The following is a 55,022-nucleotide window of genomic DNA, read 5'->3' as shown; positions in this document are numbered from 1 at the left end:
TCGAATGCGCTCTGGACTACAACATAAGACCCGGTCCTGATCGCAGGCCGCACGTGGAAATGGATTTGTTCGACCACGAATGCCGTTCATTTCAGCAGCGTACCTGAGAAGATCCCGGAACAAACAAGGGCCAGTGGGCTTTGTCTGCCACAGTAAACGCGGACGGGTAAGGACACGGCTTTGAAGATTCGGGCAGGCTACAAAATCGTGTTCGAGTGCTTCCAGGACGTTCCGATGGTGCTTATGCTCACCGTCCACCCGTCCCGCGCGTCAGAGATCTTGACGGACCATGCCATCCGCGTGGCACCGATTGTACATACCAGGGATTACAGAGATGTTTTCGGTAATATTTGTACGCGGCTAGTCGCGCCGAGCGGGCTGATCGAGATTCGGAACGAGTTCATCATCGAGGACAGTGGTCTGCCCGATGCAGTCGCACCCAATGCTACTCAGGTCCCGCTGCACGAGTTGCCAGACGACTCCTTAATATATCTGTTGGGCAGCCGTTACTGCGATACGCAAAAGCTGACAGATTTTGCTTGGTCCACATTCGGGCAGATCAACGGAGGCTGGCAGCGGGTTCAAGCCATTTGCGATTATGTGCACGACCGCATTCAGTTCGGCTACCACTTTGCCCGAAGCGATCGCACCGTCTTCGAAGGTAACCAAGAACGAGTGGGCGTCTGTCGAGACTTCGCTCATCTCGCTGTCGCTTTGTGTCGATGCATGAACATTCCAGCACGTTACTGCACGGGCTACTTGGGCGATATCGGAGTTCCGCCGGATCCGGCGCCGATGGATTTCAGCGCATGGTTTGAAGCGTACATCGGCGGGGATTGGTACACCTTCGACGCTCGGCATAATCAGCCTCGCATCGGTCGTGTCGTAATTGCGCGTGGTAGGGACGCGGCTGACGTCGCTATCTCAACTTCGTTTGGACCAACGAAACTTGTGCGCTTCAACGTAGTGACTGAGGAAGTGCCAGCTCACGAAGCGTTTCCGCTTCAGCCGAACATTGATCCATCACACGACGGTTTGGTGGGCCAGCGGCAGTTTGCTTGAACGGCAATTGCGACTGCGACGGATTCCAAGCATGCTTATTGCCGACAATCGCGCGCACATTGCCAGCTGCGGGACCACCATTGTCTTTGAGCGGAAGTTTTGCTGAGCCTTCCGATTGAAAGCCGACACTTCCGAGTGCTCAAGGTCATCAGCCGCTGTTCGGCCATGGTCTTCAATGTGCGGGACGCCTGCATGTTGCTGATTGTGTAGGAGAGGCCTTCCGCATGGAGGACCTGCTTGCTGAGTTCTTTCGGATTGTTGGCTTGCAAACGAATTCCTGTCCAAAGATGCAGAAGACGTCGGCGGCAACGTTTCGTTCCCCTCAGCTCGGCGGCCTTTTTTCCTAGGCGCACTCGCAGCTGATTTTTGGAAGGCAAAATTACTTGAAGCCTGAGACGGTACGCGCCGCAGTGGCGACCGAGGACGCTTAATCAATCCTTCGCACAAATCGTGATAGCCTGGACCCTATCGGGATTTTGCGCGTCACCCTCCCGGGGCTGGAAAGCCGCCGCCTGCGCTCATTGAGCAGGCGGCGTTTTTGCTTCCAAGCCCCAGCTCTGTGCGTTGGGGCCCCTTATAGGAGGCAGGAAGTAGTCGAGCGGCCTAAGTACTTTTCCGACATGCAGGACGCCCCTGACTTCCTGAAGTCGCTCGAACAGACGCGGCGGCTCTCGACCCGTGAAGGATGGTGCAGGGCGCACATCGAGGCCATCCAGGTCGCGATTGATCAATACTCTGAGGCGGCTTTCGGCAACCGCGAGTTCGTCCTCAACAAGCCGCACAGCATTGGAACGAGCCGAAGCAGGAGCGAGATTCCCTAAATGGTCCCGAGGGCCGTTCTCTTTTATCACATCCTGATCGTGCACTGTTCGAGAAGCGTTCGCAGAAATGCAACCTTCAAAGGCGTTCGCGGTAATAGAAAACGTCGGGGTGTATTCACAGACGGAACGCGCCTCCGGCGTCCGAGTTAGGAGATTACGCCGATACGAACGAAGCAGAATCAAAACCCTTCGCTCTCGGAAGGGCGGGGGTATTCTCCGTTTGAAGAAAGCTTTGGCGATGGAGGCGCGTTCGGATGAAGCGTGACGGACACGCCGCCAATTTTGAGCCATTCTCACAAATAACAGAGCCCGCCTGCTGAGCACTCACGCGGCACACGATCAGGACAAAGTAACTCGGCCGGCCGCGGTAATGCTGTACGCGACTTCGCCCGATGCCAGCAGTTCGGCCTCGACGAGTCCCAGCTCGACCAACCGGGCGACGAGCTCATGGTCAAACAACGGCGGGCTGGTCCAGAATTGCGAAGCCAGACGGCTCAGGAAATCGCGCTCGGTTGCCGTCAGGTCCATGATCGCCCGCAACGTCCTTTAGCTGTCGCTGCAAACGCTCCAGATGCCGACTGCAATGGCGACGAGAGCGACGCATGACCAGAAAATGGGTACGCTCGAGGAGCGGCCGGCAACGAGGCCCCAGGCGCCGAAGCCGACAATTCCGATTGAGATCGCATCGGCAACCGCTTTCTCCATTGGTCGCCTCACAAGCACCTCCCGATAGGGACTCGGCAGGAGGCCAAATGTTCCCTGCGCGCGGATGCGCTCCGAGGGATGGGGTTTTAACCTGAATCCCTGGTGCCCGAGGGCCCCGATGGATCGGCCCTTTCAGATCTCCATGAACTTACGTCCCCCGGAAGCATAAAGGGGATCACTCTCAACCTGTTTGTTTCGGGTAAACCCTAGGCCTACAAGTCCAGCCATCACCAGCGCGCTGCCAGCAACAATCCACCAGCGCGGCAATTCCAATGCGAGCATCGCAGCCTCCATCGAAATGAGCCTGTAAGCTGCCGGAAGTACCTTAGATAATCGGAATATCGTCCTCAGAGCAGACGATGGCAAGTTCGCCCGCTCGGCGCGGACGGAACGGGAAAGGAAGCCGCTATTGTTTAGCGGGCGCTCCGGGCGGTTCTGCTGGCGCCGTGGGTTCGGCGGCTGGTGCGCTGCCCCTGAGATCCGAGGGCGCTGTACAATCGCCGGCCCAAATCTTGGTTCCCCTGACGGTGCCGACGGGCTTGCATCCCATTGGCGCCTGCGGCTTGACCTGAACAGGCGGCTTTTTGGCGGCTTTCGGCGGAGCGGTTTGAGCAAACGCGCCAGTCGCAATGAGCAGCGCGATAAGTCCGAATAGTCGCTTCATGGTCCATCCCCTCGACCTTGAATGCGTTTCCTGCCTTCGCCTTCAGCCCGATCCCGACTTCGGCGAATGGATTCGGAACGGCCGGACTGATCCTCCTGCTTGCCAGCGCATTTGTCGACCGTTTCACGCAATGCCTTTGATAGCCGAATAGCGGTCATGGGTCCCTCCCGGTGGCGGGACGTAGCTACCGCGGGTCCGGCGCGCTGCCGACCGGCCTAGCGGACTTCTTGGAGTCGTTCTGCCTTCAGCCCGCCACCGAACAGCGGGCGAGCGGCAGACGCCCAGCGAGCCGGTAACCTGCCGGCAATAGCTAACAGGTACAAAAGCCGCCATCGCGGCCTGGTGACAAGTACCGCGGTGCGCATGGGCATAGGGACCCGCCGTCTCACGAGGCGGCGGGTTTTCCCCTTTTTATTGCGATGCAACCAGCGTTGCCTTACTGAATGCGATCACGTTCGCAGCCAAGGACCACAAGGCTATCGCGATCTGCTTGGGCATGTGGTGGCCCCCAGGCGACAGCCCCTCTACCCTACTGCCGGACGAGCTTGGACCGCATACCGGCGAGCATCGTATAAGCAACGCGCCGCCAGATCAGGTTCATCAGGACTAGCATGTTGGCATCCCCGTGTTCGATGCTGCCAGTATCGCCCCGCATGTTTCAGGAGGATTCCGCCGGGGTGGGAAAAGACTTCGTGCAAGCTGAGAAAGAGGTTCACCGATCCGCGCTAGCGGGTGTAACCGCACGTACGAAGGCTGCAGCGGGAGGTTAAATCGCTGCGGCCCGCGCATGGTCAAAAAAGCCGGGTTAAATATCCAAGTGAAATATGCAGCCAGCCCCGGTTCGGAAAATCTATCGCTAACCTTTTCTTGGTTGCAAGCTGAATTTCGCGGGAACCGAAATGTGACTATCGGGCATTATGTTCCATTGGGAACGCGCCTCCCCAGCTTGCCGGAAGGCGCGCGATTGCAACCCCTGATTCCTGGTGGTCGTCGTCCGCGCATGAGATGATGATCAACATTTGCGTTTCGGAGGGAAGCCCGATGCGCCTTGTATTGCCTTATTTTGGAATTTGCCTCTGCGCGTCTCTCGCGGCGTGGTTGTCCTTCACGCTCCTCTACTGACGGAGCAGATCCTCGGCGGGCGTCTGCAGCCGAACGTATGTGCCGCTCTCATGCAGCTCGCCCTTCTCTACAGCGCACCTCATCCCGGCGCCGAACTCTGCGCCGGTTCCCTTAAGTGGGTAGAGGAAGGGATAGTTGATCTTCGATGCGAACACGGCCGTCCTGTACCGGCTCGATACCGACGCCAGCTGAAGGAGATGGCGGGCGGCGACTTCCGGATTGGCAAACGGGCGTTCGGTGACGAGTTTCAGTGCGATGTTTGATGACAGATCCTGCGGCGCCACATGCCGAGCAGAAAGGGCGCAATCCGACGCACCACCACGGCTGATCTTTGGGAAAGCGTGTCGAGCCGCACGTCGATCCTACACTCGCAGCGTCTGAGCCCGCGCTCCTACACCACCGAGGCCAGAGCGGCGAACCAGCCGCTCTCGTTGCGAAGCTCGTGCATCGCCAAAACCAGCTTCCCAAAGCGCAGCGCATTTCGAAGACACCGCAGCTTGGTTTCGGGGGCATAGAGAAATCTGTTGCTCATTCGCGTCTTAGCCGTCCAGCGGCCCAATGAAAGCAATCCGTTAGGCTTCTCTTGCGACAGGCGAACTATGCGATCGCCTGAATGGCGTTGGAGAAGATGCTGGCCGGCCGGCTCAAGCCGTAATGATCGCGCAGCGTTGTGCCCGTGTAGTCGTGACGGAACAGGCCGCGCTTGCGCAGAATGGGCACGACCTGCTCGGCGAAGATGTCGAACCCACCGGGCAGCCAGGGCGGCATGACGTTGAAACCATCGGCTGCCCCGTTCTCGAACCAGGTCTGGATGTTGTCGGCGATCTTTTCCGGCGGACCAGCAATCACCCAATGGCCGCGCGCCCCCGCCAGCCGTTGCACCAGTTGACGAAGGGTCGGTTTCTCGCGATCCACGATATCGACCACCAGCTTGAAGCGGCTGGCGACGCCGTGCGCGCTGCGACTATCGATCAAATGACGGGGAAAGGGATCATCGAGGTCAAACCCTGAAAGGTCGAGGCCGAGCATCTGACGCAGCTGGGTCAGCGAATACTCTGGCTGGATCAGGTCGTTGAATTCTTCCTGCAGTCGGTCGGCCTCGAGCTGCGTGCTGCCGATGAAAGGACTGATGCCGGGCAGGATCTTGATCTGATTCGGCCTGCGATCGAAGGCGCGAGCCTGGCGCTTGATGTCGGCATAGAATTCCTGGGCACTCGCCAATGTCTGATGTGCGGTGAAGATCGCCTCGGCGAAACGTGCTGCAAAGGCCCGTCCGTCGTCGGAGGAGCCGGCCTGGACATAGACCGGCCGTCCCTGGGGCGTCCTTGAGATGTTCAGCGGCCCGCGTACACGAAAATGCTTTCCGACGTGATTGATTGCGTGGATCTTGGCGGTGTCGGCGAAAATACCCGAGATGGGGTCGTTGACGAGCGCGTCGTCCTCCCAACTGTCCCAAAGCCGCGTGATGACGTCGAGATATTCCCGCGCCCGCTCATAGCGTTCGTGATGCGGAGGATGCTCGGGCAAGCCAAAGTTCTGCGCGGCCTGCGGCGTGCTCGTTGTCACGATGTTCCAGCCGGCCCGGCCGGCACTGATGTGATCCAGCGAGGCGAACAGCCGCGCCAAATTGTAGGGCTCAGTATAAGTCGTCGATGCCGTGGCGATCAGGCCGATCCGCTGGGTGGCCGAGGCGATCGCCGTGAGCAGGGTGATCGGCTCAAGCCGAAACCGTTGCGCATAGCGGACATTGTCCGCCAGCGCCGGGCCGTCGGCGAAGAAGACCGCGTCGAACTTGTGCGCTTCAGCGCGCTGCGCCAGCTCCTGATAATAGGTGACGTCGAGGATGCGATTGGCTGCCGAACTCCTGTGGCGCCAGGCAGCTTCGTGATGACCATCTGGATACATGAAGAAGTTGAGGGAAAGCTGCCGTCGTTCGCTCATTGTGAGATCCGCGTGCATTTAGAGTTGTAACAAGCGAGACTCTACGTCTGCAGTCCCGCTGATGTCGATGAAATGAATTTGCGTTGTTGAGGTGGATGCAAGCATGAAGCTTGCGACCAGAGCGCCAATCAAAAACCAGGGCAGTCGTCACGACGAGAAACGACGGCAGCTGTAACGATTTTATCGCGTCTTTGGACGAGAAGTGCGTTGCGTCGCGTCAAATTGCGCCGCTCTTGCAGCCGGGCGGGCAGTCATCATTGCAAATCTTTCAGTGTCAGCATTGCTAACGAAGCGTTCGTTGCCTCTCGCCGAAAACAAAGCTGGTTTTGTTTCATTGACTGACGATCGATCGCTCGTACCATTCAGGACCTCAACGCGAGGTCGTTTCATCATGCTCCAATTCGGTCGCAGTGACCGATGTCCCGGCTCGGGCCGTCTGCCGGAGCACGTTGCGGCCGAGTAGGGCCCCCTAGCCAGAAATGATTTCATCTATCTCCGCCGTCGTTTCCGCGACCGGCGCATGGCGGAGCTTTGTCCACGGGGATCGCAGTGACGAGAGCACGACCATGAGCAACACGACAACAATTAATAACGTCATTCCGCGCGCCGACATCGTTAAGCGTGCGGCCAGGCTTGGCGCCGAGATCAGGAACATCAAACTGTCGGGCGAGCTTTCGGACGAGACCATCCGTGCCATCAACCAAGTGCTGCTCGAACACAAGGTCATCTTCTTCCGGGACCAGGGACATCTCGACGATGCCGAACAGGAGCGCTTTGCCATCAGACTCGGCAAGCTGGTGCCCCATCCGACGGTCGGCGCGATCAAGGGCACGTCGTCGATCCTGGAGCTGGACTCGGGCCGAGGCGGTGGCCGCGCCGACCAATGGCATACGGATGTCACCTTCGTCGACGCCTATCCGAAAATCTCGGTGCTGCGCGGCGTGGTGATTCCACCCTACGGCGGCGACACCGTCTGGTCGAACACGGCAGCCGCCTATCTCGACCTGCCGGCGCCCCTGCGCAAGCTCGCCGACGAACTGTGGTCCGTTCACAGCAACGCCTATGATTATGCCGTGAAGACGCGGGCAACCGAGGCGGACAAGAAGCACTTCGACGAGGTGTTCACCGGAACGATCTTTGAGACCGAGCATCCGGTGGTGCGCGTCCATCCCGAGACAGGCGAGCGCACGCTCGTGCTCGGCAATTTCGTGCAGCGCTTCGTTGGCCTGCCGAAATCCGACGGCCAGAAGCTGTTTGACCTGTTCCAGTCGCATATCACGGCGCCGGAAAACACCGTTCGTTGGAGCTGGGAGGCCGGCGACATTGCGATCTGGGACAATCGCGCCACGCAACATTACGCGGTCAACGACTATGGCGACCAGCACCGCGTTGTGCGCCGGGCCACCATCGATGGCGATGTACCGCTCAGCGTCGACGGTCGCCGCAGTGTGACGCGCGTCAAGACATCCAAGCCCCAGACCGCCAAAGCCGCTTGATCCTGATTAGCTCACGAGAGTCAGAATGATGAACGCTATACTTCGATTGCTTCCCGCAAGGCGCGCCGGGTTGGGACGGGCCACCCGCAACACGTTGCGGGTTTTGTTGGCGGGCGCCGTGGCGCTCGGCCTCACGGCCCCGGCATTCGCCGAGCCGCCGCTCGAGAAGACCGAGATCCGCTACCAGGGATCGGCCGGGCAGGTGACGTTTATCGAGCTGGCCGAGGACCTTGGCTATCTCGCCCCGCTCAAGCTCAAATGGGTCGGCAACACCATCAGCGGGCCGCAGGACATCCAGACCGTCGTCACCGGCGATATGGACATCGGCGGCGCGTTCTATGGGGCGATCCTCAAGTTGATCGCGGCGAAGGCGCCGGTCAAGGCGGTGGTCGGCTACTACGGCTCCGACGCCAACACCTATTACGGCTACTTCGTGAAGGGCGACAGCCCGATCAAGACCGCGCATGACCTGATCGGCAGGAAGGTCGCGGTCAACACGCTGGGCGCACATTTGGAGTTCGTGCTGCGCGAGTACCTGGCTAGGTCCGGCCTCAGCGCTGGTGAAGCCAGGCAGGTCACGCTGGTGGCGATCCCTCCGGTCAGCGGCGAGCAAGCGTTGCGCCAGGGCCAGGTCGAGGTCAGCGCGTTGGGCGGTGTCCTTCGCGACAAGGCGCTGGAACGGGATGGCATCCGCTCGCTCTTTGTCGACACCGATCTGTTCGGCCAGTTCACCGGCGGTGCCTATGTACTGCGGGACAAATTCATCAAGGATAATCCCAATGCCTCGCGTAAGCTGGTGGAGGGGATTTCGCGAGCCATCGAATGGGCCCAGACCACACCGCCGGAAGAGGTGCGGGCCCGGTTCGACAAGATCATCGCCGAGCGCAAGCGCAACGAGGATGCCTCCTCGATCAAATACTGGAAGAGCACCGGTGTTGCATCCAAGGGCGGCTTGATCTCGGACAGCGAAATCCAGGTATGGATCGACTGGCTGGAGAAGGACGGCCTGTTCAAGCCGGGTCAGGTCAAGGCTTCCGACACCTACACCAATGCGTTCAACTATTTTCGTCCCGGAAAGACGGCGGAGGCCCGATGACCTCCGTCAAGATCCGTTTCGAGCATGTCCGCAAGGAGTTCGTCCTGCGCGGCGAGGGTGGCGGACCAGGCCAGCGCTTCACCGCGCTAGAGGACATCACGCTCGATGTTCGCTCCGGCGAATTCCTGGCCCTGGTTGGCCCAAGCGGCTGCGGGAAATCCACCTTGCTCGATCTGCTGGGCGGGCTCACGCTGCCGACCAGCGGCCGGATTCTGCTCGATGGCCGGCCGATTGCCGGACCCGGTCGCGACCGCGGCATCGTGTTCCAGCAGTATGCACTGTTTCCCTGGCGTACCGCCGCTGAGAATGTCGAGTTCGGCCTTGATATCGCCGGGCTCAAGGCCAAGCAGCGGATCGACATCGCGCGGCATTTCCTCGACCTCGTCGGGCTGTCCGGCTTTGCCGACCGCTACCCGCATGAGCTCTCCGGCGGCATGAAGCAGCGCGTGGCGATCGCGCGAAGCCTCGCCTACGATCCGGAAGTGCTGCTGATGGACGAGCCGTTCGCCGCGCTGGACGCCCAGACGCGCGAGACGCTGCAGGGCGAACTGCTGCGGATCTGGCGCGCCACCGGCAAGACGATCGTCTTCATCACCCACGGCATCGACGAGGCCATCGTGCTCGGCCAGCGGGTGGCGGTGATGACGTCGCGTCCGGGCCGGATCAAGCAGATCATCGACATTCCGGACGTGCTGCGCAGCGAGGCTGACGACGTGCGCTCGCTGCCTGAGTTCGGCCGCGTGCGCCACGAGGTCTGGAGTCTGTTACGCGACGAAGTCTTGAAAGCGCAGCAAGGACAATTGGCCGTCGGCGCTGGTGCGCGCGCCGATCGCAAAGTGGAGGAGGTCACCCATGTCTAGCCTCGAAATGTTGACATTGCTGGAGCTTGCGCACGGGCGCCCCGAGCCGCTTACCCGCGCGGAAAGCCCGGCATCGCCGCTGGTGGGCCGGATCCGCGCCGCGGCCCGCGGGCTGGCTGCCTTCGGGCACCGCTCGTTGCTGCTGATTGCGCTGTTGGCGGCGTGGGAGGTGGCGCCGCGGCTCGGGCTGATCGATGCCGTGTTCCTGCCACCCTTCTCGGAGGTGATCGCGGCGGGCTGGCAGCTTGCGCAAACCGGCGAGCTCTACGATGACATCTCCGCCAGCTTGCTGCGCGCCCTGAGCGGATTTCTGATTTCGGTCGCCTTGATCGTCCCGCTTGGCGTGGCCGTCGGCTGGTATGCCCGGCTCGGCGATCTCGTGAACCAGTTCATCGAGATCTGCCGCAACACGGCGCCGCTTGCGCTGCTGCCGGTCTTCATCCTGTTACTCGGAATCGGCGAGCTGTCGAAGGTCACGATGGTGATCTATAGCTGCGCCTGGCCACTCCTGCTCAATACCATTGCCGCGGTGAAACAGGTCGATCCGTTGCTGATCAAGTCGGCGCGGACCATGGGTGCAACCTCGCAGCAGCTGTTTCGCAAGGTGATCGTTCCGGCGGCGCTTCCCACTATCTTCGTCGGTATTCGCCTGGCCAGCGCGTCGGCCATGCTGGTGCTGGTTGCGTCCGAAATGGTCGGCGCCAAGGCCGGCCTCGGTTATCTCATCATCAACAGCCAGTACAGCTTCCTGATTCCGCAGATGTATTTCGGCATCCTCAGCATTACCGTCATCGGGCTGACGTTCAATGCCATTCTGGAGGCACTGGAGCGGCGCTTCATGCGGTGGAAAGCGCCAGTAACAGCATGAGATACGGGATCAGGCGCCGCTTGGAACTTTCCGCGGGGTGGCCAGCGTCACCATGCTGCTCGGCGGCACGTCGCGGATCAGCCAGACATTGCCGCCGATGGTCGATCCGCGGCTGATCGTGATTCAGCCGATGGGTGATACGGCCAAGGATCGTCTCGCCGACGTAGATCACGACGCCGTCGTCCAGGATCGGATGGCGGGTGTCGGCCCCTGACCACCTGGCCCTTGTCATCCGTCGGAAAGTCGCGCCTCGAGCGTGACCGCCTGATAGATGCAGACATCGTCGCCGATCATGGCCGATCACGACCCCGGCGCCGTAATCGATGAAGAAGCCGGAGCCGGTGCGGGCGCCGGGGTGAATATCGATGCCGATCGGCCTGGCTCAATTGACACGTGAATTACGTTTGGGCGAAATGTCAGCGATCGATGACTTTCTATAATGTCATCGAACGCTGGCATTTACAAATTGTCAACGAACGTCGACATATGTTAAAGTATGCGAACGTTGACATTTGGAAATCCCATGCTCATACGCACACCGGCCGAACTCGGTGCCGTCCTTCGCGACCGGCGCAAGAAGCTCAAACTCGATCAGTCGACGTTTGCCAAGAGCATTGGCGTCAGCCGCCAATGGGTGATCGAGGTTGAGCACGGTCACGCGCGCGCTGAGCTCGGACTGATCCTTCGCGCCCTTGATGCCCTGGACATTCGCCTGGATGCGGGCACCGAACAAGCGCCCGCCCGCGGGGCCACCAGGCCAGCCGTCGATATCAACGCCATCGTGGCCAAGGCCAGGAAGAAAAAGGCATGACGAGCGAACTTGTTGCTCTGCTGGATGGTCGGGAAATCGGCCGCGTGCGCAATGACGCCCGCGGCCGGCTCACCTTTGTCTATGACAACGACTGGCGCGAGGCCGAGGGAGCCTATCCGCTGTCGCTGTCCATGCCGCTCGCGGCCGAAGAGCACGGTCCTTCCGCCGTGCAGGCTTTCCTCTGGGGACTCCTGCCCGACAACGAACGCGTGCTCGAACGGTGGGCTCGAAGATTTCAGGTGTCCGCGCGCAACGTGTTTGCTCTTATTTCTCATGTCGGCGAGGATTGCGCGGGAGCCATTCAGTTCGTCACGCCCCATCGGCTGGAGGCCCTGCGAAGCGGCGCCGACGACAAGGTCGATTGGCTCGACGAAACGGCGATCGCCAAACGCCTGCAAACCTTACGCGAGGATCACGCCGCCTGGCGATTGCCGCGCGATACCGGACAATTCAGCCTTGCGGGTGCCCAACCCAAAACCGCCTTGCTTCTGCAAAAGGGCAAATGGGGAATTCCCTCTGGGCGCATTCCGACGACTCATATTCTCAAACCGCCGACCGGCCATTTCGATGGACACGCGGAAAATGAACATATCTGCCTCATACTTGCGCGCAATCTCGGTCTGCCCGTCGCCGACACCCAGGTGATGCATTTCGGAAAAGAAATCGCCATCGTCATCGAGCGCTACGACCGGCAGTTCAGTGGGAACGAGATCGTCCGTGTCCACCAGGAAGATATCTGCCAGGCGCTCGGCATCCTGCCGACCATGAAGTATCAAAACGATGGCGGACCAAGCCCTGCCGATGTGATCAAGCTTTTGCGCACCTATTCCACGGATCGCGTCGCCGACGTTGACACTTTTGTCGACGCGCTAGGCTTCAATTGGCTGATTGCGGGTACGGATGCTCATGCCAAGAATTATTCGCTGCTGCTGGCCGGAGGCCCTCACGTACGGCTCGCCCCGCTCTACGACATCGCCAGCATTCTTCCCTACGATGACGTCGATCTGCAGAAGATCAAGCTCGCGATGAAAATCGGCGGTGATTACAAGCTCAGCCAGATTAGTTTACGCGATTGGCAGAAGTTCGCGCACGAAACGCGCCTCGATCCTGACAAGGTGATCGCCGGACTGATTTCCATGGCCGAGCAGCTTCCGGACATTGTAGCCGCCGTACGGAAGCAAGCGCAGAAAGACGGATTGGACAATGCTATCATCGGGCATCTAGCCAAGCACCTGATCGCAAGAGCCGGGCAATGCCGTCGACTGCTCGGTGAGGCATAGTTTCTGGCGACGGCCGCCAGCAGCATCATGCTGATCGGCAACATGGTGCCGATCATCATCGGTCGACATGTCGTTGTCGAAGCCAACGGCAGCAACAGCATCAACACCGCCGCGATCGGCATGCAGATATCGATGTCGATGTCGACTACGATCGGTGATTGCTCGCGATCCGTGACAGCCGCGTAGTCACTGCGGCTGGCGTCACCTGACGTTCGGCGTGTCCTTTCAAGGCTCCGGCAGACAGCGATTTCTCCTCCGCGGACTTTCCCAATTCGGCGGGCGCTTGTAGGTCCTCTTTTTGGCACGGCCCCTATGCGGCCGGCAGTCCCGTGGCCACGGCTGCGCAATCACGACGATTAGGCTCTCGCCCCCTTTAAGGGGCGCCGGATTAGCCAGGGCTGAAGATCAAATAGAGCAGGATCGCGGCCACGACGACTGTCCAGCCGATTGACGTGGCGAGAGCCCATACTTGCGTCGGCATCGGACGAACTCTCCCGATGAAGCTAACGAAGAGACCGCTGGCGCTGGACAGCGGCCTCTTGAACCCGCCTCAAAATGTCTTCGAGATAAAAGACCTTACCCCGGGTCCCCCATAATCAAACGCCGGACTCGCCACCCTGTGAAGTCAAAAACGATTCGAAGGCCAATGGAACAATTGTGACGTTGCGAGAGCGACACACCTGACAAGCTAGGCCAGCACTGGTGGAGAGCTTTTCCTCGGGCGGAAGCCAACCATTTGGCACAGAAATGAGCGACAGTGCCCGTATTCGCCTGCGCGGAGGGTGACGCAAGGCCGACTGCTAGTCGGCGGTCCCAACCTGATCGGAGAGGTCTTCCACCATACTCACGAACATGTGCGAGTCCTCCCCGGGGGCGCCAATCTGCAAACGCCTCCACGAGATCACCCGGCGGCCGCGAACTGGATTGCAGATCGTATCGACTATAGGCTCGAGCTGCTGGCTTTGCGCAAGTAGCTGCTGGTCGCGCTTTTCGATCAGCTCGGCCGTTTCAGAGGAAAACAATTCGCGCGCGGTCTTGCCGACAATGTCGGTGCGCGACATACCCATCTGCTGTTCGGCCGCCTTGTTGATGAACAGATAGCGCAGACTGCGCGCGTCCTTGGCGATGATACCTTCGCGCACGTTCTCGACGACCGTGGCGAGCAGCCGTTCGGTACGCTCGAGAATACGCTCTTTCTGCCGCTGTTCCGTGACGTCCTCCTGGACGGAGACCCAGCCACCCCCATCCATAGGCCGTTCATAAATCTTGACGATCCGGCCGTCGTTGAGCCTTACCTCGTAAGCCGCCGGCTCCTTCTTTCCGATGCGAACGAGAATGGCCGAAACGTACTTTTTGATGTCGCCGCTAAACAGCCCGTGCTCCAGGATCTCCTCGAGCGAGGACCCTGACTCGATGGTCTCGGGCAGATTATACATCCGGCGGTAGTTGCTGTTCATTGCAATCACACGTGCCTTGCCGTCGAGCATGATGAGGGCTTGCGGCATGCTGTTGATAGCGGCGGAGAGCTGCCACTTTTTGCTCTGGTACTTGTCGTTGAACGCGTCGCGCTCGGCCATTGCGGCGTCGCGCTGTTTGCAGAGGTCAAATTCAAGCTGTTTGAGCTCAAAGACTTGAGCGACAGCATCGCGGAAGTTCTGCGCGGCGCGTGCCAGGTGGCCGATTTCGTCCTGGCGTCGCAGATGCGGCACCTCGCTTCCGATGTCCCCGATTCTGATGCGATCGGTCGCCTGGGCAATGTCTGAGAGCCGCGCCAGCACCGAATCCCGGATCACGAGAACATTGAGCGCGGCAAGCACCAGCGCCGCCAAACCCAGCATGAACAGGTACCATGCCGCACAGCGATTTTGTACGGCGAGCCCATCTGCTTCGCGAGTGCGCTCGTTGTAGCCGCGCTGCAACGCTTCTAGATCCGCATTCAGCCTGCTGCAAACCGTGCTGCTGGCTTCGGTGTCCCCAAACTCGCGGGCGGCTGCGGGGCTAATCTCGACGGCCCGGCGGACCAGCTCTTGGTGAAAATCGATGAATTGGGCAATGCGCCGTTTGAGGGCTGCGAACCGTTCGAAGTCTTCCGAACGGACCGTAGGCTCCCAGCCCTTCATCACCTCCGCAAGCTTGTGGTTGCGCTTGAGGATTCCGTCCGCGAACTCTTTCACTTTGGCTCGTTCGGTGGACATGTAGATGCCGCGCGAGTCCATCACGATCGCATAGATGGATGCGTTGACCAGTCCGGAATTGATCGCCGCTGCAGCGGAGGAGGCTTGCGTATTACGATAGGAATTCTGCAGTCGCACGGTCTGGACCGACATGACCAGAAGAAAGGCCGTAACAATTCCCAAGAACCCGGCGATCGCATAGACTTTCTCGGCGACTGTCAGGTCGTCGACCCCGCGCGCAAAGCGGATATATTTTTTCAAAAGCCGCACGACGGGCCCGGCTCCAAGGCCTACGATCGCAGAATTCATGCCACATCCCAGCCTAAACCTGCGCAACATAAACTATCCGATTGTCCGACCTTAAGGTTGTGCGCGTTTACGGTGGCAATGTGCGTTGAGGATCGGCCGGCGTCGGAGAGCACGTCTTCGGGGGAGACTGGGCCATAAGCATCCCCGCATAGGCCGCGGGCTCATTGGATGATTCTGGCGGCGAACGCTTAGGCGGCTCCGGGCTTCCTATACATCCGGACGCGTTCGATCAGGTTTTCGATACCGAACTTAGTGAAAACCTGCATGCCATGTTCTCCGGCGCCATAGCCCCAGATTGCGCCATGTTCAATCTCAATTTTATTGGCGACCTCTCGCAGCCAGTCTTCATCTTCGTCAAGTTCCTCGGCAACACGTTTGATACTGGCAACGTGACGAACCGCTGACGTGCATGGTTACACAGCTCAAGCGGCGATCGCTGATGCCAGCCTCCAATCCCAGGGAAGTAGTCCCTCCAGCCGATGAACTGGATGAGCAGAGAGGGGCCACACGAGCGACGGCTCACCTCATGTGAAGACGAGGACAAGCAGGCTCGAGCAGAGTAGCGCAACTCCTACTGCGGTCAGCCCTAGGAAACTGCTGGAGACAAGATCATGACTGCCCATGAACGACCTCTGCGGCGAGGAATAGAGATCGGCAATCGCCGCTTCGTTCCCTTTCCAGCCAATCTCGAGATTATTATTCAAATGAGGCGCACAATTCCTGCTGGTCCCGCGATGGGGCGCACGTTTCCAGCAAAATCGATGGATAGTTCGCCGCGTTCCGGCGGCATCCTCGTTAAATGCTATGGCGTCTGCAAACGGATCGCGCTCCCTCGAGGTGCAGCCAGGTTCGGGATAGGTCGAGCTCGGCAGGATGTCGATCCAGGCCTTCAATGTCTTCCAGAGCTTCACGCTCGCGACCCTCAGCGCAGGCGACTTATGTTTGAGAGAATGCTACAGCTGCTCCAGAAAGGTTTCGCCGTTGGCGACGAGAACGACGTCGTCCAGTGTTTCAAGCCATACTAACGCCTCGTCGTCAGTTTCGCGCCATAGCAAGATTAACGCGTACTGTCCCTGATAGCAAAGTCCAAAGCGGCGTCGCCCGCGCTGTGCTCGTTCTTCGTGGTCTTCGTGGTCAAGCCCGCCTCTCCTAGCTGATGAGGTGGATTCTTACAGCAGTCTCTATCCGCCGTGCAGCATTTGCAATCGGACTACATCATGTATCGGCGTAGGAGTTGCACGACAGGCGGTCGGGCGCTTCCTCGCCAACGGCTAGCGCAGCAAAAATGCGCTCCCAGATGCCGCGCAGTGGGCACGAGAGACGGTCTCGGGCGGTATCGCGACCCCGATCCGGATCTGTGCGCAAATCCTTACGAACCTGGTGCTGTCGGGCCCGAAATTTCACGCCGCTCTCGAGGCCCTCGCGCCAAAACGACGCAAGAGCTGCTCCACCTCAGCGGCCGGCTTGGCCGCCGCTGAATAAGAATCCCTGCACCTCGTTGCAGCCCTCAGCGCGAAGCCAATCCAGCTGCTCGGTGGTCTCCACCCCTTCCGCCAGTGAAGATTCTAAAGCTGTCTAAAGCTGTCCACCTAAGTCCAATTTCTTCAACGAATTCATGCATTTCCTGTTAGTCTCTGTCTGATATTGTCCAACCCGGTAGCACGCTAATCCAGCGTCGCTGGTAGGGCAGATGGCAGGGCAGGAATGGCACGGCTCATCAACAGGCTTGCTTCGAACTCAGTCAAAACACTGACCGCATTTAAGCGGCATGCCGATGGTGGCGGACTGTATCTCTCCATTTCTGAAAATGGCGGCCGACGATGGGTCTTCCTTTATCGTTGGCGCGGCAAGAAAACCGAAATCGGGTTCGGGTCTGCGCGCGACGTCTCTCTTGCCAAAGCTCGGCAGTTGGCGACGGACGCGCGTGCCAACCTAGCGGAGGGTGTCAATCCCAAGGATTCGATCCGCAACAGTAAGTCCGTTCCCACATTTGGCCAGGTAGCGCAGCGCTTCATCGATTCCATGCGGCTGTCGTGGAAAAATCCAAAGCACGCTGACCAGTGGCAAATGACACTGATGGGCACGGACAAGAACGGGAAACCTGCCAAGTTCGATTACTGCGCTTCACTTCGCGGGTTAGCGGTCGACAAGGTGACTACGTCGGACGTTTTCGCGGTCCTCAAGCCGATCTGGCTTGAAAAGCCTGACACTGCCCGTCGAACGAGGGGACGCATCGAGCGCGTACTCGGGGCTGCCAAGGCTAAAGGGGAGCGATCCGGCGAAAACCCGGGCAGGCTGAAAGATAACCTTGATGTCCTTTTACCGCCGCAGAAAAAGAGCGGAGGTCACCACAAGGCGCTGCACTATCGCAAGGTGCCGGCCTTTATGCGCGAATTGACCAGGAGCACCGAAACGGCTGAGTCGGCTTTGTCGTTCACCGTGCAGACGGTCGCGCGATCGTCCGAGGCACGCCTTGCGAAATGGGAAGAATTCGAATTGCGCGCGGTGCCTGTAACGATACGCGACGAGGACGGCAAGGAATTCACAAACACCGGGCCGCTCTGGTCGGTCCCCATCATCCGTATGAAGGAAGAGAGACTGCATCAGGTGCCATTGGCGCCGCAGGTCGTAGCAATCCTAGAACGCGTCAGGCGCACCAGCACTGGTGTGTATGTGTTCGCTGGTCCGGGCGATGAACCTCTGCCCGAGGGCGAGTTTGATAGGGTACTGCGAGCCTTTAAGATCAAGGGGGATGCGACGACGCATGGATTCCGCTCGTCATTCCGCGACTGGGCATCAGAGGAAACGAACTTCGACGACAAGGCGTGCGAAATGGCGCTTGCACACAAAGTGTCTGACGACGTCGAGGCTGCATATCGGCGCGGCGCCCTATTTGAGAAGCGCCGCCACATCATGCGGGCATCGTCAGATTACTGCGCAGGCACGCCGGCCGAGCAAGTAGTCAATTCCTTGGGTTTTGGGTTGACCGTACATTCGACTGGCATGATCTCGTCTACTGTAAACCGGTAATATTTCAAGGATTGGGCCGCAGAAAACGGCTCAGATTTGTCTACAATGGCCCGTCTGTTGACAGTATGCATACACGGTGGTACAACTACCGACCATGGACAATCAAGTCGCGTTCACCATTCCCGAGTTTTGCGTGCGCACCGGATCTGCCGCGCAACTTTTTACAACCTTGTTAGGGATGGCCAAGCGCCGCAGCGTATGAAGGTCCGCGGAAAGGTCCTTATCGAGGCGGAGGCGGCTGCCGAGTGGCGCCGCGCCCATCGCGTTCCGGCTCCCGTCGAGCCTGCTCGGTGAACCCGAGCTTACGCAATCCATTCGAGCAAGGCGCCCGCGCCAACCAAAGTCATCATCACTGAAAGGAAAACCGCGTGTCTGATCGCATCACGAAATTTACTGTCGCAGTCGGCCCGATGAAAACTCGCGAACTCAACGTCAGTCTTGACGCATTCCGGCGCGTGTCCAAGGTCTTCGGCGGCCTTGTCCCAGCGTATAACAAGGTTGCGGCGCTCGACCAGGAATCCTTCGCACAGATTCTGTTGCTTGGGAGCGATTTGAGCCCTTCTGAGATGGAAAGATCGCAACCCGAATACGAGCGTGACCTTTTCGAAACAGGAATGGTCGATTTGCAGCGACCACTTCTCGATTACTTGAACCTTCTGGCGAGCGGTGGTCGCCAGGCGAAAGTGGCCGAAGCCGAGAAATAGACGCTAGGAGGGCCGCGACGTGGATATCGCAACGCTGGGCTTGGCCTTGGACTCCCGGCCGATTGTGGCCGGGGCTAAGGCTCTCGACGGTTTGGCCACGGCGGCGAATGCAGCGGCGGTCGGCGCGGACAAGCTGCAGGCCGCCACCAAGACGACGGGAACCAGCGTTGCCGGCGTGGCCAAATCCGCAGAGACGGCCGCAAAAGGCATCGACAAGGTCGCCGCCTCGACCGGTCTCGCCCGCCATGAGATGATCAACCTGTCCCGGCAGTTGCAGGACGTCGGTGTTTCGTTGGTTTCCGGCCAGTCGCCGTTCATGGTCCTGGCTCAGCAAGGTACGCAGATTGCGGACATCTTTGGTTCGAGTAAAAGCGCGACCGTGGGCGGCGCGCTCCGGCAAATCGGCAGCACAATTGCCGGCGTGCTCACGCCGATGCGCCTGCTCGTCGGTGGTGTGGCGGGTGTCGCCGCAGGCTTCGCGATCGCAGCGAACAGCATCATCAAGAGCGAACTGGCGCTGGACGATTTTTCGCGCTCGACCGATCTTTCGCTGACCAAGATCCACGCACTGCAGCAGTCCGCATCTTTCAAGGGCATCGGCAAACGACGATTTTCAGAAAGGCATCGCGGCCTTTGCTGGATCGGTCAACGACGCACAGCACAATTTCGGCACCCTGAATGGCTTGATGATCGCCAATGGCAAGAGCGCCAAGGATCTCGCCGGCTATCTCGGCAACGTTGCCGATCTCGTCGCCCGTTCGACCAGCGACGTGGAGAAGCAGAAGATTTTGCGCGAAGCCGGCCTGCCGAGCGATGCGGCGTGGGTGCGCTACATGGAGCAAGGCTCCAAAGGCATTCAGTCCGCAATCGACGGCACGGTGAAATTCAACGAATCGGCAGAACTCAATCTGATCCGGAAGGCGCGCGAATTCGATGACGCTTGGAATAAGGCGACCACCAATATGGTCAACTATTTCAAGTCAGGCGTTATTGACATCACGTCCGCGCTGTCGAACGTGAAAATCCCGGATTGGCTCAAGAAATACGGCGACCTTGCGCTGTCTATCAATCCACTGACTGCCGGCGTCTACAATCTCGGCAAGACCGCCGTGAATGCGATGTCGAGTGCTCCGACCTTTGCGGACCGTTACGGCTCGTTCGATCGGCCGCTGAATGCTGGCGCCATGCAGCGCGGGCTCAATCAGCGCGCAGGCATGGCAGAACCACAGACGCTTCAGCAGGCGTTGGCAGCTAACCAGCAAGCGCAGGCGCGTATCGGGCTGCTCGGAAACCTGGCAACCGTTGAGGATCAGGTAAGGGCAAAGGAACTCGAACTCGCCGCCGCGGCGTTGCAGGGTGTCGGCGTTTCCGCCAAACAGCGCGAGGGTATCCTGAACGTGGTTCGCGCGCAGGGCGAAATGTCGCGCGTGCAGGAACAGGCAAGTACCGGACTTTTCGACCTCGCCAAAGCTCAGCAGGCCACCAACGACAGCTTACAAGTTCTTGTCTCGCGCGGTCTGCTAGATCCGACAAACGTTCAACAATGGACCGCTGCGAACAACTATGCTGCAAAATCGCTGGAAGACCTCAGCGATCAGGCGAAGATTGCGGGTTCTGCACTGCCGCAACTTCAATCTGCACTGAACGAGATCGGGAGCGGCCGTAAGCAGCTCGATTCTCTTCTCACCGAAGGGCGCAGCATAAATAGCGGCTTCTTTGTCGAATTCGGCCAGCAACTGCGCAGCGGTGCCAATGCCTGGTCATCGTTCAAAGCTGCCGGGTTGGATGCGCTCGGCAAAATTGCCGACAAGCTTATGTCGATGGCAGCCGATAAATTGTTCGCGTCGGCTTTCGGGGGATCGTCAGGTGGCGGCCTTCTTGGTGGCCTGGGAAGTCTATTTGGACTCGGCAGCGGTAGTGTGCCGGTGATGTCCTCGGGCCTTGGTGCGGGCACAGGCGGCCTTTCCTTCCCGATGTTCGCAGGTGGTGGCCTGATAAGCGGGCCGGGCGGCCCACGATCGGATAGCATTCCAACCTTGCTCTCGAATGGAGAATTTGTCGTCAACGCGGCGTCAACCTCTCGTTTCAAGCCTTTGTTGGAAGCTATCAATAAAGGCGTGGGCAAATTTGCCATGGGTGGTATCGCCGGAATGGCTCCCGGAGCAGAGTGCGGACCGGAACTCATTCTGAAAAGGGTTGCTGCATGAGCATTGTCGTCTGCATACCGGCAACCAACGGCATACTCTTCGCGTCGGACGGCGTTGCCTATGACGAAGATGGGACGATCTTGGGAATGGCTTCGAAGGTTTTGCCAGTGGCGGCAGGATCATCCGTACTGGCTTGGGTCGGAGCGGGGGCGTTCGGTCCCGCCATCGCGTCGCAGATCGGGCCGCCCATATGCACTTTTGACGATCTTCTGAATCATGTCGTCGGATACGGAAGGAATGCGATCGATCACCTTAAGAGTATCGACCACCGATGGCACGCCAGCGGTACGGCCATCGTCGCGGGGTGGTCCGAGAGAGATGGAGGCTATCGCGCGTATACCTTCAGTTCGTACCCCAAGGAACAATTGATAGGCGGCCAAACAGTCACGAAGACGGCTTGGGAGCTGCAGCGCTTGGACGGAATGTATCTTTCAACGATCCCATCGGAAATTTATCTTCAGCAGGCCGGAATTCCCGATTTTTACAATGACGATACGATGCCGATCGACGAACTGGCTGTTCGCGTGGTTTGTGGGGCTCGGCTCGCGTCTCGGGAGTTTGCTCCAGGCGAGGAGCCCGTGCCGGGCTCAAGCATGAGCCATTTCGCAGCCGGCGGCTTCATTCAAGTAACTTTCTTTGAGAAGGATTGCCTCACGCAAAGGATAGTGCACCGCTGGCCCGATCAGGTTGGAGAGCGAGTAGACCCCTCAACCGGAGAACGAGTGCCACCCTTCCTCATGAATTCGAATTTGGCATCATAGGAACCTCACAGGAAGAACCATGCCGTTAAATCTCGTCGAACCGAACCTCGAAAAAGTGAAACCAGAGTTGCGCGAGTTGTACGTCAAGGATGCGAAGTCAGGAAAGTATCGTCTCGATTTGTCCGATCTGAAAACTCACGTCGAAGCATTCGTATCACCCATCGAAAAACAATTGAGAATTGTCAGCGAGAATGAGCGAAAGCTTGCTCTTAGTGTCGCGTTTCGTGAAGCCGGCGTCGATCCGCGGTACGACGAGTTGGTTTTCGCAAACATCGAGGACCGAGTCGCGATCGGAACCGAAGATGACAGGCGAGTCGTTCGAATTGTAGCATCCGACGGCGGGACGCCGATGGTTGGCAGTGGTCCGAACGGCCTCGCAACGCTCAGCGATCTCATGAGCGAGACCGCTGAGAGTTTCCGTCGATGTTCAAGCCGACGGGGCTTACTGGAAAGGGCGGGACGCCCGATCCGCACAAGGTTCTCACGCGTTCAGCGTTCGACAAGCTGCAGCCGGTCGAGCGCGCCGAAAAAATGCGTGATGGCTACAAAATTGTTGACGATCAAGCCGACGCAAGATCGGCAAGTCGCCCGCCACCCAAGCCGGGCGAAAAGGTCATGACGCGGGAAGCGTTCGACCGACTCGGCCCGATCGACCGTTCCGAAAAGATATTGAAAGAGGGGTACAAGGTCGTCGACTGATCCGGCGGCCTCAACAATGAAATGACCACACCGCCACCACCTAGCGACCGGCATTTGCCGCCGCCTCCCTGTCCCGTACCGCCGCCCGCTGGTGGCGCGCCGGAGGCGCCTGCACAACTACTCGGACCGCCGCTCTTGCACACCTTGCCGTTACCGGTGCCGCAACCGTTACCGGAGGGCAGGGACGCGAGAGGGCGATTTGCGCCGGGAAACCCCGGCAAGCAGCCCGGCACGCGTCACCGCGTCACCGTAGCCATGGAAAGCCTCATGGAAGGCCAGTGGGAGGGCCTGACGAAAACCGCTGTAGCGTTGGCACTCCGCGGCGACACGACGGCGCTGCGGCTCTGCCTGGACCGGATTGCCCCCATCCGGCGCGGTGGCCATGTGGAGATTCCCGACTTTCCGGTGTTGGCAAGCCCGGCCGACGTCCCCAAGGCGCACGCGGCCATCCTGTCGGCCGTAGCGGCCGGGTATCTGACAGCCGATGAGGCAAAGCCGCTGTCGGACCTGCTCACGGCCTACGTCACGGCGTTCGACGTCGTCGACACCGCCGCCGAGGTGGCCGAAATCAAGCGAATGCAGCAAGAGGCCATGCAGCGGTGAGCCGTCGAAGGGTCACGCAAGCGGACCTGGCCGAGATGCGAAAACGCACCCCGCGTCCGGATCTTCGGCCGCAGGTCGCCCTCATCGTAAGGCGGATTGTCCATCCGGATCCGGCTCGCTTGGGGATGGCGCCGGTACCGACGCCGCCGAACACGCCCGAACAGGATGCCGCGATCGCCGACGCCCTGGCCGCCTGGCGAATGGATGGAAAGGTTCGGCGCTTGGTATTCAGCAGTAATGCTCCTGCGGACGCGGTGGGGCGACTGTGATTCTCGAATCATCCTATGGGCGGACAGAAAGGCCGCTGAAATAGGGGGGGCTGAGCCCTCAATTGCCTGTTAACCACAAAATGCCAGCTTTCCAGCCATTGAGGAATTGGTCTAGGGTTGTCGCAAGGTGCCAGTGTCCACGAACAACCTCCCGGAGTTTGAAGCGCCACCTCTTCATGAGGTGGTGATGGGCATTCAGTTTCAGCCCGCGCCTGGCTATCAGCAAATCAGGTCGCTTGAAGTTTGGCAGCTTTTTCAGGAGCAATTTCCGGTTGTGTCGGAGCAAGTTCCACTCAACGCTCAGTTCGAAACTTTTGGACTGCCCGTGGCCCCACAGTTTTTCCCCTTCCAGTTTGGCACGGGCATTGAACATAGCCGTCTCTGGTTTCAGTCCTCGACCGGCCATGATCTCATTCAATTCCAACCCGATCGTCTGTTACATAACTGGCGAAAGATGGACATCGAGAGCGCCGAGTATCCGCGGTTCGAGCGCGTGCTGACACAATTCAAAACTGAAATGCAAAGGCTTGAGGCCTACTTCAATCGCTATGGCAATGAGCGACTAGTGATCACTCAATGCGAACTGTCGTATCTGAACCAAATCAAGTCCGTTGGCGGCCCGGAGCCATTTAGGCCGCAGGAATGGTTTTCATATATCGCGCCCGAAGCGCCGCCGGTCGACGAACTCATGTGTACAGTCAAGCGGATTTTGCACGATGCCGAGGGAAAGCCCTATGGTCGGCTTTACCGCGAATCGGTTACAGGGGTTGATCGTCAGGGTGGACGGGTCCTCACGCTCAACCTTACCGCGCGGGGGCGACCGGTAGCCGATACGATTGAAGGGGCCCTCGATTTTCTTGAAAACACTCGCCATATGATTGCAGACGAGTTTTTGAGTTCCACCACTCCCGCTGCCCACGAACGCTGGAAGCGAGTTCGATGAGTCCCACCGCCAATTCAGCATTTTCCAACCTTGACGGTCGTTTTGTGAGCCGGCCAGTGCGCCGTCTGCCCGAGCCCATCCGGCTCTTTGTCGGGGACGACTTTGCCGCTTGGCGCGAACCCGTCATGCAGCGGTTGGAGAATTTGGTTCAGGCCGTGCCACAAAGTGATGCCGGTGCCGCGCCTTCCGTTCGACTCGAGGTTGCCCATTTTACGTTGCAGATGCTGAAATCGATTTGCACTCCAGACACAGCGCCTCCTGAGATAGCGGCCGGTGCAGCCGGCGATCTGCAGGTCGAGTGGCACACTCCATCTACCAAGATCGAGTTGCATGTGATGGCTCCGAACTCCGTTAGGGCGTGGCGCCAGACGCCCGGCCTTGCGAACGGGGAAGAAGCCGACTTGACGAATGACTTCCTGCTCGTGTTTCGGTGGGTCCGCGAAATGCTAGAGACTGCACCGCCCGGATTCCAGGCGATGCCGACTACGATTGTTCCGCCGGCAACATTGCCCTTGGAAACGGTCTCAATTCTCGACCGGCTATCGTACTCAGTTGATCAGTCGGTCGTCGATGCTGAATTTCTTGACAAGGCGCGGGCGGCCAAGAACCAAGCAGTGACATTCGTGGAGCGACATAGGCTGACCGGCAATCCCCGGGTGATGATGTCCGACGATGGTGTATTGACGTTGCAATGGAGAAGTGGGGTAAACGGCGCGGCGTTGATCTTCCCCGGTGACGGCACCGTTTCGTTTGCAGTGAAAAATGCCCACCAGAACTACTTGAACAGCGGTTTGGATGAGGCGCCGCTAGATGCCTCGCTGCCGCAAGAGTTTCGTGCGGCCCTGCAGACGCTTGTTGCCTAGTTGTAGCCGATGCCGGACTGCGCTGAGGAAACAACTACGCAGCATCATCTCGGCGCCGCCCACGGTTTTGGGCCTGTGCAAAACGACGAATACGTGTACTTCGCGGTATTCGATCAAACCAAACGCGACGGCAATTCGGTGAGCGCGGATTCTTTCGACAACAAGCATCTAAAGAAGGAAGGTTTGTCGGTTTCACGTGCGTCTCATACAACTCGCGCAGTTTTCGACAGCGATGTTGTCAAGCCGGGTGTCAACCCAAAAGGTGCTTTGGTTGGCATCTCGCGCGCACTCACCGAGAGAATTCGATCGCTGATATCTCAAATACAGATGAATAGCGCTGAAGTTTCGGTGCGTTCGTTCTGTGTACTCGACAGTGTGCTGCCCGGCGATTATGAGGCTCATGCCACGTTGAAGTACGCCGAGCTTCCAGTCGGCGTCAGCGAAGGCAAAATTGGTGCGATAAGGTCTAGAGCGCGCATGGAACTGGCTGACGTGTTCAGCTCGATCGACGTTGCGGACAGCTTTTCCTTCAAGCCCTGATTATTGCTGTGGATTGAGAATTGTCGACATAAGATGGTGGGTGACCGCGATAGGGTCACCAGATGACCGATCAGCCTTGCCTCATGTCCGGCGCCGAAGCCGCAGCGTATTGCGGCGTCACGCCCGCGACCTTTTCCAAGTGGGTCGCCGCCGGCACCATTCCAGCGGCGTTGCCAGGAACGCGCAGATGGGACCGCAAAGCCATAGACTTGGCGCTGGACAAAGCTTCGGGAATTGTGGCGTCGCCGGTGCCCGACGGCAACGCGGAATTGGAACAATGGATACGTGACGACGCCGCGCGGAAGGCAGAGGATGACTGGGAACGGACCTATGCTGCGCGCAAAGCAACGCAGCATGCCGTGCCCCGAAAGCCCCGTCGTTGATCAGTGCGGTCGCGGCTTCGTGTAATGCTGCATGCCACTCGATCGCCTCGTCATCGTACCCAAGCGCCTGCAGCGCGACGCGAAGCATGGAAACGGCGTGCTCGCGCGCATCCGCCATGGTCATCCGGAGCCCATGCCGCCGAGCGAACGCAACACTGGCACGGAGGGTTTTGGGGCTGGCTTCCTTTTCGAAGGCGGCTACGGCAGTCTCGTAAGCTTGTCGATCGATCGCAAATCGGCCGACGCTTTCCGGGTTCGCAAATAAGCAGCCGGGCAGGGTGGAAACTGAAAGAGCGCCTCGAATGACTAATCCGCTCATGCGTTGATCTCCGGTGGGTGCAGGGCAGGTCTGCCTCGTGACGGAAACCACAATACGTCAACGCATTTCGTTGTCAATGAATTTGACCGACGTATCGTCAATTATTTTCATTGACGATTTAACCATACGAACGTGTAATGCTTCAAGGTCAGTAAATGGGGGTGCGTTGAATGACAATCACCGGAGCACAGGTGCGCGCCGCGCGCGCGTTTCTGAAATGGACCGTCGCCGACCTGGCGAAATCCGCCGATGTTGGGAATTCGACGATTCAAGATATTGAAAAAATCGAACCGCGGGAGATCGCAGGGCACTGGCGCGTCAGCGCACGCGAGGAAGCTCTAAAGAAAATCGAGCGGGCTTTGATCGACGCGGGAATTACGTTCTTACCGGCCAACAGCCAGGGGACCGGAATACGGGGCAAATCCCCACCGGCTTGACAATATGTGATATTCATATATTGTAGGCGGCATGGCGACAACGACTATCTTTATTGAGATTTTGAGTCGGCTCTTAGGCATCCCGGCCTCGACCATCACGACCTATATACAGCGCCTGCGCGAGGATGAGACCATCTTCCGCCGCGGCAAACAGGGACCCGGCGCGGTCGACTTAACGGCTCGCGAACTGGCCAATTTGCTCATTGCGCTGTGCGCGACACCCTCTACAGGGCGCAAAGCGCCGAACCCCTTGGACGTTGTAAGAACCGCCAGGGCTGCTGCCCTGCTGAGCGGCGAATTTGCTGACGAAATCAGAGGCTTTGCTTTTTCGCGAGCCGAGACGTTCGGCGAAGCACTCGAAGCGCTCATCTCTGATATGCGCAGCGGCGCGTACGCGGCGTGGAAGGGCGAGCACTACCCGCATGCCACGATACGGTTTCTCGATCACGGCGGACGCATCTTCGTGAATTTGCAACGGGGGGAGGATCCAATGTCCGTCGTCGTATTCCGTAACGATGACGGGGATTTCGGCGGACCATGTCTAAATCAGATTGCTCAACTGGATCTGATTGCGCTCGAAGCTGTAGCCCAAGCCATGGGGTCAATCTTGACTGAACCTGCCCCATAACGAAAACGCCCCGGATCGGAGCGATCGCAGGGCGTGGATTGCATCGGTAATTCGCTTGGCAGCTATTACCTATCACAGTTCACGGTTTTTGCAACCGTTTTGGTTTGGGACTCACAAACGAGGAGTCCTGAATGCTCGCAAATTACCTTCCGCGGACTGCCGACATCGACGGCAACACGCTCGTCTTCTACGACAGTACTTTCGCCCTCGGATGCGTTGAACTGCACGAAGATCAGGAAATCCACGGCACCACGATCGGTCCGAACGATGAACTGATACCCGGTGAAGACGTGCCTGGAGCCGTTGAAATATGGCCCGACGACTTTGAAGGCGATCATGCTTTCATTCGGGTGAAGCCGGACACGCTGCGCGTATTTGAGCGCGGGGTCATTCCCGACCGCGGAGAGTTTCAGGTCTATTTCGACCGTGAAAGTAACCAGCAGTTCATTGTGGAAGACCTCCCGGCATTGAAGCAGGAAGCTGAGCGCCGAGCCTACCTCGACGCGCTTGCCCGGTGGGAGCGTCACCCGGCGCAAGATGATGAAAGCGCGGACCTGCCGCCAGAACCCGTTTTTGAGCCAGCTCGCGCAGAGTGGGAGGCGTGGCAAGTCGCGCTGGCGGAGTGGGAAGCCCTAATGACCGCGCTGGACCTTGAGATGGGCGATCGCCGCCGCGAAGGCCGGCCGGCGATGAACGACGATCAGAAGACTCGGGTTGACGCCCTCGGCGGCAAAATCCAACTACTCGGAAATGCATACTGGAGCAAGGTGCCTGTGAATAAGATCGAGCCGAAGGCCCAAGAGGAAATCAACCGGCAAAAGCTGTATGGTCCGCCTGGCAACGCTCTAGTTGTGGAGCCTCAAGAGGTTGTCCTCGGTTAGACCGAGTCTGCTGATTGGCTTTTGCGAGTTTATACCACCATGTGGTCTGTGCCAGTTGTATTGGTGCAGCCAGATTGGCAGTTCTTGGGCGCGCCGATCTGATGTTGGATAGGCTTTGGCGTAAGCCCATTCCCGAAGGGCGGTCTGGATGAAGCGTTCGGCCTTGCCGTTTGTTCTCGGCGTGTAGGGCTTGGTGCGGATATGCTTGATGCCCAAATCCCGACAAGCATCGCGGAATGCAAAGGACTGGTAGCAACTCCCATTGTCGGTCATGACGCGCGCGACGGTGACGCCGAGGCTTTTGTAATAAGCCACAGCCGCCTTGAGGAAGGAAACAGCACTCTCAGCCGTCTCATCGGGCTTGATCTCGGAGAAGGCGACGCGGGAATGGTCGTCAATGCAGACGTGGACGAAATCCCAACCGGCGCCACGGCTTTTGTTCGGGCCACTCGGATCGCCGGTGATGCGGTGACCGACACGCTGGAAACGCCCGAGTTTTTTGATGTCGAGGTGAATGATTTCGCCTGGATTCTCGCGCTCATAGCGACGTTCCGGCTCGGCCGGCTCCAGATCACGGATCCGGTTCAAGCCCAAGCGGCGCAGGACGCGGCTGACGGTGGCCGCCGACACCTCGACCTCGGCTGCGATCTGCTTGCCGGTGTGGCGCTGCCGGCGCAAGGCCTCGATGGCTGCACACGTGGCTGGCGGGGTTTGGCTCGGCGATGAATGGGGTCGCGACGAGCGGTCGCGCAAACCATCCACACCTTCTCCGCGGAACCGCTTGACCCATTTGGCGACGGTCTTCGGCGTCGTGTTGAACTGGTAGGCAGCGTCGGCCTGGCTCAGCCCACCTTCCACCACGCTTCGGACCATCGCCTCTCGACCTTTGGGCGTCAGAGGCGCATTCTTGTGGATGTTCATCTGGTCTCTCCTTGGAAAACTGAAGCTTCGCAACCTCAGCTTCCTCGGTTCAGACCAGATGGACAACCTCCTGAAAGACCACATCTAGTCGGCAACACCGCCCTTGCCATCGCCGGCCTGGCCGCGCGACCGATCGACGATTTCGACGAAGGTTGGTATTCGGTCGAGCGCTGGCCCGATGCGCCGCAGTTGCCGTCGGCCGCAAACGAGAACTATCCGGCAATTTTCAAGCAACTCAATTCCGCCATCCGCCGAATCGTGGCGATGGCGCAAAAGCCCCGGACCTTCCGCGTAGACCGAGTGGCGCACATCCTAGCAATTTTAGCGCTGGTGCATCCGGAGACATCTACAGAACTGATCGACCTGATCCGGACGAAAAAGTGCGCAATCCCGGAAGATGCCCTGGCCAGGGCCCACAAACAGTTCGAGGATCGGATACTCTGGGAAATTCAGGGCAGGAACCGCACCGGCTACGTCAGCAGCGCCGGCAACAAGCCCGATCCGGCCAGCTTCGATAATATCCGCACTTTCCTGAACGTCGATCTTCGCTACGACGAATTCACCAACTCGATGGAATCGTTCGAAGTGTACGATCAGGAATGGAAACGTTTGGGGGAAACCCAACGCGACTCGCTCTGGCTTGACACGCACACCACCGCGCACAACTTCAATTGCTCGAAAGATTTTTTCCGAGCCGGGATCGACCGGATTGCGCGCGAATATACCTATGACGCGCTGCGCGATGCTATCGACGCGCTGAAGTGGGACGGCATCGAGAGGCTTGGGAACTGGCTGTCGAAGGCAATCGGCAGTCCGGACGATTCTTATCATCGCGCGGCCGGCGCCAACCTGATTGGCGGCCTGGTCAAGCGAGCGCGCGAACCGGGCGCCAAGCACGACGAGACGGTGATTTTCATATCCGAGGAAGGGAAGTCCAAATCGAGCCTTTGCAAGGCCCTGGCGCTGCGGCCCGAATGGTTCATCGATTCGGTGGAGTTGGGCGGACGACCGCAGGATGTCATTCCGCAGCTCAAGGGTAAGCAGATCATCGAGTTGGCCGAACTGGCTGGCATCTCGAAAACCGAGACCACCAAGCTAAAAGCCTTCATGTCGCGGGAAAACGACAACGCCACGCTCAAGTACAAGGAGGAGGCCAGCGACCATTTCAGGCGTCACATTTGCATCGCAACGACTAACGAAGACGCGCCGCTGCTTTCGCAGACCGGCAATCGCCGCTGGCTGCCAGTGCGTGTCGACGGTGAAATCGATCTCGATTGGATCCGCGAGAACCGCGAGCAGCTTTATGCCGAGGCCGCCACATGGCATGCCGCCGGCGAGGACTTCCGCATTCCGCAGGCGCTGTGGTCCGTGGCGGGCCTGCACCAGGACGCCGCTCGCGAGCGCACCGGAGCCGAAGATGTGCTGGCGTTCGCGTTTGGCGATGAGCGCGATTGCTACGTCACGGCGGCCGACGTGCAGTTGTTCGCGTCGGAGCGGCGCTTGCCGCTGAAGGACGTGCGCGCGGCCCTCAAGAGCCTCGGGTTCGCGTCGAAGGCGCCGCGTGACGGAACGGTCGGGAGAGTTTGGCGCCGCGGCAACGCCGGAACGGCCGTCCGCTTCAAGGTGGAAATTTACACGAACAGGCCTTGTGAATTCAGGATCGATGCGATGGTGGTGGCGGCCCGCGCGGTCGGCTCAATCTCACCACCGTGTCCAGTGCCATTGCCGCGAGGCTAGGTGTAACGGCAGCGCGCGGCCGTAACGGCTCGATCAAGTGCAGCCGTTACGGCAATTCTCCAATGATTTCATTCCGTTGGTTTACTGTAACAGCTGTAACACTAACTTTTCTAGAAGATAGCTAGAGAGGTTATAGATGGACTTGGTGGTATGGTGGCCCGCCCCGAGCCCTCGTAGGAAAACTGCTGTTACAGCGTTACTGCCGTTACATCCTGGCAAAGCCGCGTCGTTAATGCGGATGCATAGCGGGGAAGAGTGTCAACGGAGAAGTGAAGCTCAATCAGGCCTTCTCGTCGTCCCGTATGGGTGTGCCTCGCTCAACGGTCAGACCATGGGCCGCCGCCATGGCCAGGTCGATCCGGAAGCAATTCACGTCTTCGACCACCCTCCGGAGATGCAGTGCACGAAGTCGACCCGGCTGCAACTCGACGTATTGCAGGACGAGGTGCCAGACTTCCTCATTGTCCGGCGCGAAATAGATGTAACGTTCGGCGACCCTCCCGCATTGGACCTCGCCGGCACCGATGGGCTCGATCAGCGTGTCGCCGACCGCAGGTATCGCCTCCTGAAAATACCCGGGCCATTCAACGCCGCCGCTCACCGATCCGTCGTGGGGATCGATCCAAGACATCATGATGCGCACTATCTGGCCTCCAGCATTCGGTCCAAGGGGTTCGCCCTGACGTCCTCGGGCAGGTCGGAAAATGCCGCCTCGATCCGAAGCCGGTCCCAAATCACGCGCCCGTCAATTTTCATTGCCCTGGGCATGCGGCCGTCCGAAACCATCTCGTCGAATTTGGTTGTCCCCACGCCGACGTAGCGGGCGGCCTCGTCGCGGGACATGCCGCGCGGCGGATAGGCGATCGAATCCGGACGCAGGACGGTCATTGCGTATCTCCAAGAACCGAATAGATTGTTGCGCAACTGTCGCGAGCGCACAAGAACCTTGGGTATTGTTGATTGTTTACATAACGCGTCAGGTGAGTGGGGGAACAATGATTCGAATGGTGGCTCTGGTTTTCGCGGTCGTCTGCATGCGTGCAGAGGTGGCAAGCGCGGCATCGAGCCCCCAGACCTGTTGGTTTAGCGATGGGGGCTGTCGCGCTTTCGTGGGCAAGCGCCTATGGGTGGCAATCCCGCCAGGCAATCCGAATGTAGTTGAGGTGACATTCACTCAACATGATTGGACCACAGAGCGAACTCTCAAACTAAAGTCAGGAGCATCGTTCGTCGTCAAAGAGATTACCAAAGGAAGCGTGGGATCCGACGATTATTTTGTTGAGCTCAGTGACGGTCGGCGCGGGTGGACCGGTACGTCTTCGCCGTTTCTTATCGACTACGATCCGGCTGCACGGAGCAAACAAGTGGCCGAAGAATGCGCGCGTCGAGGACCGCCGAAGATTGGGATGACACCAGCGGAGCTGACGGAAACCTGCTGGCGCAAACCTCTGCGTACTGTAAAAAAAGACGACCGCCGCCGGCGTCGAGGAAAATTTCGTCTACGGCATTGGCCACGTCGTCAAAATCGTTGACGGTAAGGTCACGGAAATTGTCGAAGCGCGTTGAAAAGATTAAGCGTCCTCGTCCCAGTTGGTGACGGTGAGGATCTTCGGCAGCTCGCCGAAGGCGCGCCAGAAGAGCGGTGGGATTTCGATCCGAAGCGGATGATTGTCGTCGACGCCGATGTAGAAGTTGCTCTCGTCGCCAGAGATCGAGAGACGGACTGGACAGCCCTTGTGCTTGGTCCAACCTTTCAACATCGCGATGCTCATACCCCGGAAGCCGTGGCGGATCGTGTTTGCTTCCCGCAAGATTTCCTCCGCGGTCGCAATGCCCTTCGAGAGGATCCGGGCTGCCCGTGCCTGATCTTCCGTGTCCATCTCGCGAACGCGCGCCTCGATCTCGTCGCCAAACTCTATGAAGGAGAGGCGCTTAGCGCATCCTTTGATCCTCGATGCCATCCGCGAAACTTTCGGGCTGAACATCTGGTAGCTGGGAAATTCATGCAGGACGCCCGAGTCCAGGAAGTCCACCACCTCTTCGGTGCCGTCCCTTGACCGGCGCATCCGGCGCCCGGTTTCGGTGACGTTGAGTACGCCACGGCCGACATGCCGCCAGAGGTCAATCCGGAGCACTTCGTTGATGCGCTGCTGCAGCGTGCCGTGCACTTGGTCGATCACCTCCAAGGTCGGCAGCGCCCGCTCGATCACTTCGCGGGCAGGCACGTTGAGGTGCAGGTTGGAGATCAGGTAAGCAATAGTGCGCCGTTCGGCTTCTTCCTTGTCGAACTGCGCTACGGCTTCCCAGTGACCTTCAGGGTTGAGCGTTGCAAAGCATTCCGGCCCGATCATGCGGATGACATGCTCGTCTGGAAACCAGGCGATCTTGCCCCTGCGAGAGAACTTCGGCGCTCTCGGGGAGCAGCACGGGCAGGGGGCATGCCTGTCCGGCGCCTGATGACTCGGAGGGAGGTCGAATTCCCCGATGTAGACGATACGGGCACCCGTCGTCGGCTTTGAGTGCGTATGGTGACGCCAAGAATGCGGCTCGCCAGTCTTCTTGATGTGGTCTTTGATCTCCCGGAGCACAGCCTGGGCCGCATCGCGCGTGCGGTAGAACGGTTTAGCGTCGAAATACTCGTCGGGGATATCCAAGTGCAGTGACATTGCGAATCGCTCCGGGGTGATGTCTGTTCACGTAGCGGCTCCCTCTTCTTGAGACGGGGTTCACGATTTGTTTTGCACTGGGCAATATCGGTGATTCGCTGGAACCCGGGTATGGGAATGTTCCGTGCCGGCGAGCTATCCACATCTAAACCGGGTCACGCATGCCGCCCCGGAAGCAGATGGAACAGATGGCCTCTCGTCAGTAGGAAGCCGGCTAGGAGTGCCGATCCAGCTCCGAACGGGATTTGCCGCCCGAACTCCGGGAAGCCGTCCTACGGGACCCGCGCGCCGCCGGGAAGCCATGTCCCAAGCAACCGTGCAGGTGGAGAAGGGTGGGCGTCTTCTTCCGCATGATGCGCAGATGGGCAACCCGGCGATCTACGCTCTCGGTGTGGCAGGGCGAAGAGGTTTTGGCTTCCGGCCGAACTCTTTCCATAGACCCAAAATGAGGAGAGAGTGGACGATTAGGTTGCTCAGGTGCCAATAAAACTGTCCTGCGTCCATGAGACCGTGCGCTATCTCGTTGCGCAAGTTCATTCCACGCGGGTCAGCGTAGAGCGCCTGAAGATGCAAGGCGACATCTGGACCGAGGGCAGCGACCACTCTCTGGTTGTATAGTATTTCGCCCATTCCGATCGCCACGCTCGTTTCCGAAACCGTCGGATGTGGCCTTGTGATCGGCAACCCAAGGTCTCCCGCAAGTTTGCGAAGCGCGCGCTCTACCTGCGGGACAATCACATGCGCTGCCTTCACATGGTCATCGCGCGTCCAGGCCCGGACACCTTCCACAAGCAAACTCATGTCCTCGAATAGGCCGTGTCGGTTAGCCCAGCCGGCAAAATGCTCGGGCACCGCCTCGTGCTTCTCAAACAGCCGCCGAAGGGCTTGCGCAAGCCATGGCCTAGCGAGCTGGAATGCAAAGTTGGTTTGATGCATCAGCCGCCCGAAGGGATCCTCTTGGACGGAGCCGATTTTAGCAGCGACGTGATTGTTGGCCATAATAGTCGCAGGAATATGAGCCATGAGGGGCGCTTCTTTGAGCGTCTGCTTTACTTGATCTTCAAGCTGGGCACGGTTCAACAAGAACTCACGGGCTATGCGAACGAGAGTCGTAGCCAAGTCGTCGTCCACGATCAGATTTAGAAACTGCTCCATATCATCACGCCGTATTTCGATCTTGTGCTCGACGGATTGGAGGTTTGCGCCCGCCGCTCCGATTTTTTGCTGCATCAAGATGCGGGTCCGGTCGCGTTCTTCTCTCAACCCGGCATTCCGGTACTCGTCGGTGGCCGTTTGCAGAAGCGCCGCAGCGAGCATGGGGTCAGCATTGCTCGCAAAATGCTCGAACGATTCGCCGACCGCTCTATGGAGTCGCTTGACATCGTCAAACTTACCAAGTCGGTCGTAATGTCGGATCAAACGTTCAGAAGCGTCTTGGGCCTCGTGTGGGTTCAGGTGCGCAGGATCACCGAGGTTGGACCCCGCAGTGACGATGCTCTCCAGGTCGGCTACAAGGGCAGCGCGCTCTGCGGCGGTAACACCAGCCTTCTTATCTTCGAGCAAACGGTCAATCGTGTACCACCAGAGCCCGCGCTTCTGCATCATTAGCCGGCGATGTACGCCCATTAGTTCGGTGCGTGCGCGCTCGGTCCGCGCCTTATCGGCGATCAAGACCGCCAGGTCGAGCGCGCGGATCGCAAACTGAACGTGCTCATGGTCCTCGGCCATTCGAGGGATCGCGTCGAGATAGCAGTCGACCGCAAGCCGGGCATCATCAACATCGCGCTTCCGCTTTCCGATGGGTGCGCTCATTTCCCATGCAAGATCGGCATACCGCGCTTTTAGGAAGGGGTGATTGAGAGATCTCGCGCGCCCGGCCCAATGATCGACCGTGATGGGAGCGGTACCCGCGATGTCAGGAAAATAAACTCTCTGACCCTGGTCATTCGTACCAGATCCCATCGGTCCAAAATAACTGTTCCAAGGGTTTTCGTGCTGACCAGTGGTCAAGTCGAAAGCCAGGTACTCGGCCCATATTCCTGCTCGCTCCGATTCAGACGGATCAACAAGCACCGTGCTTAGCGCTCGCATTTCCCCTGTGATGGCGAACTCATTGAACGGCTCGTCCTTAGCGTCGTAGCGCTGGATTATCTCTTCAACGAGGGCTGGCACGGTGAGTGTGGGCATGCCGCTAGGGAGCTCGGTGTGGGGGCACAACGTCGGTTTCTCCTGGCGGATCGCGATTACCAAGGGTGACACGTCATCCGCGGAGCCACTCCAGATTGTCAGGCTTCTCCCGGCTATTCACAGTCAAAGCGACACCAGCAATTTGCCGAGGTTGTGTGTGTGTACTAACAATCGTGAGTAAGAACGGTATGGGCGCTTGCGATTGCTGGGGTTCCCGTTTACAGTATGCGGCATGCCTGATGCTCGCCGGAAGATGAAAAAGCAACTAGATGCTTTGGCCAAAAAGCCGTCCGATTTCACAGTCGAGTGGTTTCAGAAGTTGGCCGAAGGATTGGCCACCGGCCGCATGAAGACTGACCGGATTACGGTCAGCGACGACATGGTCTCGGGCCTGCGCGCGATTATCCGAGATACGGGCGCCATCAGTTTTCACGTTCAGTACACGATCGGGAAATCACGGCCGTACCTCAAGATCGGCGACGTACCGGGCACCACCGTTGAGGAGGCCCGTAAGCTGGCGCGCACGGTTCTGGATCTCGCGCGCCAGGGAATCGATCCGCAAAGTGGCCTGCACGAACGACTGCTTCGCGAACTCGCCGAGCAGGGCTCGAAGTGGCGTCCCTGACGCAGAGTAGCATCTTAGACTGGTAGGGCATGCGGTAGGGCACGCTCATTTAGGGCCGGATCACTTCCTTTGTCGGATCAAGCTCTTAGGTGCTAATTAAGGGCGGACACCCCTTCCGCAGTTGTGGTGATGTTGAGGCTACGCCCGAGGCCCGAGATCGCGCGCACGATGGCGACGCAGTCGGAACGTTTCGCGAGATCCTTCACAAAGGAGCGATCGATCTTGATCTTGTCGAACGGAAAGCTGCGCAAGTAGCTCAGGCTGGAATAACCTGTTCCAAAATCATCCAAAGAGATGGAAACTCCAAGCTCGCGCAGCTGGTGCAGGATCGCGAGATTGGCCTCGGATTCCGCCAGGAACACCGACTCGGTGATTTCGAGCTCGAGCCGCTTGGGCGACAAACCTGAATTGGCGAGCGCTGAAATCACCACCTGGACCAGATTACGGCTACGGAATTGTGCCGGCGACAGGTTGACCGCGACCTTGATTTCGGACGGCCACTTCACCGCCTCGTTGCAGGCTTCACGCAATACCCACTCGCCGAGCGAGACGATCAGTCCGATATCTTCCGCCACCGGAATGAACTCCGCCGGCGAGATCATGCCCTTCTCCGGATGGAGCCAGCGCAGGAGCGCCTCAAAACCTGAGATCTTGTCACGCGCGACGTCGACCCAGCGGCTGGTAGTGCAGCTCGAAGTCTCCATTGGCAAAAGCGCGGCGCAGGTCGAGCTCCAGCTCGCGGCGCCGCTGCACTTGGTGATCCATCTCGCGCTCGAAGAAACGCTGCGTGCCGCGGCCATCCTGTTTGGCGCGATAGAGCGCCATGTCGGCGTTGCGCATCAGTTCCTCGCTACTCGTGCCGTCGCCAGGCGAAAGTGCAATTCCGATCGAGGCGCCAATCACCACCTGATTGCCGTCGATCTCATAAGGCTCACTCAACATACTGATCAGCCCGGCGGCGAAATCGCTCGCCTGCTTCGGCGAGGAATCGTCGGCCAGGATGATTCCAAATTCATCGCCACCGAGGCGTGCCGCCAGATTGTTGCTGGCTACACGCGACCGCAGCCGGTTGGCGACCTGCTTGAGCAGGCAATCGCCCATGGGATGGCCGAAGGAGTCGTTGACGTTCTTGAAGAGGTCAAGGTCGATGCACAACACCGCGACGCGTTTGCAGGCTGCATTGCCACTTTCAAGCGCCTCGGCTAGACGCTCGCGGTGGAGCGCGCGGTTGGGGAGGTTAGTCAATCCATCGTGGAGCGCCATATGGGCGATGCGGGCCTCGGCCTTACGCCGTTCGGTGATGTCGACCACCGCGACCAGGTAGCCTTCGCGCCCTTCGAGCATGATTCGTCGCCCGAAGGTGAGCACACAAATCTCGGTGCCGTCGGCTTTCACGTGACGCCAGTGATGTTCGGACTGGTAGGTATCGCCGACGTCCCGCAGCGCCTGCGTATAGCTGAGCCACTCCTCCCTTGGCCAGATCTCGTGAACTTTCATCCGCAGGAAGGTCTCGCAAGCGTAACCGTAGTGCTGCACCGCCGCGTCGTTGACCTCACAAAGGCCATCGTCTCGCAGTCCAACGCCCACATCGGCATTGGATTGGAGTCGAACAGCAGTCTGAACGAAGCGTCTCGGCGCTTTAAGGACGTGACGTCGGAAATGACCAGGGAAAGGATCCCGCCGAAGGCCTTAATTGCCAACCGAAGGCTGCGATCATCGCTGTCGATCTCGAACTGGTCACCCTGGTCGTCCTTAACCGCAGCCCGCAACCGCCCTACGACCGCTTGCGAACAGAGCAGGTGGCCTCCGTTGCTCAGACGCTGCCATAGCAGGCTTCGCTCTGCCACGTTGAGGAGTCTCACTGCTGCTTGATTGTGGTGCACGACCTGAAAATCAACCGGCTGGCCCGTCGCATCGCGAATGGTCGAGAGCGAGATTACGCCGTCGTCGGTCGTAGAAAAGATCGCATCGGGCAGATTGTATTCCGTGCCGCGCTCGTTGACGTAGGCGCCGACCAGCGTGCCGCCCCAACGCGCGAAGGTCGGCAGCGCGAGCACGTCATACGTTCGCACCATGCCGTTGCGCACGCAATGAGCGGCGGTGAGATAAGGACGGTTGTTTGCAATCGCGTTCGCGGCTGCCTCACTGAGGACGGTCGCGCAATCCGGGCGCAGCGCGTCCATCGGAACGTCCCAGCGCTCATCGCCCGGCCATTCCTGCGCATAGCGACCCGTCCGCGAAACGGCGAATGCGTCGTTCTCGCACTTGAGCAGCATCATGTGATCGGCGAGTCGTCCGAGGCTGCCCAGCAGCACATCTTCGTAGCGGGGAAGAGTTTGGCCGGGCTTGAGTGCAGCCTGCCACTTGCGACGCAGGACCGGCATGCCCTCGAACATTCCCGTATCTAATTTCACGGATTGCTTCCTGGCAGCACCCATCACACATCCCCGAGATCCAAGCTTCCTGTCCGCGCGGCATCAAATCCTGCTCTGCTTAATTCGCTGTAAACGATTGACTTGGGCTGCAGCGAGTAGCCGATTGCGACAATCTTAAATCAGCTAGTGGTTAGCGCGCGCATGACGGATGCGCGAAGGAGTTGTGCACAGGCGGGAGTTTCGCGCGACTCTTGGTGAGAGCCGACACTGTGCTCACAAGCTTGCGAATCCTTATTTGCTATGGGTCATCGACGTACCCGGCAATTGGCTCGGGGCACGGCCTCATTAACGGCCTGCTGCAGGGCCACCACCGTGATCGATTCCATACAACGGGATGCAGGATATCCTCGGCGCAGCAGGAGAATTCGACGTAAATAGGCAGAGACCGGCAGTATGACGATGAGAAACTTCGAATGGACGTTTTGAACGTCGCGTATTTTACTGGCGGAGGTTTCATCCGTTACACGTGTCTGTACGGGCTGATGTTTGTCCGATTCGTACCAACTATTATCTGCCGGACGGACCGAGATGACGAGGAATCTGCGCGGCCAGCTGTTGCGCGAGCTCTGTCGAGAATGGAGACTTCTTTCGCCGGTTTGGCTGCGACATCGACCTCCATCACGTGTATCTATGTGAACTTCGTCGGCACACGCGCAAGGGGTGGGCATCAGCGGACCCGCAATGGTGATGGCGACCGAGGATCTGGGCAAAGGAGATGTGCCGCAACCAAGCATATGTTGAAGAATCGTGGCGACGCGCAGCGTGAGGAGTCGGAGCATGAGAAAGAGTGATGTGACGTGTTCCGAGTGCGGTGCTGGCTTCTGCCGTCTTGAGCTTACCTCCGAGCGTGGCACGGAGGGCAGGTACTATTGCCCTGCTTGCGGCAATCTGATTGAGGCTTTCGGAGCGGCTCATCTCGTTGTTTACCGGTTGACGATACAGCCATCAACTAAAGTGCTCCGCTATCGGTAAGGCCGGCAGCCTTTGTCTTCAATATCCGGACATAGGCGCCTGACTCGTGCAGCTTGAGCCATCCGCGTTCGATGGCGTGATGGAGGCCGGTGTTATTCGGCGGCGGTGGCCTTGAGCTTGAAAAGCATCGGATAGTTGATCAGCTCAATATGCGATCGGGCATCGTTGGCTCGCAATTCATCTCCGCCGCACTGAGGCACTTTCCCAAGCGGAGATGGCCGGCATCGTCGAGGCGCCACTCTCGCGTTCGATCCTTTGGATGAACTCGCCGGGCTTGAGCTTCATGATCTTTGTCGCGCCGTTCTGGCGATAGTCCTTCCAGGTAAAGGTAACGTGATCCTCGTCGAGGGCTACGAGCCGGCTGTTGGCGATTGCAACGCGATGGGTATAGCGGCCGAGATAGGCCAGCACCTGCGCGGGGCCGCCGAACAGCCGTTTGGCGTAGACGACCCAGCTGATGCGCCGCATGGCGACGAGGTGAGCTGCGAAGGCGGCAGGCTTGGCCAGGGATGCAAGATCGAAGAAGTTCAGGGTGCCGGCGGTCAAGAGGTTCGAGGAATACGCGAATAAACTTTGGCGTCCCCCTCATCCAGATGCAGTTGGGCTTGGTAACCGTCGGCCTTAATTTCGCAGACGCAACCCTCGCCGCGCGGTGGATACTCGCGCAGCGTGGGGTCACACGGTTCAATGTAACCACGAATAGAAATTTTGACGGCGCCATTGACGCGCGATACTCCGAAAGGAGACTGAGGCAACGCCACGGCACACATGCGGATTCAACGCCAAGCTGCTGAATCGTTCCCTGCCGAAGCGGAGCGAACGCGAGGGGCGCCGTCTGGCTCGCGAAATGGCCTAACGTCTTGGTGTCTACCTAATTTCGATCAGGCGGCATCGTGGCGCGGGCCAAAAGAGAAGCCGCCGGTGGTGCCGCGGCGGCTTGCAAAAGTCTCTGACGGTTGAGTGTCTCCCCCAGCCCACGCGTACCGCCGTTGCCTTCTTTGCGGCCATGCACGTCCGCCTCTACCGAATGCAATCCGATTCGCCTAACGGCTGGCTGAGTTTTGCACTGAAGCGCTACAGTGCCGGTAGAAGGCGCAGGGGGGCTCGGCAGCAGCGCTCGCGCGAAATCGCCGGCGGTGACACGGCCGGGGGTTCTCACTATGCCCAGAACCGCGCATCTGAACGCCGGGTCTGCTTTCTCGGGTGAGATCACGCGTCGTTTCAGGCCTGACCGGAAGCGGTCGATGAGCACGCAGAGCGTTCGGAGCCCGGTCAGTTCCACGACGTCGGTCGATCCCAGCCTCATCCGGCTCGCGAGGGGCATCCGCTCAAGGTCCAGGCCTGCCGTGGTGATGTTCTCACCCAACTCTCCCAAACCGACCTCGTAGCCGTATCTGCGCTGCGTGTCGAAAAGCTCGGCCGGTATCAGGTGGACCTGACGCAGATTGGGCAGGCGAGGCTGCCTTCGGACGAGTTACCTGTACCGAACGAAGGGACCTGCGTGCGCGTCGCCTTCGAGCCCGTGGCCTTCTCTCATCACGTCTCGCGCTACGGTATCTTACTGAAATGGTGTCCCTGATCTGCGAACACTGCCACCGCCATCCCTTTCAGAACGAGATCATGCATCGTCGAGTCAGGCCCCCGCTAACCCGTGTTGAAACACGGTCCAGATCGGGGCCTAGCGGCTTGGCGCGGGTCGCGTCGCGCTGGATCGTCCGTTCTGGTTTTCCTGTCTTGGCGGCGGTATCGGAAGTAAAAGACGCCATGTTGGCATCTTTTTCCCGCGGCGCCCACTCGCGCCGCGCTTCGTCTCCGGATGCACGGCTCCATAAGTCGCCTTGCGCTTAGCGATCAGCTTCGCCCGTTGCGCCGGCGTCAGATCGCGGCGGATCAGGGCTTCGTCGATGCCGGGCAGGACGCCTAATGGGAAACACAGCAAGTTTCTCCGGACTAGGAACACCAGCCGGCGCCGCGAGGTTCTTCCACACTAGGGCTCGAACTTACGGAGTTCTCTTCCATGGCTACCCAGATCGTGATGGATCACACAGGCGACGGCAGACATTTTTTTGAGCGCACCGATCCGAACGGATTGGCCGAGGCCGAACGGCGGTTTAAGAAGCTGATCGGCCAGGGATTTACGGCTGCCACGCGGACGGCAGCCGGCGATCTCAAGGCCGTACGGACATTTGATCCGACTGCGGACGAGACGCTGTTTTACCCGCGCCTTGTCGGCGGCTAGCCACCCTCGTGGGCACAGCAATGTTTTTGTTCAGACGCAACGGCGTCGGCAGCAGAGCGCGTTTGCGCTCCCTGCGTTCGCTGTATCGGAGCTTCATCGAGCAAAATGGGCCGGAAGCGCGTGCGCGGCGCCTTTTGCGCGATTGGCTATCACCGGATCAGCGTGCGCAGTTTAATGACGAGGGTTATTTCGAAGTCACAGGCTCTCACACCGGCCGACGATATCGAATTCATCAGGGCACCATGGGCAATGTTTTGGAGCTTGATGAAGAAAGACAGCCCAAGACCGGGTGGTGTTTCATTCCCGAACGGCCGCTGGCAGTTGGCGACGTGATGCTTGCCCAGAAGATCGCGCTCGAAACCGACGAAGCCGCAGTGCTAGCGCTTGCCCACCGGTTTTCTCCGAGACTGCCCTCCCTGCCCCGAGTAGTGCGGCGTGCTTACTAGGCCGCTCACGGGCGGGGCCGCCGCTTGTGACGGCGGCGGCCCCTTGCCGCGAAGGCGGCGGTTACGCGAGACAGAGCCACCTCCGCGACGCCGGGTAGCATCAACCCAGTGCTCGCCTTACGCAATCGGATCTACTTGTTAGCCTTACTCGATGGCGTCTGGTCGCCTTGTGTGATGATCTTCTCGACATCTGCCATCGTTTCAGTGAATGCGTCCCACAGCCGCTTCGCCTGAGCGGGGCTCTCTGCCTCGGTGAGATATGCAGTCTTGATCAGCAACCGGTTCAACAGATACGTGACGCGGGCGTTGTCAGAGTGCCGGGTTCGCAGAGCGATAATCTGTCGACGCATCTCGACGAGGTCGAGCGTTTCGTGTTTTGACGGCCTCATCAAAATCACACTCGCGCGCGTGGCCGGGCAAACGAAGCCGCCTCGCCGAATATAATGGCGCGACGGCTTCGCTTGGGCGGACCCGGACGGGGACAATGTCCGGTGCACAAAGCTAACCCCCCGATGCGCCGCTGCAATCAAATCTTCAAGTTAAGCTTGATCTCCCGGCAGGAAGTTAATTCGGGAACCGAGAAGCCGCACCGGAGTGTACTTGCTGTGAATGCTCAAGAAGGAACGTCTAGGCCTGCGTTCGGAATTCCTGACTGAACAACAGCTTCGAAAGCTCGAATGCTCGTGAGGTGTGACTGCCCGAGCCTCGCCAAATGCTTCGGGTTTTTGACCGCTACCGGTCCCGTTCACGACCCGCGTCATAGTGCCGATCGCGATCCTCTTGGAGACAACGCCGTCGAGGCTGTGCCGCAGGCGACGACGGCGAACCGTCCTACTGTTGAGGATTGCCGATATCGAACGCGCCTAGACGGTAGTCTTCGCCCACCGCTCGCTCGTCCGCCATTTGGGTGATCAAGGTGAACGTCGCGTGGGGGTAACGCGTCCACACTTCAATGTCCTCTGGCGTGACGTTTAGATATCCGAAAAAGCACTTATATCGACCCGGCTCCGTCACCCGGCCGATTTTGTCCCAATTGATCTTGTTAACGCGCATAGCTAGCTCCACTCGTTCTCAGGCAGCGAACCGGGCGGAGGTTTAAGTTCTTCGAGGCCGGCTTCGATCACCGCCAATTCCTCTTGGACTGTTTTGGCCGCGTTTTCTGGGTTGATGCCCGATACGGCTTGCAGTTCAGCGAGCACCTTGCGCCGATGCGCCAGCAAGTCCGTCAGCGCGCGACGGTCCCGTACCTTCACGTAGCCGGCGACGATCAGTTCCATGGCCTTTGACACGTTCGTCGTTTCCCACCGGTTTGCGGGTTATCGGGGGCGGCTAAGTTCTGTCAGACCGGCTTCGGTCATACGATATTCGACACCTTCGCCCGTTGAGCGTCGCTCCATCCATCCGTTTCGTAAAAGAGCGAGCGTTGTTCCGGGGTGATCGGAAAGCTTCGAAGAAGACACCCAATCGCGGTCACGAAGAGGATCGAGCATTTGCCGGTGATACTGATTAAAAAGCGGCCTGCGCTTTTCGTGCCGACCGATGTCTTCATCCATCGTTTCAAGCGGTCGTTCGGTTTCCATGGCCGTTTGTTGCCATCGCATCGTTTACGATCAGTTACGGAGCCGGCAATGTTTTCTAAATGGTTCATGGATATTATTCTGCCGCATGGATCACGAGGACGCATCTGCTTGGTTCGTTCCGGCTCTCAGGCGAAGCTACGCTCGTCTAGCAGCGTGGGTGACGCGCGGTAATCGAGCGCCTGAACCCAGCCGCTTGCCGGCGGCGCCGCGCTCAGAGCGGCCAGCTCGCTTTCCCGACCCGCCGCGGCGGTCAGCGCCGCCGCGCATTTAGGTAATGCAGGCATCGCGAATGACGAACGATCGCACATCGACACGTCCGTGGTTGCCGGACGAAGAGGCGGAATTACTCTCGCTCTTTGGCGCAGGTGCCACAGCGGAGGAGGTCGGCGAACGGCTAGGCCGCACCCGCCAAGCGGTTTATGCTCGCTTGCAGCGCTTTCAAAAACAGCGGGGGCGAGCGAGTAGGACGAGCGGGAAATTCTTTGCTCAGTTACTAGAGTGATCGGGCGATCCCTGAGATCGCAAGATCACATCCGCAGCGGAATTAAGGTAGCGTTCCGATCGCATCGTCCGTTCGCCCGTGCTGAAGTAGCGCTCAACCGATACATCGAAGGTTCAATCTAACAGAGGGCTGCGCACTGCGCGAGAACGCGTGCTATGTTGAATTGCACTGGGACCGGCAACGAAGAACGCGCGCGCGAAGCCGCTGGTCATTTTTATCGTCAAACAGGGGAATGGATCGGCGAATGATACGGAAGGGGGCTGCCGCGTTGCTGTTGATCGCGGGCGTATCGAGTGCGGGGGCGCAAGATATAGAAGCGCGCCTTACCCACCAAAGCATGGAACTCTATTTTGACTGCCTTGAGCGGGCAGTGACCAAGTTGGATGATTACGCGTCCGATGCCGCGACGATCTCAAGGGGAGCGATGGGCGCCTGCGGCGAAGAGGCAAACGACGTTGCTCTGCTCTCGGCGGGCCGTGACGGGCGGCTTGTCCAGCCCCTCCGTGAATTCATCGATGCCAAGGGCCTTGAATTTGGCACGACCTATGTGCTGAAACATCGAGCCGCACGGCGCGCTGCTCCTCCACTCGCACCGCCAAAACCGAACGCAAAGCCCAAGCCGAAGGGCGAGAGCATCTAGCGTTGACTAGCGCGCCGCCGCGGCGCGATTTGGATCGGGTTTTAGAAACGTGGCGGCTTGGGCCGCATCCTTCCGGGGGGCATCCCTTGCTTTTGAAGAGTGGAAATGCATTTCCTAATGGCCAATTGTGCCTAACCTTCGATGATGGTCCCGGCGAATATACAGCTGAGATCAGTTCGTTTCTTCGCGAGCAGGGTATCCCTGCGACATTTTTCCTGATCGGCCGTTTCGTGCCGCAACTCCCCGACGTCGTGAAGCAGCTGATCAGTGATAGTCATGAGATCGGCAACCACACGCAAAACCATCCAGATCTGACCCAGAATTTTGTCGACATCCGGGAGGAAGTTGCTGCCGCCCACAACGTGATCAGCCCGTTCATTCCTGTAGGAACGAGACCGCTTTTCTTCCGGCCGCCCTACGGTCTTTGGCCGACACATGAAGACCTCAGCGCAAGGGGAATGCCATTTGAAGGGCCAGAGCTCTATGGATCATACGCCGATCCCATCCACTGGGATTTCTCCGGAGATGATTGGTCGTTCTGGAACCTTGCGATCAGTCTCGATGACACTGCGGCGCTCGATGCAGCTACCAAAGCATACAGTCAAGCGGAGCGTGGCATCGTTCTCTTGCACGACAACAGTTTTGAAGCTGGCATCGCGCAGAAAAATCAGACCTTTCGGTTGATCCGGAAACTGGTGCCGAAATGGAAGTCGGGTGGCTTAACATTCGTGTCGCTCCGAGACGCCTATCGCAACGGCTGGTTGGGCGTTGCCGCATAGGCTACGGCAACGGTGTCATGAGTGACGAAGATTGCAAGAGATCGGAGGTGACGTTCGCGTGGTTGCCTTTCGCAATTGGACTAGTTTAAGTAATCTTCAGGGTTGTTCGGCATCCTACAGCCGCCCGTCATCCGCCGTTTTTCTACTGGTGTTGTTATCCCTTCGCATGCGCAAACCACAGCCCGACTTAATCGCTTCATTGCTGTTCTTTAGCTGTGCTCTGATCGCGTGGACAGGAGTTGCAGGTCCAATCGTTTCTGACGGCTTGTGGAAGGGGTTTCAGAACTGGCAGACCCTCATCGCCGCGCTATTAGCCTTGGCCGCAGCGTACCTTGCTGCTCGGCCAGTGTACCGCCAGCTTGCAGAGCAGCGCGCCAATCGGCGGCCGCTGCCGTTTCGATGATTGTGAAGGCCGCGGTTTCGCTTGAGACCGAACGAGACACCGTCAGAAAGGCCGTCGATGACCTGCGGACTGATCGGCTTCTGTGGGAGTTCGATCACCTTTTGTGGCATGAGATTTATAGCTCGTGGTCGGAAGAGGCGTTCGGCGTGATGACTGTCTGCGACACTGCGCTGCGCTCGATGCGCCTGTACGCTGAACGCAACCCCGATGCATCGGCCACACAACACTGGCGCATTGAAGCAATTGCGGCGCTAGAACAATTCCGGGCTGGCTTGACCGATCTCGTCACGATCATGCGCCAGCAGACATCCGGATTAGCCTATGAGGAAGGCGAACAGGACATTCCGGTTGAGGAGCATCCGACCAGGCGCCAGGAAGTGAATGTCAATGAAGAGCGTTGGAAGTCGGCGGCCGATAGGCTGGACGTCGGACTTTCGCTAGAAATTGCGAATGTCTGGCGTCGCATTCGTCACCTCGAAGGCATCGCAATCGGTGCGTTCGAATAGGTGCACAATTTACTTGCGCAAGGGCCTAGCGATATTGATCACAACACCTCTGCCGTTTCTGGTGAACGCCTGACATTCGACCGTTGCGTCGCCGTACGAAGCGCGCTCAGAGAGAGCGCAACCAGCGCTCGGTACGCTAAGCGTCAAAAGCGGGCGCTTCCGTCGTCGAATGATCGTTCATGGCTCGGTGGGACCTACCACCACCTTGTCTCTCGCCCTTTTGTATTGGAGCAACTGCGATACCTCATCGTAGGAATGGTACCTTGCGTAGACGCTCTTCGCATTTCTCTCGCGCAGATCGGCTAGAGCGTCGGCCCAATAAGCGACCATTGCGCGACGAACTCCGTCGAGAGCGAAGATGCGTTCGGCCTTTGCAAAATCCTCGTCGAAACTTACACTCACCGCATGTTCAGCAGCTTTGTAGTCGGCCGGTTGAAAATCCCCAGCACGCTGGCCGAGCCACATGATCGTTTTTGGATAATCCAAAATCAGACGGTCGAGCACAAGATAGTGCGAAAACTTTCCGTCCACATGCGTTCGAGTGCTGAAAGCAACTTCGTGAGACCCGATGTTTAAGGTGAACCAACGCCCTCCGTTGGTCTGCGGGAGAACGCTTAAGGTCCACGCGCCTTGAATGTCGAGGTTGCCGTACAATCCCGAAAGCTGGAACAAGCGGAATAGAAACAGGCTGACATCGGGATTGTGGAAGAGCCGATCCGTCCTTTCGGGATCGACGCGGAGCGGCTCGCTAATCGAACGCAATTGTTCTCTAGCCTCGTGCGGAGCCACGCCGAAGAGCTCCCGCGTTCCGTCAATCTCTACGTTTCGGTTGCGAAAGTGACGATGGAGAGCATTCTCTATTGCGATGCAGTCCGTGACATGCACACAATCTGACAATTCCCACGGGCCATGGGGAGCGTACGTCTCACCGCCATTTATTCCACGAAGGCGTTCAGCGATGGGCCGCTCGGTACGGCCGATTTTTATGTAATCGCTATTTGGTGAAACGAGTACGTAGACAAATCCCCGCGGCATAGGCGCGATCCCCAAACCCACGCCGGCAAAGTAACTGAGGACCGCCCGGACGTGAAACAGGCGGAACGTCTAGATTGCATGACCGGGACGGCAATCCTCCCGCGTCGGCGGCAACCTGCTAACCAAAAGGTCTGACGAAACGATTAGTGGATGATTGCGGGCTTGGTGGCGGCGTTCGTTGTCCCGCTAAGCCCTAGACGACGCAGACAGCATGAAATGGCCGGCGGGCATCACTGCCGCCGGCCATCGCTTGCGCTACCGTAGCTTGGGGGCTGATCGGCAGCGCTGACCGCAAGCCTGCCGAACGCCGATTAACAATCCGTTAACCAATTCGGGCAGGCTCTGGCTATTTCGCAGGCAACAACGCGGCGGCCTGTGCTCTCGCCTGCGTTGAACCAGGCGTTTCGGACCACGCGCGCCGGATAGTGCTTAAACAGGGCGGCGGGCATGGGCTTGCGGGTGTAAGAGCCATAACCAGCAGGCTCCATGCTTCGAACACGCCCTTCTTCTCCACGCCACAACGGCGCACGCCATGCGGCGTCGATCCCTCGCGCGAAGGGATGCGGAGTCCCTCGCCGGGGGGCACTCGGGAATGGGCCCGCCGTGATGAAGTATGCCGGCGTCGCTATCACTGCCCCGTTTCCGGGTGCCCTCTTAAGTAAGAAGAGCGAGCCCCACGGCGGTCGGCAGCGCGGCCGGACCCAAGCTGATCGAGCAGAAAGACGGCTCATCATAAGGGTTAAACGCTGCCAATCGCCGTGGTTGCAATGGTAAAAGTTCCTCGCCGACTGACTGGGGGCACCATGGTTAAGGCATTTCGCAATGTGATCATGGCACTTACTTTTGTAGGAGTTGCCGGCTGCAACATGTTTTGGAATTTCATGAATGACTATAAGGCCTGTGGCCTTGCGCTGGCGGCTTCAGTTGCAGCCGGCTTTTGCGTTGAGCGCATCTTCATCGAGCGGTCCCGTCGGGAGATGATCCGCCTCCACGGCGCGGACTGGCATTCGGCGGAGAACCGACAGCTCGACTCATGAGCGTCACCCGTCGCGCGCTCGTAGTTTTCATCATCCGATTGTTCGCATTCGACGCGGGGGGCCTAGCCCGATGATCAAACCGGTCCATCCATTCCGGTTCGCTCGCATCGAGCGTCTGCGAGAGCTGTTTGAACGAGACTCCGAAATGGCATTTGATCCGAATGCGGGCGTGAGCACCACGAAGCTGGTGAGACCCGATGCGCCAATGCTCGATGCAGGTTTGAAACTCGGTCGTGATCCAGGAGGGTGCGAACTGGGTCCTTCGAGCGCTACGGCACCGCAACCGGTCAATACGCCCGAGGAGCATCACGATCTGGAAGGGCGATGACTATAAGCCGACCCCGAGGTAGGGGGATGCCGAAAGCGAACTCCCGGCTCCCTTGGTCCTTACCGCTTTACAATGTTGCAACAGGGGTCTCGTCGGAGTCGTCACCATCGCCGCCAGCAAGGTAGGCAAGAGGAGCGATCCGAACTAAGTCGGGCGCGAGGCTCAACGGCAACAGCTGGCGGAGAAGCAGTGCATGAGCTGGCAACCTGATGATTGAAGGCGGCCCCATGTGGTGTCCCTCACCGGACAGCAGGTCGTCACTGGAAACCAGCACTGTCTGCTCTGGCGACGTGGTCTCGAGAACCATTTCGAGCTCGCCATTGCCGAGCTGACGCGGCGGCAACTCATGGCGGCAGTGGACAACACAGCCAAGACCGGCAAGCGCGGAGCATCAAAGGACCCGCGCGAGCACGATACCTTCCTCGAGTGGTACCTCGGCGAAGGTTGCCTCGAGCACAACGTGCTCGCGCCTATCGAGCGCCCAACGAAACTCGTGCCCAAAAGTGGCGCGCCGACGCGGATCTCGTGGTGAAAGATCAACGAGTTTTCTTGATTTGCCGTCGGGATCGGAGCGGCGGGCGAAGGTAGCGGGATGATCTTTTTTGCAACGTGCCCGGGTTGTGCCCCAGACTTTCCGGGGCACAATGTGGAGGAAGCAAGTCGCTAAGTTACTGTAAATTCTGAAGTAATGGTGGGCGCACAAGGGATCGAACCTTGGACCTCTCCCGTGTGAAGGGAACGCTCTCCCGCTGAGCTATGCACCCGAAACCATCATGCAGGCGACCCGAGTTTCGGCCGCCGATGCTTTGGAGCCCGCGATTTAGAAGTGCAGGCCGAAGGTGTCAAGTTTCGAGGCGCTGCCGGGCCGGAAAACCTTCCCCCGGACCCGCAATTCGGCGGTCAGACCATCTTGGGGCCGCTTACGCGCCCTGCTGGCGGGCGCGGGAGGCGTGGGCCTGGAGCGCGCGGATGCGTTCGGCCAGTGTTCCGCCGCCTTCGGGCAGGGTGCCTGCGGCGGTGCCGTTGGCAGGGGCGTCGTTGGCCGGGCGTGGCGCCGGCCTCGGCGGCTGGCCGGCCTCCGCCGCGAGCAGGGCCTCGATCGGCGAGTTCGGCCCTTCGAGCTGCATCGCGAGCTTGGCCACCTCGGCTGCGATGTCGTTGATGCGTTCGCGCAGCAGCGCGTTCTCCATCCGCTCGGTCGCCCAGGAGCTCTCGGCCTGTTGCTGGATCGCGTTGATGTCGCGCTGGAGCTTGGCGCGCTCGTCGCGGGCGGTGCGCAGCTGCTCCTCGAGCGCGGTCTTTTCCGCGCGGATCGATTCCATTGCGGCCGAGGACTTGCCGCCGCTCAACGCCGCGATCTCAACGCGCAGCTCCTTGATGATGCGCTCATTGGCCTCGTTGGCCTGGCGGAGCTGGTTGTTCTCATAGTCGCGTTCGGCGAGCAGCTTGCCCTGCGTGGCAAGGCGTCCCTCGAGATCGCCGACGCGGCCCGACAACATCTCGGCCTCTTTCACCTGCACGATGAGTTGGCGATCGAGGTCGGTGACGCGCTGGCTCAGATTCTCGACGCGGCCGCGGGCGTCGCCGAGCTCGCGCGAAGCGGTCTCGGACTCGGTGCGCTCCTGCGCCAGCCGCGCCTGTGTCGCGGCAAATTCCTTTTCGGCGTCGCCGACGCGGTGCTTCAGCTCCTCGATCTGCGCACGGACCGCGACCAGCTCGACCTGACGGCTCTCCGCCATCATCGAGCGGTCGGACAGTTCGGAATTGATCTTTGCGAGCTCGCCCTGCTTGTCGGTCAGCGCGAGCTCGGCGGCGCGCAGGGCTGCGGTCTTGGTGTTGAATTCCTCTTCGCTGGCGCGGAGCTGCTCCTTCACCGCCTTCTCGCGCGCTTCGAGCGCGAAGATCGTGGCGTTCTTCTCGCCGAGCTCGATCTTCATGCGGTTGATGGCGTCGCTCTTCTTGCCGAGCTCGGCGAGCTGGCTCGTGGTCTTGTTCTTGAGCTGGTCGACGCTCATCTCCAGCCGTCGCGCCGACATGGCGAACTCGGCGCGGAGCTGGTCCTTGTCGGCCTGGATCTCGGCCATCGACAACGGCGTGGCGGCCTCGAGCCGGCGCGTGGTCAGGCGCACGGCGCGGTTATGCACCAGCGGCACGATCGCGAGCCCGCACAGCATCGAGAGCAGGAAACCGATCGCCAGGTACATGATCGGTTCGACCATGGGCCAGAACTCCCAAAGCTAAGGAAAAATTTACCAAGGACATTGCATGCGGGGCCGGCAAAAAGCCAGCCCCGACATGTCGTTAACCTTGATCCGTCGCCGGAGGGGAAAGCGGAACGCTAGAACGGGTTCCAGGTCGCGCGCGGGGTGAATTTCAAATAGCCGATATTGGCTCCCAGCCGCAGGCCGAGGCCCGAGCGGATCGGCACCAGCACGATGTTGTTGGCGGTGAGCGCCGTCATGCCGAAGCCGCCGATGATGTAGGCCGAGCCGTCGAGGCCGGCGAAGCGCTGGTAGATCGCGTTGGTGGCGGGCAGATTATAGACCAGCGTCATGGTGCGCGCGCCGTCGCCACCCCAGTCGAAGCCGAGCGAGGGACCCTGCCAGTAGACCCTGAGGTCACCGGCGTTCTTGGTGTAGAGCGTGCCTTCGCCGTAGCGCAGGCCGGCGACGAAAGCGCCGGACCCTTCCTCACCGAGGATATAGCCGTTGGGCAGGCCCCATTGGCTGACCGCCTTCTCGATGATCGAGGCGAGACCGCGCGAGACGTTGCCGAAGAAGCGATGCCCGGCGTTCACGAGTTCGTCCGGCCCATAGGTGCTGGGCGTCTGGGTCCGCTGCGGCGGCGGCAAGTCGGGCGGCGGCGGCTGCTGGGCGGAAGCCGGACTGATCCACCCGACCATCGCGGCAAGCGCGACTGCGGCAAGGCGTGATGCGAAAGTCATAAAAGAACCCCTGGTATCGAATCCGGTCGCTTCCTTAACCTGGCGCCAACAGGCGCGGCTCTAGGTTGCGCCGGATGTCCCCTCGACTCGGATGTTATCCGCAGCAACTATGACGGCACAACGGCAGGAAGCCAGCCCTTTGCGCCCCGGAATTGCCTTGATCGGCCTTCTGGTCTGCATGCTGTCGGGCATTTGGATCCTCTGCGCGGGGTTGCCGGCGCAGGCGGCCACCACCGAGCGGATCGTCGTCAACCGTTTCAGTGGCGTGGCGATCGAGGGCTTCGACCCCGTGGCCTATTTCGTCGCTGGCACGGCCGTGCAGGGGACGGCCGAGTTCGAGGCGAACCTGTGGGGCGCCGTCTGGCGCTTTCGGAACGAGGGCAACCGGGCGTCTTTCCTCGCCCATCCCGAGGTCTACGGGCCGCAGTTCGGCGGCTACGATCCGGTCGATATCGCCCGCGGCGTCATCATCGCCGGTAACCCCCGCTTCTTCGCGATCGCGGCGCAGCGGCTCTATCTGTTCAGCCGGGAAGCCAATCGCGACGCCTTCGCCGCCAATCCCGAGCGCTTCCTCTATGAGGTGGGCAAGCGCTGGCCCGCCCTCCAGGACAAGCTCAGCCAGTAGGCCCCTTTACGACCTCAGAGTCTTGCCGCCTGCGGGTCACCCCAAGCAATGAACTCCGGGATGATGAAGCCGCCATCGTGCCGCTCGCCGAAGCGGAGCGCGCCGCCCTTGCCGTCGGTCACGCTGCCGCCGGCCGCGGTCACGACCGCGTAGCCGGCCCCGACGTCCCATTCACAAGTGGGCCCGAAGCGGGGGTAGATGTCGGCACTGCCTTCCGCGATCCGTCCGAATTTCACGGCCGAGCCGACCGCCTTTCTGACGGCGCTGGGGCGATGATCGATGAACGCCTCGGTTCGGGGATCTCCATGCGAGCGGCTCACCGCGGCGATCCAGGGTTCGCCCAGGGGCGGCAGCTTGCGGGTATGGATCGGCTCGGCAGCGCCGATGGTTGCGCCGTCGAACCCGACGCGCTCGGCGCCACGGCCGACGATGCCGCGCCAGAGCAGCCCGAGTGCCGGCGCGCTGACGATGCCCAGCAGCGGCACGCCCGATGTCACCAGGGCAAGGTTGACGGTGAACTCGTCGCGCCCGGCGACGAACTCCTTGGTGCCGTCGAGCGGGTCGATCAGGAAGAAGCTGGCGCGGAACGGCGGCGAGGCGAGCTGGGTCCGCTCTTCCGAGAGCGTCGGGATGTCGCCCGCAAGCTGTGCCAGCCCGTCCGCGATGATGCGGTCGGCCGCAAGGTCGGCCTCGGTCACCGGCGAGCCGTCCTGCTTGCCGTCGACCCGCATCGCTGCGCGGTTGACCGCGAGGATGGCTTCGCCCGCCTTCACCACCAGGGCGGTGAGCGGCTCCATCAGGTGGGAGGCGGCCGCGCCGTCGATGATCCGCTTCACCTGCATGCCTCATTCATCGGCAATTCCATCCCTAAGCGAGTGATTCGCCGCGGCATTAGGGCCGCTTCGAACGGATCGCAAGCTAGCTGCCACAGGCTTGCGAATGTTAGAACCTGCGGCCTTCGTCAAGCATGCTTGATTCGCCGCGTCCGCGCCGTGCAATTCCAGGAACCCTTTATGTCTGACGCTTCGTCACCCGCTACCGCCACCGCTCCAGATGCGCTCGAACTCGCTGCGCTGCTGTGCTCGCGGGTCTGCCACGATCTCATCAGCCCTGTCGGCGCCATCGTCAATGGGCTCGAAGTGCTCGACGACGATCCCAAGCCCGACGACCGCGAGTTCGCACTCGACTTGATACGCAAGAGCGCGAAAACCGCCTCCGCTCGCCTCCAGTTCTGCCGCCTCGCTTTTGGTGCGGCCGGCTCGTCCGGCGCGCAGATCGATCTCGGCGATGCCCAGACCATGGCGCGCGGCCACATCGAGGACGGCAAGTGCTCGATCACCTGGAATCTGCCGCGGATCTTGCTGCCGAAGAATCGCGTCAAGCTGCTGCTCAACATGCTGGTCGTTTCGCAGCACACGATCCCGCGCGGCGGCACGCTGACGATCGATCCGATCGGCGAGGGCGAGACCATGAGCTTCCGCATCACCGCGACCGGACATAATGCGCGCCTGCCGCAGAACATCTCCGAGCTCCTGAGCGGCGAGCGCGGCCCGGCTGCGGATGCACATGCGATCCAGCCTTATTATACGCGGCTGTTGGCAGAGGCTTGCGGGCTGACCGTGAGGCTCGCGCACGAAGGCGAGGCCATCACCATTATCGCGTCGTAGACACGCCGCCGCTCTCAAACGTTAATCGAATCTTTACGAGGCGCTTCGGCTTGTCCGGAGCGCCTTATCTCTTTGTTGGTTCCGTTCTTTTCCACATACTCAACCATTATTAAACGCTTTGCGGTGAAGCTGGCCCCATTCCGAATTGGCGCATCACGTCTTGTGTGCGCGCCCTCCCTGTATGAAGGCCTGTTTTCATGGATGATCTGTTGCGGGAGTTTTTGACGGAAACCAGCGAGAGCCTGGACACCGTGGACAATCAGCTGGTGAAG

The 55,022-nt window shown here is 59.6% G+C and carries 60 protein-coding genes, 1 tRNA gene and 3 pseudogenes (1 of these 64 running past the window's edge); 36 read left to right on the top strand and 28 right to left on the bottom strand.

From position 1 onward, the window contains the following. Position 1, bottom strand: partial view of a transglutaminase family protein gene (locus AC0L3B_RS25585; protein WP_473381238.1) — a 1-nt sliver only. 887 nt of this gene lie to the left of the window's left edge; just 1 of its 888 coding nucleotides falls inside the window; its start codon straddles the left edge of the window (only 1 of its three bases is visible, at position 1); its stop codon lies off the left edge, out of view. A gap of 179 nt (positions 2-180) precedes the next feature. Between AC0L3B_RS25585 and AC0L3B_RS25580 the strand changes: the two genes are divergently transcribed. Continuing rightward, a complete protein-coding gene (locus tag AC0L3B_RS25580; RefSeq protein WP_473381237.1) occupies positions 181-1,062 on the top strand; it encodes a transglutaminase-like domain-containing protein in 882 nt (293 codons plus the stop codon). 620 nt (positions 1,063-1,682) lie between these two features. Beyond that, entirely contained in the window at positions 1,683-1,883 is a 201-nt protein-coding gene (locus AC0L3B_RS25575; protein ID WP_473381236.1) for a hypothetical protein, read from the top strand. Positions 1,884-2,222: 339 nt separating this feature from the next. Here AC0L3B_RS25575 and AC0L3B_RS25570 read toward each other — a convergent pair whose 3' ends face one another. From AC0L3B_RS25570 to AC0L3B_RS25545, 6 genes are all read right to left on the bottom strand, one after another. Beyond that, positions 2,223-2,411: a hypothetical protein gene (locus AC0L3B_RS25570; RefSeq protein ID WP_354226430.1), complete on the bottom strand. Its 189-nt coding sequence runs from the start codon at positions 2,409-2,411 to the stop codon at positions 2,223-2,225. 18 nt (positions 2,412-2,429) lie between these two features. Next, positions 2,430-2,588, bottom strand: coding sequence for a hypothetical protein (locus tag AC0L3B_RS25565; RefSeq protein WP_473381235.1), 159 nt, complete (start codon positions 2,586-2,588; stop codon positions 2,430-2,432). Between the two features lie 132 nt (positions 2,589-2,720). Next, positions 2,721-2,870: a hypothetical protein gene (locus AC0L3B_RS25560; protein ID WP_473381234.1), complete on the bottom strand. Its 150-nt coding sequence runs from the start codon at positions 2,868-2,870 to the stop codon at positions 2,721-2,723. Between the two features lie 1,497 nt (positions 2,871-4,367). Beyond that, positions 4,368-4,658 carry a hypothetical protein gene (locus AC0L3B_RS25555; RefSeq protein ID WP_473381233.1) on the bottom strand — a complete coding sequence of 97 codons (291 nt, stop codon included), beginning with the start codon at positions 4,656-4,658 and terminating at the stop codon, positions 4,368-4,370. Between the two features lie 107 nt (positions 4,659-4,765). Continuing rightward, positions 4,766-4,906: a hypothetical protein gene (locus AC0L3B_RS25550; protein ID WP_259219486.1), complete on the bottom strand. Its 141-nt coding sequence runs from the start codon at positions 4,904-4,906 to the stop codon at positions 4,766-4,768. Between the two features lie 65 nt (positions 4,907-4,971). Next, positions 4,972-6,315, bottom strand: coding sequence for an LLM class flavin-dependent oxidoreductase (locus AC0L3B_RS25545; protein WP_473381232.1), 1,344 nt, complete (start codon positions 6,313-6,315; stop codon positions 4,972-4,974). A gap of 566 nt (positions 6,316-6,881) precedes the next feature. On the opposite strand from AC0L3B_RS25545, the gene AC0L3B_RS25540 reads away from it, so the two are divergent. The 8 genes from AC0L3B_RS25540 to AC0L3B_RS25505 all read left to right on the top strand — a co-directional run bounded on the left by AC0L3B_RS25540 (position 6,882) and on the right by AC0L3B_RS25505 (position 12,912). Further along, entirely contained in the window at positions 6,882-7,811 is a 930-nt protein-coding gene (locus AC0L3B_RS25540; RefSeq protein WP_473381231.1) for a TauD/TfdA dioxygenase family protein, read from the top strand. Positions 7,812-7,836: 25 nt separating this feature from the next. Next, positions 7,837-8,907 carry an ABC transporter substrate-binding protein gene (locus AC0L3B_RS25535; RefSeq protein ID WP_473381230.1) on the top strand — a complete coding sequence of 357 codons (1,071 nt, stop codon included), beginning with the start codon at positions 7,837-7,839 and terminating at the stop codon, positions 8,905-8,907. Then, positions 8,904-9,767 (top strand): ABC transporter ATP-binding protein, encoded by an 864-nt coding sequence (locus AC0L3B_RS25530; RefSeq protein WP_473381229.1) that lies wholly within the window; start codon positions 8,904-8,906, stop codon positions 9,765-9,767. Before AC0L3B_RS25535 ends, AC0L3B_RS25530 begins: the two co-directional genes overlap by 4 nt. Further along, positions 9,724-10,635, top strand: a complete 912-nt coding sequence (locus AC0L3B_RS25525) for an ABC transporter permease (protein ID WP_473381228.1) — start codon at positions 9,724-9,726, stop codon at positions 10,633-10,635. Before AC0L3B_RS25530 ends, AC0L3B_RS25525 begins: the two co-directional genes overlap by 44 nt. A gap of 37 nt (positions 10,636-10,672) precedes the next feature. Further along, positions 10,673-10,849: a hypothetical protein gene (locus tag AC0L3B_RS25520; protein WP_473381227.1), complete on the top strand. Its 177-nt coding sequence runs from the start codon at positions 10,673-10,675 to the stop codon at positions 10,847-10,849. A 282-nt stretch (positions 10,850-11,131) separates the two neighbouring features. Further along, positions 11,132-11,446 carry a helix-turn-helix domain-containing protein gene (locus tag AC0L3B_RS25515; RefSeq protein WP_473381226.1) on the top strand — a complete coding sequence of 105 codons (315 nt, stop codon included), beginning with the start codon at positions 11,132-11,134 and terminating at the stop codon, positions 11,444-11,446. After that, positions 11,443-12,726 carry a type II toxin-antitoxin system HipA family toxin gene (locus AC0L3B_RS25510; RefSeq protein ID WP_473381225.1) on the top strand — a complete coding sequence of 428 codons (1,284 nt, stop codon included), beginning with the start codon at positions 11,443-11,445 and terminating at the stop codon, positions 12,724-12,726. The genes AC0L3B_RS25515 and AC0L3B_RS25510 overlap by 4 nt, the downstream gene beginning before the upstream one ends. 27 nt (positions 12,727-12,753) lie before the next feature. Next, positions 12,754-12,912, top strand: a complete 159-nt coding sequence (locus AC0L3B_RS25505; RefSeq protein ID WP_473381224.1) for a hypothetical protein — start codon at positions 12,754-12,756, stop codon at positions 12,910-12,912. Positions 12,913-13,526: 614 nt separating this feature from the next. On the opposite strand, the gene AC0L3B_RS25500 is transcribed toward AC0L3B_RS25505, so the two are convergent. Beyond that, a complete protein-coding gene (locus AC0L3B_RS25500) occupies positions 13,527-15,209 on the bottom strand; it encodes a PAS-domain containing protein (protein WP_473381223.1) in 1,683 nt (560 codons plus the stop codon). 164 nt (positions 15,210-15,373) lie between these two features. On the opposite strand from AC0L3B_RS25500, the gene AC0L3B_RS25495 reads away from it, so the two are divergent. Next, entirely contained in the window at positions 15,374-15,613 is a 240-nt protein-coding gene (locus AC0L3B_RS25495) for a hypothetical protein (RefSeq protein ID WP_473381222.1), read from the top strand. A 120-nt stretch (positions 15,614-15,733) separates the two neighbouring features. Here AC0L3B_RS25495 and AC0L3B_RS25490 read toward each other — a convergent pair whose 3' ends face one another. Together AC0L3B_RS25490 and AC0L3B_RS25485 are read right to left on the bottom strand one after the other, a co-directional pair. After that, a complete protein-coding gene (locus AC0L3B_RS25490) occupies positions 15,734-16,120 on the bottom strand; it encodes a hypothetical protein (RefSeq protein WP_473381221.1) in 387 nt (128 codons plus the stop codon). 489 nt (positions 16,121-16,609) lie between these two features. Next, positions 16,610-16,772: pseudogene (locus AC0L3B_RS25485) on the bottom strand (hypothetical protein); the annotation flags it as partial. Positions 16,773-16,913: 141 nt separating this feature from the next. Between AC0L3B_RS25485 and AC0L3B_RS25480 the strand changes: the two are divergent. The 13 genes from AC0L3B_RS25480 (at position 16,914) to AC0L3B_RS25420 (ending at position 28,476) form a co-directional block, all read left to right on the top strand. Beyond that, a complete protein-coding gene (locus tag AC0L3B_RS25480; protein ID WP_473381220.1) occupies positions 16,914-18,239 on the top strand; it encodes a tyrosine-type recombinase/integrase in 1,326 nt (441 codons plus the stop codon). A 368-nt stretch (positions 18,240-18,607) separates the two neighbouring features. Next, a complete protein-coding gene (locus tag AC0L3B_RS25475; protein ID WP_473381219.1) occupies positions 18,608-18,943 on the top strand; it encodes a hypothetical protein in 336 nt (111 codons plus the stop codon). A gap of 19 nt (positions 18,944-18,962) precedes the next feature. Further along, complete coding sequence (locus AC0L3B_RS25470; RefSeq protein WP_473381218.1) at positions 18,963-19,880, top strand: phage tail length tape measure family protein; 918 nt, start codon at positions 18,963-18,965, stop codon at positions 19,878-19,880. Between the two features lie 1,266 nt (positions 19,881-21,146). Further along, positions 21,147-21,911, top strand: a complete 765-nt coding sequence (locus tag AC0L3B_RS25465; RefSeq protein WP_473381217.1) for a hypothetical protein — start codon at positions 21,147-21,149, stop codon at positions 21,909-21,911. Positions 21,912-22,334: 423 nt separating this feature from the next. Next, the gene (locus AC0L3B_RS25460; protein WP_473381216.1) at positions 22,335-22,610 is read left to right on the top strand and encodes a hypothetical protein; all 276 of its coding nucleotides are present in this window, start codon (positions 22,335-22,337) and stop codon (positions 22,608-22,610) included. A gap of 267 nt (positions 22,611-22,877) precedes the next feature. Further along, positions 22,878-23,213, top strand: coding sequence for a hypothetical protein (locus tag AC0L3B_RS25455; protein WP_473381215.1), 336 nt, complete (start codon positions 22,878-22,880; stop codon positions 23,211-23,213). Between the two features lie 402 nt (positions 23,214-23,615). Beyond that, the gene (locus AC0L3B_RS25450) at positions 23,616-24,425 is read left to right on the top strand and encodes a TIGR04255 family protein (RefSeq protein WP_473381214.1); all 810 of its coding nucleotides are present in this window, start codon (positions 23,616-23,618) and stop codon (positions 24,423-24,425) included. Further along, on the top strand, positions 24,422-25,288 hold the full coding sequence (locus tag AC0L3B_RS25445) for a hypothetical protein (RefSeq protein WP_473381213.1): 867 nt from the start codon (positions 24,422-24,424) through the stop codon (positions 25,286-25,288). Before AC0L3B_RS25450 ends, AC0L3B_RS25445 begins: the two co-directional genes overlap by 4 nt. A gap of 9 nt (positions 25,289-25,297) precedes the next feature. Next, the gene (locus AC0L3B_RS25440; RefSeq protein WP_473381212.1) at positions 25,298-25,828 is read left to right on the top strand and encodes a hypothetical protein; all 531 of its coding nucleotides are present in this window, start codon (positions 25,298-25,300) and stop codon (positions 25,826-25,828) included. Positions 25,829-25,890: 62 nt separating this feature from the next. Then, positions 25,891-26,211, top strand: a complete 321-nt coding sequence (locus tag AC0L3B_RS25435; RefSeq protein ID WP_473381211.1) for a helix-turn-helix transcriptional regulator — start codon at positions 25,891-25,893, stop codon at positions 26,209-26,211. 489 nt (positions 26,212-26,700) lie between these two features. Further along, positions 26,701-26,967 (top strand): helix-turn-helix domain-containing protein, encoded by a 267-nt coding sequence (locus tag AC0L3B_RS25430; protein WP_473381210.1) that lies wholly within the window; start codon positions 26,701-26,703, stop codon positions 26,965-26,967. Between the two features lie 31 nt (positions 26,968-26,998). Then, the gene (locus AC0L3B_RS25425; protein ID WP_473381209.1) at positions 26,999-27,595 is read left to right on the top strand and encodes a hypothetical protein; all 597 of its coding nucleotides are present in this window, start codon (positions 26,999-27,001) and stop codon (positions 27,593-27,595) included. A gap of 131 nt (positions 27,596-27,726) precedes the next feature. After that, positions 27,727-28,476, top strand: coding sequence for a hypothetical protein (locus AC0L3B_RS25420; protein ID WP_473381208.1), 750 nt, complete (start codon positions 27,727-27,729; stop codon positions 28,474-28,476). Here the strand turns inward: AC0L3B_RS25420 and AC0L3B_RS25415 are convergent. Then, positions 28,441-29,397: an IS481 family transposase gene (locus tag AC0L3B_RS25415; protein WP_473381207.1), complete on the bottom strand. Its 957-nt coding sequence runs from the start codon at positions 29,395-29,397 to the stop codon at positions 28,441-28,443. The genes AC0L3B_RS25420 and AC0L3B_RS25415 overlap by 36 nt on opposite strands. Between AC0L3B_RS25415 and AC0L3B_RS25410 the strand changes: the two genes are divergently transcribed. After that, entirely contained in the window at positions 29,386-31,134 is a 1,749-nt protein-coding gene (locus AC0L3B_RS25410) for a VapE domain-containing protein (RefSeq protein ID WP_473381206.1), read from the top strand. The two genes, AC0L3B_RS25415 and AC0L3B_RS25410, sit on opposite strands and share 12 nt — an antisense overlap. A gap of 280 nt (positions 31,135-31,414) precedes the next feature. Here AC0L3B_RS25410 and AC0L3B_RS25405 read toward each other — a convergent pair whose 3' ends face one another. The 4 genes from AC0L3B_RS25405 to AC0L3B_RS25390 all read right to left on the bottom strand — a co-directional run bounded on the left by AC0L3B_RS25405 (position 31,415) and on the right by AC0L3B_RS25390 (position 35,987). Continuing rightward, positions 31,415-31,777 (bottom strand): hypothetical protein, encoded by a 363-nt coding sequence (locus tag AC0L3B_RS25405; RefSeq protein WP_473381205.1) that lies wholly within the window; start codon positions 31,775-31,777, stop codon positions 31,415-31,417. Then, positions 31,777-32,022 (bottom strand): hypothetical protein, encoded by a 246-nt coding sequence (locus AC0L3B_RS25400; RefSeq protein WP_473381204.1) that lies wholly within the window; start codon positions 32,020-32,022, stop codon positions 31,777-31,779. The genes AC0L3B_RS25405 and AC0L3B_RS25400 overlap by 1 nt, the downstream gene beginning before the upstream one ends. A gap of 683 nt (positions 32,023-32,705) precedes the next feature. After that, a complete protein-coding gene (locus AC0L3B_RS25395) occupies positions 32,706-33,800 on the bottom strand; it encodes a hypothetical protein (protein ID WP_473381203.1) in 1,095 nt (364 codons plus the stop codon). Between the two features lie 378 nt (positions 33,801-34,178). Continuing rightward, a complete protein-coding gene (locus tag AC0L3B_RS25390; RefSeq protein ID WP_473381202.1) occupies positions 34,179-35,987 on the bottom strand; it encodes a DUF4209 domain-containing protein in 1,809 nt (602 codons plus the stop codon). 253 nt (positions 35,988-36,240) lie between these two features. Here AC0L3B_RS25390 and AC0L3B_RS25385 point away from each other — a divergent pair, with 253 nt between their 5' ends. Further along, positions 36,241-36,612: an Arm DNA-binding domain-containing protein gene (locus AC0L3B_RS25385; protein WP_473381201.1), complete on the top strand. Its 372-nt coding sequence runs from the start codon at positions 36,241-36,243 to the stop codon at positions 36,610-36,612. A 107-nt stretch (positions 36,613-36,719) separates the two neighbouring features. Here AC0L3B_RS25385 and AC0L3B_RS25380 read toward each other — a convergent pair. The 3 genes and pseudogenes from AC0L3B_RS25380 to AC0L3B_RS25370 form a co-directional block, all read right to left on the bottom strand. Further along, positions 36,720-39,050, bottom strand: a pseudogene (locus AC0L3B_RS25380) (putative bifunctional diguanylate cyclase/phosphodiesterase); the annotation flags it as partial. A 1,221-nt stretch (positions 39,051-40,271) separates the two neighbouring features. Then, positions 40,272-40,556, bottom strand: a pseudogene (locus AC0L3B_RS25375) (transposase); the annotation flags it as partial. 334 nt (positions 40,557-40,890) lie between these two features. Further along, complete coding sequence (locus AC0L3B_RS25370) at positions 40,891-41,445, bottom strand: MOSC domain-containing protein (RefSeq protein ID WP_473381298.1); 555 nt, start codon at positions 41,443-41,445, stop codon at positions 40,891-40,893. A gap of 591 nt (positions 41,446-42,036) precedes the next feature. Between AC0L3B_RS25370 and AC0L3B_RS25365 the strand changes: the two genes are divergently transcribed. Continuing rightward, positions 42,037-42,258, top strand: coding sequence for a hypothetical protein (locus AC0L3B_RS25365; RefSeq protein ID WP_473381200.1), 222 nt, complete (start codon positions 42,037-42,039; stop codon positions 42,256-42,258). Positions 42,259-42,278: 20 nt separating this feature from the next. Continuing rightward, positions 42,279-42,704 (top strand): hypothetical protein, encoded by a 426-nt coding sequence (locus AC0L3B_RS25360; RefSeq protein ID WP_473381199.1) that lies wholly within the window; start codon positions 42,279-42,281, stop codon positions 42,702-42,704. Positions 42,705-42,835: 131 nt separating this feature from the next. Here the strand turns inward: AC0L3B_RS25360 and AC0L3B_RS25355 are convergent, their stop codons facing one another. The 4 genes from AC0L3B_RS25355 to AC0L3B_RS25340 all read right to left on the bottom strand — a co-directional run bounded on the left by AC0L3B_RS25355 (position 42,836) and on the right by AC0L3B_RS25340 (position 44,352). Further along, positions 42,836-43,093 carry a hypothetical protein gene (locus AC0L3B_RS25355; protein WP_473381198.1) on the bottom strand — a complete coding sequence of 86 codons (258 nt, stop codon included), beginning with the start codon at positions 43,091-43,093 and terminating at the stop codon, positions 42,836-42,838. 442 nt (positions 43,094-43,535) lie between these two features. Then, a complete protein-coding gene (locus AC0L3B_RS25350) occupies positions 43,536-43,757 on the bottom strand; it encodes a hypothetical protein (RefSeq protein ID WP_473381197.1) in 222 nt (73 codons plus the stop codon). A gap of 2 nt (positions 43,758-43,759) precedes the next feature. Next, entirely contained in the window at positions 43,760-43,981 is a 222-nt protein-coding gene (locus AC0L3B_RS25345; protein ID WP_473381196.1) for a hypothetical protein, read from the bottom strand. A 77-nt stretch (positions 43,982-44,058) separates the two neighbouring features. Next, on the bottom strand, positions 44,059-44,352 hold the full coding sequence (locus tag AC0L3B_RS25340) for a hypothetical protein (RefSeq protein WP_473381195.1): 294 nt from the start codon (positions 44,350-44,352) through the stop codon (positions 44,059-44,061). Positions 44,353-45,054: 702 nt separating this feature from the next. On the opposite strand from AC0L3B_RS25340, the gene AC0L3B_RS25335 reads away from it, so the two are divergent. The 3 genes from AC0L3B_RS25335 to AC0L3B_RS25325 all read left to right on the top strand — a co-directional run bounded on the left by AC0L3B_RS25335 (position 45,055) and on the right by AC0L3B_RS25325 (position 47,114). Beyond that, positions 45,055-45,426, top strand: coding sequence for a hypothetical protein (locus tag AC0L3B_RS25335; RefSeq protein WP_473381194.1), 372 nt, complete (start codon positions 45,055-45,057; stop codon positions 45,424-45,426). A gap of 86 nt (positions 45,427-45,512) precedes the next feature. Next, on the top strand, positions 45,513-46,205 hold the full coding sequence (locus AC0L3B_RS25330) for a polysaccharide deacetylase family protein (protein ID WP_473381193.1): 693 nt from the start codon (positions 45,513-45,515) through the stop codon (positions 46,203-46,205). A 399-nt stretch (positions 46,206-46,604) separates the two neighbouring features. Then, positions 46,605-47,114 carry a hypothetical protein gene (locus AC0L3B_RS25325; RefSeq protein WP_473381192.1) on the top strand — a complete coding sequence of 170 codons (510 nt, stop codon included), beginning with the start codon at positions 46,605-46,607 and terminating at the stop codon, positions 47,112-47,114. Positions 47,115-47,291: 177 nt separating this feature from the next. Here AC0L3B_RS25325 and AC0L3B_RS25320 read toward each other — a convergent pair whose 3' ends face one another. After that, on the bottom strand, positions 47,292-48,149 hold the full coding sequence (locus AC0L3B_RS25320) for a GIY-YIG nuclease family protein (protein ID WP_473381191.1): 858 nt from the start codon (positions 48,147-48,149) through the stop codon (positions 47,292-47,294). Positions 48,150-48,952: 803 nt separating this feature from the next. Between AC0L3B_RS25320 and AC0L3B_RS25315 the strand changes: the two genes are divergently transcribed. From AC0L3B_RS25315 to AC0L3B_RS25305, 3 genes are all read left to right on the top strand, one after another. After that, on the top strand, positions 48,953-49,186 hold the full coding sequence (locus AC0L3B_RS25315) for a hypothetical protein (RefSeq protein ID WP_473381190.1): 234 nt from the start codon (positions 48,953-48,955) through the stop codon (positions 49,184-49,186). Positions 49,187-49,256: 70 nt separating this feature from the next. Beyond that, positions 49,257-49,514, top strand: a complete 258-nt coding sequence (locus tag AC0L3B_RS25310) for a hypothetical protein (protein WP_473381189.1) — start codon at positions 49,257-49,259, stop codon at positions 49,512-49,514. A 229-nt stretch (positions 49,515-49,743) separates the two neighbouring features. After that, positions 49,744-50,046 carry a hypothetical protein gene (locus tag AC0L3B_RS25305; RefSeq protein ID WP_473381188.1) on the top strand — a complete coding sequence of 101 codons (303 nt, stop codon included), beginning with the start codon at positions 49,744-49,746 and terminating at the stop codon, positions 50,044-50,046. Between the two features lie 157 nt (positions 50,047-50,203). On the opposite strand, the gene AC0L3B_RS25300 is transcribed toward AC0L3B_RS25305, so the two are convergent. The 3 genes from AC0L3B_RS25300 to AC0L3B_RS25290 all read right to left on the bottom strand — a co-directional run bounded on the left by AC0L3B_RS25300 (position 50,204) and on the right by AC0L3B_RS25290 (position 52,458). Beyond that, positions 50,204-50,278, bottom strand: a tRNA-Val gene (locus AC0L3B_RS25300). A gap of 156 nt (positions 50,279-50,434) precedes the next feature. Continuing rightward, positions 50,435-51,733 (bottom strand): hypothetical protein, encoded by a 1,299-nt coding sequence (locus AC0L3B_RS25295; protein WP_473381187.1) that lies wholly within the window; start codon positions 51,731-51,733, stop codon positions 50,435-50,437. Positions 51,734-51,852: 119 nt separating this feature from the next. Further along, complete coding sequence (locus tag AC0L3B_RS25290) at positions 51,853-52,458, bottom strand: DUF1134 domain-containing protein (protein ID WP_018458350.1); 606 nt, start codon at positions 52,456-52,458, stop codon at positions 51,853-51,855. 139 nt (positions 52,459-52,597) lie between these two features. Between AC0L3B_RS25290 and AC0L3B_RS25285 the strand changes: the two genes are divergently transcribed. Beyond that, positions 52,598-53,083: a YHS domain-containing (seleno)protein gene (locus tag AC0L3B_RS25285; protein WP_026233560.1), complete on the top strand. Its 486-nt coding sequence runs from the start codon at positions 52,598-52,600 to the stop codon at positions 53,081-53,083. Between the two features lie 14 nt (positions 53,084-53,097). Here AC0L3B_RS25285 and AC0L3B_RS25280 read toward each other — a convergent pair whose 3' ends face one another. Continuing rightward, positions 53,098-53,925, bottom strand: coding sequence for a 3'(2'),5'-bisphosphate nucleotidase CysQ family protein (locus AC0L3B_RS25280; protein WP_085348586.1), 828 nt, complete (start codon positions 53,923-53,925; stop codon positions 53,098-53,100). 171 nt (positions 53,926-54,096) lie between these two features. On the opposite strand from AC0L3B_RS25280, the gene chpT reads away from it, so the two are divergent. Then, on the top strand, positions 54,097-54,750 hold the full coding sequence (gene chpT, locus AC0L3B_RS25275) for a histidine phosphotransferase ChpT (RefSeq protein ID WP_018458347.1): 654 nt from the start codon (positions 54,097-54,099) through the stop codon (positions 54,748-54,750). Positions 54,751-54,764: 14 nt separating this feature from the next. On the opposite strand, the gene AC0L3B_RS25270 is transcribed toward chpT, so the two are convergent. Then, on the bottom strand, positions 54,765-55,022 hold a 258-nt coding region (locus AC0L3B_RS25270; protein WP_473299154.1), incomplete at its 5' end, for a hypothetical protein.

The organism is Bradyrhizobium sp. Kon56 (genome assembly GCF_055807635.1).
The sequence above is the reverse complement of the archived record's forward strand: the minus strand, read 5'-3'. Positions and strand labels throughout refer to the sequence as shown.

Excerpts from the sequence above, each read along its gene's own strand:
- AC0L3B_RS25575 (WP_473381236.1), top strand. The coding sequence starts at position 1,683 with ATGCAGGACGCCCCTGACTTCCTGAAGTCGCTCGAACAGACGCGGCGG.
- AC0L3B_RS25570 (WP_354226430.1), bottom strand. The coding sequence starts at position 2,411 with ATGGACCTGACGGCAACCGAGCGCGATTTCCTGAGCCGTCTGGCTTCG.
- AC0L3B_RS25565 (WP_473381235.1), bottom strand. The coding sequence starts at position 2,588 with ATGGAGAAAGCGGTTGCCGATGCGATCTCAATCGGAATTGTCGGCTTC.
- AC0L3B_RS25560 (WP_473381234.1), bottom strand. The coding sequence starts at position 2,870 with ATGCTCGCATTGGAATTGCCGCGCTGGTGGATTGTTGCTGGCAGCGCG.
- AC0L3B_RS25550 (WP_259219486.1), bottom strand. The coding sequence starts at position 4,906 with ATGAGCAACAGATTTCTCTATGCCCCCGAAACCAAGCTGCGGTGTCTT.
- AC0L3B_RS25545 (WP_473381232.1), bottom strand. The coding sequence starts at position 6,315 with ATGAGCGAACGACGGCAGCTTTCCCTCAACTTCTTCATGTATCCAGAT.
- AC0L3B_RS25540 (WP_473381231.1), top strand. The coding sequence starts at position 6,882 with ATGAGCAACACGACAACAATTAATAACGTCATTCCGCGCGCCGACATC.
- AC0L3B_RS25535 (WP_473381230.1), top strand. The coding sequence starts at position 7,837 with ATGATGAACGCTATACTTCGATTGCTTCCCGCAAGGCGCGCCGGGTTG.
- AC0L3B_RS25530 (WP_473381229.1), top strand. The coding sequence starts at position 8,904 with ATGACCTCCGTCAAGATCCGTTTCGAGCATGTCCGCAAGGAGTTCGTC.
- AC0L3B_RS25515 (WP_473381226.1), top strand. The coding sequence starts at position 11,132 with ATGCGAACGTTGACATTTGGAAATCCCATGCTCATACGCACACCGGCC.
- AC0L3B_RS25510 (WP_473381225.1), top strand. The coding sequence starts at position 11,443 with ATGACGAGCGAACTTGTTGCTCTGCTGGATGGTCGGGAAATCGGCCGC.
- AC0L3B_RS25505 (WP_473381224.1), top strand. The coding sequence starts at position 12,754 with ATGCTGATCGGCAACATGGTGCCGATCATCATCGGTCGACATGTCGTT.
- AC0L3B_RS25500 (WP_473381223.1), bottom strand. The coding sequence starts at position 15,209 with ATGAATTCTGCGATCGTAGGCCTTGGAGCCGGGCCCGTCGTGCGGCTT.
- AC0L3B_RS25480 (WP_473381220.1), top strand. The coding sequence starts at position 16,914 with ATGGCACGGCTCATCAACAGGCTTGCTTCGAACTCAGTCAAAACACTG.
- AC0L3B_RS25465 (WP_473381217.1), top strand. The coding sequence starts at position 21,147 with ATGAGCATTGTCGTCTGCATACCGGCAACCAACGGCATACTCTTCGCG.
- AC0L3B_RS25460 (WP_473381216.1), top strand. The coding sequence starts at position 22,335 with ATGTTCAAGCCGACGGGGCTTACTGGAAAGGGCGGGACGCCCGATCCG.
- AC0L3B_RS25455 (WP_473381215.1), top strand. The coding sequence starts at position 22,878 with ATGGAAGGCCAGTGGGAGGGCCTGACGAAAACCGCTGTAGCGTTGGCA.
- AC0L3B_RS25445 (WP_473381213.1), top strand. The coding sequence starts at position 24,422 with ATGAGTCCCACCGCCAATTCAGCATTTTCCAACCTTGACGGTCGTTTT.
- AC0L3B_RS25440 (WP_473381212.1), top strand. The coding sequence starts at position 25,298 with ATGCCGGACTGCGCTGAGGAAACAACTACGCAGCATCATCTCGGCGCC.
- AC0L3B_RS25435 (WP_473381211.1), top strand. The coding sequence starts at position 25,891 with ATGACCGATCAGCCTTGCCTCATGTCCGGCGCCGAAGCCGCAGCGTAT.
- AC0L3B_RS25430 (WP_473381210.1), top strand. The coding sequence starts at position 26,701 with ATGACAATCACCGGAGCACAGGTGCGCGCCGCGCGCGCGTTTCTGAAA.
- AC0L3B_RS25425 (WP_473381209.1), top strand. The coding sequence starts at position 26,999 with ATGGCGACAACGACTATCTTTATTGAGATTTTGAGTCGGCTCTTAGGC.
- AC0L3B_RS25420 (WP_473381208.1), top strand. The coding sequence starts at position 27,727 with ATGCTCGCAAATTACCTTCCGCGGACTGCCGACATCGACGGCAACACG.
- AC0L3B_RS25415 (WP_473381207.1), bottom strand. The coding sequence starts at position 29,397 with ATGAACATCCACAAGAATGCGCCTCTGACGCCCAAAGGTCGAGAGGCG.
- AC0L3B_RS25400 (WP_473381204.1), bottom strand. The coding sequence starts at position 32,022 with ATGACCGTCCTGCGTCCGGATTCGATCGCCTATCCGCCGCGCGGCATG.
- AC0L3B_RS25395 (WP_473381203.1), bottom strand. The coding sequence starts at position 33,800 with ATGTCACTGCACTTGGATATCCCCGACGAGTATTTCGACGCTAAACCG.
- AC0L3B_RS25390 (WP_473381202.1), bottom strand. The coding sequence starts at position 35,987 with ATGCCCACACTCACCGTGCCAGCCCTCGTTGAAGAGATAATCCAGCGC.
- AC0L3B_RS25385 (WP_473381201.1), top strand. The coding sequence starts at position 36,241 with ATGAAAAAGCAACTAGATGCTTTGGCCAAAAAGCCGTCCGATTTCACA.
- AC0L3B_RS25365 (WP_473381200.1), top strand. The coding sequence starts at position 42,037 with ATGGCTACCCAGATCGTGATGGATCACACAGGCGACGGCAGACATTTT.
- AC0L3B_RS25360 (WP_473381199.1), top strand. The coding sequence starts at position 42,279 with ATGTTTTTGTTCAGACGCAACGGCGTCGGCAGCAGAGCGCGTTTGCGC.
- AC0L3B_RS25355 (WP_473381198.1), bottom strand. The coding sequence starts at position 43,093 with ATGAGGCCGTCAAAACACGAAACGCTCGACCTCGTCGAGATGCGTCGA.
- AC0L3B_RS25350 (WP_473381197.1), bottom strand. The coding sequence starts at position 43,757 with ATGCGCGTTAACAAGATCAATTGGGACAAAATCGGCCGGGTGACGGAG.
- AC0L3B_RS25345 (WP_473381196.1), bottom strand. The coding sequence starts at position 43,981 with ATGGAACTGATCGTCGCCGGCTACGTGAAGGTACGGGACCGTCGCGCG.
- AC0L3B_RS25340 (WP_473381195.1), bottom strand. The coding sequence starts at position 44,352 with ATGAACCATTTAGAAAACATTGCCGGCTCCGTAACTGATCGTAAACGA.
- AC0L3B_RS25325 (WP_473381192.1), top strand. The coding sequence starts at position 46,605 with ATGATTGTGAAGGCCGCGGTTTCGCTTGAGACCGAACGAGACACCGTC.
- AC0L3B_RS25320 (WP_473381191.1), bottom strand. The coding sequence starts at position 48,149 with ATGCCGCGGGGATTTGTCTACGTACTCGTTTCACCAAATAGCGATTAC.
- AC0L3B_RS25315 (WP_473381190.1), top strand. The coding sequence starts at position 48,953 with ATGGTTAAGGCATTTCGCAATGTGATCATGGCACTTACTTTTGTAGGA.
- AC0L3B_RS25310 (WP_473381189.1), top strand. The coding sequence starts at position 49,257 with ATGATCAAACCGGTCCATCCATTCCGGTTCGCTCGCATCGAGCGTCTG.
- AC0L3B_RS25295 (WP_473381187.1), bottom strand. The coding sequence starts at position 51,733 with ATGGTCGAACCGATCATGTACCTGGCGATCGGTTTCCTGCTCTCGATG.
- AC0L3B_RS25290 (WP_018458350.1), bottom strand. The coding sequence starts at position 52,458 with ATGACTTTCGCATCACGCCTTGCCGCAGTCGCGCTTGCCGCGATGGTC.
- AC0L3B_RS25280 (WP_085348586.1), bottom strand. The coding sequence starts at position 53,925 with ATGCAGGTGAAGCGGATCATCGACGGCGCGGCCGCCTCCCACCTGATG.
- chpT (WP_018458347.1), top strand. The coding sequence starts at position 54,097 with ATGTCTGACGCTTCGTCACCCGCTACCGCCACCGCTCCAGATGCGCTC.